Origin of the sequence: Thalassospira alkalitolerans, from assembly GCF_002115745.1 — a bacterium.
Classification (GTDB): Bacteria; Pseudomonadota; Alphaproteobacteria; order Rhodospirillales; family Thalassospiraceae; genus Thalassospira; species Thalassospira alkalitolerans.
Window position 1 is genome coordinate 1 of sequence record NZ_JFKB01000022.1, and the last position, 57671, is coordinate 57671.

A 57671-nucleotide genomic window follows, 5' to 3' on the forward strand; every position below is an offset into this window, starting at 1 on the left:
GTCCGTAGGTCTACCGTTAACCTATTCCCCAACAGAACTTTGTACGCCATAAGGCGTGGGGCGCTGTTTATAAAACCGGTGGCGCTTTGGCAAGACCTTTTTTGCCGGTTATGTGGTCTGACATACATAACCATGTGTAAAATGCATAGGGGATTTGCCTTGTGCTACATTGTCGGTAAACTCATATGGATGATTCGCAAGACGGTCATATAAATGTCGTTTTGGTGTATCATTGTCGTAATGTTCAAAGTGAAGGCAGGTTACAACAGGTGAAACAGGTATCTCCCCATCGCAACACGCATGGGGCCATGCGCCCTGAAAGCGGTGCTGCCATGGCTGGAAATGCCGTGATGGATGCGCGCCCGGTAACGGCCGTGCCCGATACCCTTTCTGGTAACCCGGCTGGTGACAGCCTTGCCGCGCCGCGCCCTGTCATGCCGACCACCAGCCACCCGCCGCTTTATGCCGCAATTGATCTTGGCAGTTCGAACTGTCGTTTGCTGGTGGCGCGTCCGTATCATGACGGGTTCAAGGTGATTGATGCGTTTTCACGCGTTGTGCGTCTTGGCGAAGGGGTGCGCGAAAAAGGCTATCTTTGTCAGGCGGCCATGGATCGTGCGATCGAGGCGTTAAAAGTCTGTTCGAAAAAATTGCGTAAACATCCCGGTGCGAAATTGCGCGCGGTGGCAACCGAAGCCTGCCGCACCGCACAGAATCGTGATGAATTTGTCCAACAGGTTTTTAATGAAACCGGGATTGAACTTAAAATCATCAATCCAGACGAAGAAAGCCGCCTTGCGCTTCAGGCCTGTTCGGCATTGCTGGATGAACGCCCCTATGCGGTGGTGTTTGATATTGGCGGTGGCAGCACGGAAATTTGCTGGATCAAGGTTGATAATCAGGGACAAACCGAATGCATTGAAACGCTTTCGATGCCATGCGGGGTTTTGTGCCTGACGGAACGCTATGCCGGGATCAAGCAGCGCCGCGAACGGTTTGAAGCCATGCGAACCGAAATTCGGGATCGTCTGCGTGATTTTGCCAGCCGCAATTGCTGTGCGGATATTCTTGATGATGGGAAAGTGCAGATGGTCGGGACATCGGGAACGGTGACGACATTCTGCGGGATTGCCCTTGGCCTTGAACGGTATGAACGTCACAAGGTCGATGGATCGGATTTGCGGTTTGATGATGCGGAACGTGTCACGGAGCTGCTTTTGCGGATGGAAGCCGATAAGTGCAAAGGGCATCCTTGCATTGGCAACCAGCGGGCCGAATTGATGGATGCGGGGGCGGCGATCTTTGCCGCGATTCGCGATATCTGGCCGTTGGCGACCTTAAAAGTGGCGGATCGGGGCCTGCGCGAGGGAATACTGGTCGATTTGATGCGTGCCGATGGTCATGCTATTGACCCATGCGATGCGCGCCGTCATACAGTGTCCCATATTCCGGCCAATCCATGATCGGCACTACGTCGACGGATAATACTGGCCTTTAACATATTTCAGTTCGGATAAAGAACATGACCGACAATAACAGCGGAAAAGGCGGTTCGCGTCGCCGCAAGGGTTCGGCCATTGCCGCAATCGATACTGGCGCACGGCGCGGGCTTCGCACGCGTGTCAAAAGTGCCAAGGGGCGCAAGATTTCCTCGACCCGCTGGCTCGATCGGCAGTTGAATGATCCCTATGTGCAGGAAGCCAAGCGTCTTGGTTATCGTTCGCGCGCGGCCTTCAAGCTGATTGAAATCAATAACCAGTTTGATCTGCTGCGTCCGGGCATGCGTATCGTTGACCTTGGTGCCGCCCCGGGCGGCTGGACCCAGGTTGTGGTCGATATGGTCGGCTCCAAACATGGCAAGGGTCAGGTTGTTGGCCTTGATATCCTTGAATGGGAAGGTCTTTCCGGCGCGACCTGTTTGCAGGCCGATTTTCTGGATCCGGCCGCACCTGATATGATCAAGCATGCGCTTCAGGGGCCGGTTGATGCGGTGATTTCCGATATGTCACCCGAAACCACCGGCCATCGCTCGACCGATCATATTCGGATCATCGATTTGGTCGAACATGCGCTTTTGTTTGCCGAGGAGGTTTTGGCACCGGGCGGTATTTTCATTGCCAAAGTCTTCAAGGGCGGGACGGAAAACGATCTTTTGAACCGGGTGAAAAAGAATTTCCGCGTTTCCAAGCATGCCAAGCCACCGGCGTCACGCCCGGAAAGCCCCGAAGCATATTTGATCGCTACCGGTTTCCGGGGGCAGAACAATGCCGCCGATGAAATTGCCAATGCAGAGTTGAATGAAAGCGAAGGCTGGTCGCCGACCGAATAGGTTTCCGGGCTGATTAAAATTCAAAGCGCGCCGCATGTTCGGCGCGCTTTTTTTATTTACAAAAAATCACCAATGACCCCCTAGGGTTGCGGGCGTAGCGAAATTTTCCCAAGCCCGATTGCGCTAAGTCAAGAAGTACAGGTGCTGCACCTTTTATACGGTGGTCTGGCAAAAATTCTCTGCGCGGGTAAAATAGATGCAAAATTGCGCAATTCGGGCATGATTTTTTTGTTGTATCAGGGATGATCATAGGGGGCTTCGGTCCAGAACCGGGGGGTAATTCATGAAGCAGGATCAGCTTTTTCTGACAGGGGTCGAACGTCATTTTAGTGATGACGAGATCATCGTCAGCAAGACCGACCCCAAAGGGCGCATTACATACGCCAACGATGTCTTTCTGCGGGTTGCGGGATATCGTGAAAAAGACATTTTGGGGCAGCCGCACAGCATCATTCGTCATCCGGGTATGCCGCGCTGTGTCTTTGCCTTGCTTTGGGACACAATTGCCAAAGGCCGCGAGATTTTTGCCTATGTGATCAATCGCAGTGCGAATGGCGATCATTATTGGGTTCTGGCCAATGTCACGCCGACCTTCGGGCCGGATGGTAAGATCATCGGGTATCATTCGAACCGCCGTGTGCCGCGCCGTGATGCGCTTGAACAGGTGATCCCGCTTTATGCCGATCTTTGCGCCGAGGAAGACCGAGAACGCAATCGCAAGGAAGGCATGGCACGCAGCACGCAAAAACTTGGTAATCTATTGGCGCAGGCGGGTATCGATTATGATCAATTTGTTTTCACTCTCTAACCTGCGGCTGTTTCTTGTCTCGGCGACTTTCTTGGCGGGGGTCTTTCTGGGCGGCTTGATGCTGTATCCTGAACAGGCCCAGGCTATTTCGTTGATTGCGTCAATGTGCCTTTTGGTGCTGGCGGTTATCGGTATCATTGCCATCACACGCCATAAAAAGGTTATCGATGAATTGCACGACATCGTCCATGACGCTGCTGATGGCAAAATGGGCGTTCGGGTCAATTACCGGCAGGAAAAAGGTTATCTGGGCCCCTTGCAAAATGCGGTTAATCAGCTTCTTGATCTGACCGAAGCCTTTGCCAAGGAAGCCGCCGGAGCCATGGGGCATGCATCGCGCGGGGCCTATTACCGTAAAATCTTGCCCAAGGGATTGCGGGGTGATCTGGTTGGTTATGCCGGTACGGTTAATGCCGCGCTTGATGCCATGGATGAAAAAACCCGCAACTTCAATGACAGTGCCGGACGGATCGGGGACGATATCCAATCGGTTGTCGGATCGGTATCAAACAGCGCCAGACAACTGAGCGACAGTTCAGATTTCCTGTCCCGACAGGTGAGCCGCATCGCCGATCAGGCCAATGATATGCGCGTTGCCGCCGATGACAGCAGCGAGGCGTTGAACGGGATTGCCGTGGCCACCGAACAATTTAGCGCATCAATCCGCCAGATCGGGGCGCAAATCGATGGTTCCGCCCAATTGGCCGAGGTCGCGGTCAGTCGTGCCCGGCTTGCTGATGATCACATTACCAGGCTTGATGAAATGGCCTTGCGGGTTACCAAGGTGATTGAACTGATCACCGATGTTGCCGATCAAACCAATTTGTTGGCATTGAATGCCACTATCGAAGCCGCTCGTGCAGGCGAAGCAGGCAAAGGGTTTGCTGTTGTTGCGACTGAAGTTAAAAACCTGGCATCGCAGACATCACGTGCAGCCGAACAGGTGATTGGCGAAATCGGTGAAATGCAGAACATGACCCGCGAAGCCGTTTCATCGGTCCGCGAGATCAATGAAAAGATCGGTGAAATCGATAGTGGCGCCCGTCTGGTCGCCGAGGCCGCCCGCGAACAAACCAAAGTTGTCGGCGCGATCAGTGACCGGATTGAACAGGCCGTGCAGCGCATGCACACGATTGCCACGATCCTTGCCGAGGTTGCCAATGGCACGACCGAGTCAGGTTCTGTGGTTTTGCAATTGCATGGCGAGGCAACGAATTTGCTGGGACAGGCCGATTCACTTGATGGGGATGTGCGCCGGTTTATCGGACAGGTTCTTGCCATTCCCGATGCTGCACCCGCGTAAACCGGGGCGGGACTGCTTTCGCGGTTGCGGTAAGTGCCTTGCCGTTTTTCAAAAAAATTGATTGATTGCAGGCATGAAAAAGGGCCGCGTTGGATAATATCCTGACAGCAGCCCCATCAACCAGTATCTAACGGAACTGCCGGTGTAATGCACGAATAAAATAACAGGGCAGCTATGGGCGCAGAAAACTTGGCATCAGAGGCATAACGTGTATAAGTTCCGCGCCAACTCAGATTAACGAGGTGGCCCCAGATGACCCGCATTGCAGAAGCCCTGACGTTTGACGACGTATTGATCAAACCCGCCGCCAGCGACGTGCTGCCGGCACAGGTGCAAACCAACACCCGCATCACCAAAAAAATCGACCTGCGCATCCCACTGCTGTCGTCCGCGATGGACACGGTGACCGAAAGTGCGATGGCGATTGTTATGGCACAGCATGGCGGTATGGGGGTCATTCACAAAAACCTCGATATCGCCCAACAGGCCGAAGAAGTGCGCCGTGTTAAGAAATTTGAATCCGGTATGGTCGTTAACCCGATCACCATTCACCCGGATCAGACACTGGCTGACGCGCTTGACCTGATGGATATCAACCATATTTCCGGTATTCCGGTTGTTGAACGCAACTCGAACAAGCTGGTCGGTATTCTGACCAACCGCGATGTGCGTTTTGCGTCCAATCGGGCACAGCCGGTTTCCGAACTGATGACCCATGAAGATCTGATCACGGTGACGGAAAACGTCGAAACCGAAGAAGCCAAAAAGCTTTTGCATCAGCATCGCATTGAAAAACTTCTGGTGGTCGACGAGGCTTATCGCTGTACCGGCCTGATCACGGTCAAAGATATCGAAAAAGCCAAACTGCACCCGAATGCTTGTAAGGATGAAAGCGGTCGCCTGCGGGCTGCGGCTGCCACTGGCGTTGGTGAAAGCGGTTTTGAACGTGCCATGGCGCTGGTGGATGCCGGTGTTGATATTCTGGTCATTGATACCGCACATGGCCATTCGTCGGGTGTGATCAAGGCTGTTGAATATATCAAATCCAAAGTCGGCAATACCCAGATCATTGCCGGGAACGTCGCAACGGCTGACGCGGTCAAGGCATTGGCCGAGGCTGGTGCAGATGCGGTCAAGGTCGGTATCGGCCCGGGGTCGATTTGTACCACGCGTATTGTTGCCGGTGTCGGTGTACCCCAGTTGACCGCGATCCTTGAATGCGCGGAAATGGGGCACAAACTTGATGTGCCGATCATCGCCGATGGCGGGATCAAATTCTCGGGCGATATTGCCAAAGCGATGGCCGCAGGTGCCAGCACCTGCATGGTCGGGTCCATTTTGGCCGGTACGGACGAAGCCCCGGGCGAAGTTATCCTTTATCAGGGCCGTTCGTATAAATCCTATCGCGGGATGGGCTCGGTTGGGGCGATGGCACGGGGTTCGGCGGATCGTTATTTCCAGCAGGATGTTCAGGATAACCTGAAACTGGTCCCCGAAGGCATCGAAGGTCGTGTTCCTTACAAAGGTCCGGCCGGTCAGATCATTCACCAGATGGTTGGCGGTCTTAAGGCATCCATGGGCTATACCGGTTCGGCAACGCTGGCCGATTTCCGTGAACGTGCCGAGTTTGTCCGCATCACCAATGCAGGCCTTCGCGAAAGCCACACCCATGATGTGACGATCACCCGCGAAGCGCCGAACTATCGCCCCGGTAACTAACCGGGCACGCTGATTAATTGGCTGGGCAGCCCTGCGATTGTCGCTGTTGGCGAAAGACCCAACCCGTGATATCAGCGGGCACAATTTCAGATGACGGCGGGATTGCCTGCCGTCATCGCCATTTTTATCGTATGATGTTCACATAATTCCCATATCGGGACTGGAACATCACACTCAGACAGGTTGGACATTCGTTTTGAAACCCGGTGCACGTATCGCGGCTGTTATTGAACTTTATGACAGCTGGACCCAAACCAGAGACGACGCAGACCGCGTCATTTCCGGCTATTTTGGCAATCGCCGTTATATTGGTGGGGGCGATCGTCGCGAGATCAGCGAACGTTTTTACAACCTGATTCGTCATCAGGCGCGTCTGGGCTGGTGGCTTGCGGAATGTGGATACGAGTTTCAGGACGGTCGTGCGCGCATTATCGCCGAACTGGTTTTGCAGGATAAACGCAAGGCCGCTGATATTTCTGACATGTTTAATGGTGACGAGTTCTGTCCGAACCCGCTGCATCCGGCGGAAAATCACCTGATCAATAAATTGACGGGCAAGACGCTTGATCATGATGGTCAGTCTGGTGCGGTTAAAACCGAACTGCCGAAATGGCTATATGCCGAGCTTTTGAAGCTCCATCATGAAAATCTGCCCGCCGAAATGGCAGCTTATAACAAGCCGGCCAAGCTTGATCTGCGCGTCAACCGCCTGAAGGGCACGGTTGAAGACGCGATCAAATCGCTTGAGGCCGATGGCATTCATAACATCGAAAAAATTCCTTATGCGCCAAATGGCCTGCGTTTGCCGCTTGGCGTCAATATGCTGGTCACGGCGGCCTATAAGGATGGCCTGATCGAAATTCAGGACGAAGCATCGCAGATTTGCGTGCGTCTGGTCGATGCCAAACCGGGCATGCATATCCTTGATATGTGTGCGGGCGGTGGCGGCAAAACGCTGGGCTTGGCATCGGATATGCGTGGCAAGGGCCGTATTCTGGCCTGTGATACCCACGGCGGACGTCTTGATAATTCGCGCAAGCGTGCCAAACGTGCTGGTGCGGGCGATTGCATTCAGCAGCGTATCATTGCCGACGAACGTGATAGCTGGCTGCGCAACAAATCGGGCTTCTTTGACCGGGTATTGCTGGATGTTCCGTGTTCGGGCCTTGGCACATTGCGCCGTAACCCCGCACTTCGCTGGCGCATCGGCCAGCGCGACATTCGTTTGTTGATGGCCCAGCAAAGCAAGCTTCTTAAGGCCGGTGCGGCCAAGGTCACCAAGGGCGGGCGTTTGATTTACGCGACCTGTTCGATCATGCCCGAAGAAAACGAACGCCTGATTGAAACCTTTATGCGTGACCGCAAGGATTTCAAACCGGTTCCGGTAAGTGAAATCTGGCCGGAAGGACCCAAATCGGTTCCCGTACCCGGTGGCAAGGACAAGCCATGGCTGCGCCTGTCGCCGAACGAGCACGGCACCGATGGTTTCTTTGTTGCGGTGTTTGAACGGACGACAAAGGGCAATGGGAAGTAATGACAATGGCGGCTATGGTCATCGCAAATAACCCGATGCCCGATACCGCCCTTGGTCCGCTTGCAAATTGTCTGGCTTTGATTAAAAAAACGGCCCTGTTCCAGATTGGAACAGGGCCGAGTTTTTTCACAAGTGCATTATACCGTGAACGCTATGTGAAGATTGGATCTTCCACAGTTTACCCGGCCGGTTTTTTATTCGGCTTTGGGGATGGCTTCGCTGCCAATGCTGTCGCCTGTCGTGCTGTCCTCATCCTGAGGCATCAGGTCAAGCGGGCTATTGCTGCTGCCGCTGCCATTAAGGCCCTTCATGCCCGGAACTTCCGGATCAAGGGCTTCACCGGTCTCGGCACTCGGGGCTTGGGGCACCGGGATCATGGTGCCGGTATTTTTGTCACCATCATCAGTGTCAAACAGCGCCGCCGGTTCATCGGTTTTGGACTGCGTCATTGCGATGGCCGTTGCCGCACCAGCGACCAGAAGCAGGCCCGCGACGGCGAGCGCGATTTTACTGCCTTTGTTCTGTGTCATTTGCATGTGTCCCTTTGCGTGGTCGAATTTGTTTTGCTCATGATTTCTTTATCTGTCGGGCGCGATGTTTCCCGCGCGCCGTTGATCCACAAGCTACAGACGCATTGCGCAAGAAAAAGGGACCAATTGTGCTCTTTTCTGGTGCATTCCGGCAGGAAAAGGCCGCAATTGTCCGAAAATGCCGAAATTCGGCATCAGAATTTGATGAATGCATCCCAAGGTAACCATTTGCGCCGGGTTGCCGAGACGGATGGTTTGGCGTATGTACGGCGCAACCCCATACTCGACGGAGATACGGCCCGATGACTGATCGCGTGCTGATTATTGATTTTGGATCGCAAGTCACCCAGTTGATCGCACGCCGCGTGCGCGAAAGTGGTGTCTATAGCGAAATCCACCCCTTCAACAATGTCTCGGACGCTTTCCTTGACGAATACGCCCCCAAGGCCGTGATCCTGTCGGGTGGCCCGGCATCGGTCCATTGGGACGAAGCCCCCACCGCACCGGCCAAGGTCTTTGAACTTGGCGTGCCGGTTCTGGGCATTTGCTATGGCCAGCAAACCATGGTGACCCAGCTTGGTGGCAAGGTCTCGACATCTGATCACCGCGAATTTGGTCGTGCCTTTGTCGATGTGACCGAAGATTGCGCCCTGTTTACCGGCACTTGGGCCGAGGGCGCGCGCGAACAAGTCTGGATGAGCCACGGCGACCGCGTTGATGCGCTTCCCGATGGTTTCCGTGTGGTTGGCAAATCCGATGGCGCACCATTTGCCGCGATTGCCAATGACGAACGCAAATTCTACGCTGTGCAGTTCCACCCCGAGGTGGTCCACACCCCGCATGGCGCGCAACTGCTGAAAAACTTTACGCACGGCGTTGCCGGTTGCTCTGGCGACTGGACGATGAATGCTTATAAAGACGATGCAATCGCCAAAATCCGCAAACAGGTCGGCGATGGCAAAGTCATCTGTGGTCTGTCGGGTGGGGTTGATAGCTCGGTCACGGCGGTTCTGATCCACGAAGCAATTGGCGATCAGCTAACCTGTGTGTTTGTTGATCACGGTTTCATGCGCTCGGGCGAGGCCGATCAGGTCGTCACCCTGTTCCGCGAGCATTATCACATTCCGCTGGTTCATGTTGACGCATCTGAAACCTTCATTGGTGCGATCGAAGGCGAAATTGATCCGGAAACCAAACGCAAAACCATTGGCCGTCTGTTCATCGAAGTCTTCGAACAGGAAGCCAAGAAAATCGGTGGTGCCGACTTCCTGGCACAGGGAACGCTCTATCCCGACGTGATCGAAAGTGTGTCGTTTACCGGTGGTCCGTCGGTCACCATCAAATCACACCACAATGTCGGTGGTTTGCCGGAACGCATGAATATGCAACTGGTCGAACCGCTGCGTGAATTGTTCAAGGACGAAGTCCGTGACCTTGGCCGTGAACTGGGCCTGCCTGACAGCTTTGTCGGCCGTCACCCGTTCCCGGGGCCGGGCCTTGCCATCCGTATTCCCGGTCAGCCGATCACGCATGAAAAACTCGATATTCTGCGCAAGGCCGATGCGATTTACCTCGAAGAAATCCGCAATGCCGGTCTGTACGACGCCATCTGGCAGGCCTTTGCCGTATTGCTGCCGGTTCGTACTGTTGGCGTGATGGGCGATGGCCGTACATACGACTATGCCTGTGCGCTGCGCGCGGTTACCTCGACCGATGGCATGACCGCTGATTTCTATGCCTTCCCGCCTGAACTTCTGGGCCGCATCGCCAACCGGATTATTAACGAGGTCAACGGCATCAACCGTGTCACCTATGACTTCACCTCCAAACCACCGGGAACGATCGAGTGGGAATAAGCTTTCCGGTTACCGGAAATGACAGCGGCGCGTCCATTGGGCGCGCCGCTGTAGTTTTAGCAATTATCCGTCAGCTTAATTGGTATTGTAGCTTAAATTTTCTACTACCATGATGCAGCCAGGCAATATTTTTTTCTGAAACCCTTGATCGCTACGCTGAGTATTAGGAAAGTACCATCCGGCAGAGTCAAATGGCTTATTTTCTAAGTATTTGGTTAATTTGTCTATTGCACTATTGATTTTTGATTGATGATTTTTGGGAATATAAAACCCAAAAAAAGTTACACCTAGAACGCTATAATCTTCACTGTGACCAGAAGATTTTGCATCGCTTATGGCTAAAGAACGAGTTCCCTTTAGTCGTTCCGACCATTCTTTGTCGGTGTTTAGTGAGATAAATTCATGCTTTGCTTCAATATAAAAGTCTACCTTGTCTGCTCCGATATATAAATCACATCGTCCTGTGTATTTTTCATTTTTATGTCCTTTTCTAGATTTCTCGTGAGAGAATTCTGACATTGCCACGTAATTGTTGCGCCATGCAGCTGCAGATAATGCGGACACATTTTCTCTTTCTCTGTAAAAATGAAAATAGTCCCCACCTGTTTTTTCTGCATAAGTATCCATTATTTCATGCCATTTTATAAAAATTGGCTCAAATTCTTTAATTCCTTTTCTGGATTTGCAGAAATATCCTTTTTCATTATTCATTGATGTTTTTCTTTGCTGAAATTGCGCAATATGTTGTAAGTCGTGCAGGGCCGATGCTGAAAGTTTAAGCTGGTTCACAGCTTTTCAAAGAAGGCTGACAGTTCTGCATCATTACGCAATGTTACCAAGTTACCATTGGCAAAATCGGTTTCGGCTTTATCAAGCTCAATGCGCAGCCGTTCGAGTTTCAGTTTCTGAACATTTTCATTGGCTTGCATCAGGCTTAATGCCTCGCGGATGATTTGACTGGCGTTTTTGTAATGACTGGATCCAACCTTTTCACGGATCATCGCTTCAAGCTGTGGTGTCAGGGGCATATGCATGGCGGCTCTCCTTCTACCGATAAATTATGGGAAGGGGGGGCGAGCTTTGTCAAAGTTTGTCTGCTGGTCTAATCCCGTGTGGGGCCGTCCAACCGTCGCACCAGATTGCGCAGATCGGTGATTTGTTCGGTTTGCTGGCGCAGAATGGTTTCAAGCTGGTGCTGACGCAAATCATCCAGCTTTTCATGCAGGCTCATGATTTCAAGCTCGGCCTTTAGATTGACCTCGTAATCATGGCTGGCCACCAGCCGGTCTTTGGCTGTCTGGCGGTTTTGCGACATCATGATGACCGGGGCCTGAATGGCGGCGAGCATGGAAAGGATCAGGTTCAGAAAGACAAACGGATAAGGGTCAATGACCTTGTTTGCGGCAAGCACCCAGCTATTGAGCGCCACCCAGGCCAGCAAGATAACCATGAAAAGGCTGATGAACGTCCATGAACCGCCAAAGGCTGCGACCTTGTCGGCAAGACGTTGCCCCAGGCTTAGTTCTTCGCGAAACCGTTCATTGACGTTTTCGGTAATCGCCACCCGTTTGGCGATACGGCGCAATATCCGTTGTTCGCGTTCAGGAAGATCATCATAACCGGTTTGCAAAAGCCGTTCTGCCAACCCTTTGACATTCTGGTCCATGGTTTTTTCTCCCAAATATCGGGTTGGTTGGCTTTAATTCCGCCCCGGGCCATCTGATCCGCAATCCCCTGTCGAGTTGCACGCATTCGATAATACCTGTTGCACACTGCGCTGCCAGTTAAAGGTCAGACAGGACGACAGCAACAGGGTCGCAAGCATTGCGGCAATGAGGGGCAGGCGACGCATGATTTATCCCGTTTGTTCAGAACAAATGCGACGTACAGCTAAAGTCTGGCTGTCTTTGAAACATCAAGGCTTTGGCCTGTGCGGTCCGTGCGCGATGACATAACGGCGGTATTATACCCGCGATTGATCACAATGTCGTCGAAATGCTTTTGGGATCGGGCTTTGTGGTCTTGGTGTTGAAGTCCCGGTATTGCCAGGTGCCGGGACGGGCCTTGATGTTTTCAACCAAGGCCGTCGGTCCACGGATGGGGGATCAGATTTTTTTCACAAACTCGGATTTAAGCTTCATCTGGCCGAAACCATCGATCTTGCAATCGATATTGTGATCACCTTCGACAAGACGGATATTCTTGACCTTGGTGCCGACTTTCAAAGGCTGTGATGCGCCTTTGACTTTCAGGTCCTTGATGACCGAAACGGTATCGCCATCCACCAAAACATTGCCATTGGCATCTTTGAAATCAGATTGATCTGCGGTGTCGGCAGTGTCCAACGACCATTCATGCGCGCATTCCGGGCAGGTCAGCAAGGCACCGTCTTCGTAGGTATAAGGAGACTCGCATTTCGGGCAGGGGGGCAAAGTGCTCACAGTGGATCCTTGGGTAAAATTGCGTTGGGGGTGGCCCCATCGGGCCTGATTGCATCTCTCGTAACGTCGAAGATCAGCGTTGTCGAGGGGAACAGGGTGTTTTTCGATGGTTTTCCCTGATTTTTCCCTATCGTGATGTCTGAGATATCAGAATGATGATCCCCAGAAAATCTGCCTTGAAAACAAGGCGGGGAATTGGGCAATTGAATACATGCGATACAAAGAATTCTTTGCACGGCGATCACATGTACAGCAGCCACAAAACCGCGCCAATGTGATCGCCGGCAAAGATTATTCCTGTGCAGCCTTGCGCAAGGCCGGAAGGCCAACACCCGCAGTTTCAAAACCGCCGTCGGCGGCAATGATCTGGCCGGTGACATAGCTTGCGTTGTCCGAGCAAAGAAACGCAATTACTTCGGCAATTTCGCGTTCGCTGCCGTAACGGCCAAGTGGCATGGCATCAAGATAGGCCGAGATGATTTCTGGCGAATGGACTGCCATGGCAAGTTTGGTTTTGACCGGGCCGGGGCAAACACAATTGGCCCGCACACCAAAATCACCCAATTCGATGGCCTGTTGTTTGGTCATATGGATGACGGCTGCCTTGGATGTGCCATAGGCCACCCGAAGGGTCGATGCCCGAAGCCCCGAGATCGAGCCAATATTAACAATCGCACCCTTTGTTTGTTTGAGTGCTGGAATGGCGGCCTGCGAGACAAGGAAAACGCCATCAAGATTGGTTTCCATGATCCGGCGCCATGCAGCGAAGTCCGTTTCGCCGACCGGAAGGAAATCGGCCACACCGGCATTGTTCACAACCGCGTCGATCTGGCCAAACTCGGTCAGGACGTCGTCAATCATGCAATCCACCTGTTCGGGGATCGATACGTCGTATTCAAACGGTTTTGCATTGGCGATGTCGCGTGATGCGGCGCGAAGTTCGTCGCCGTCACGGTCAATCATGGCAACGCGCCAGCCAAGCTCGATAAAAAGATGTGTTGTTCCAAGCCCGATGCCGCGCGCAGCCCCGGTTATCAAAGCAACTTTTTGTTCCATTCCCTGTTTCCCCTGAAGGTACGATCTTTGGATCGTTTCTTTGTTTGTTAAATGTCGATAGGCGAAGACCCGCCCTTGATCCGGTGACATTACCGATCAGGGGCAAAAAATGCCAGAAAATCGACCTGCCTCTTTGTTTTGGGGCATCCGCGGTGCTGTTTTCTGATCTTGATCCCGCAGGTCGTTCATGGTTCCAGACGCCATGTTTCTATGGCGCCAAGGTCCTGAAAACAGTCTGTTTAATTGCCCGGGTGCGTGATTGCCGTTACCGTTTTGCCAATGTGTTTCGGGATACGTGCCCACGCGATCCCGGGATTTTTACAGTTCACGCAGGGCTTGCGCCACTCCGACCGATGTTTCCTCGTGTCATTTCGGGTCCTGTGACCGGTAACAGGGCGGTCAATATCGCCCGCTTCAGAATGCGCAGAAGATCTATGGGGCCGGAACCGATGCAATCGGGCCTGTCATGCCATTGGATGTCTGCGCTGTGTCTGAAACACGTATTCAGGGGAAATCAGTCGTTGGTCAATATTCAAAACAAGGCCCGTGTGGTCATCATTGGTGGTGGCATTATCGGGTGTTCGGTTGCCTATCACCTGACCCGGCTGGGGTGGAAGGATGTTGTTTTGCTGGAGCGCAAGCAACTGACCAGTGGCACGACTTGGCATGCCGCAGGTTTGATTGCCCAGTTGCGCGCAACCGCCAATATGACGCGATTGGCAAAATATTCGCAGGAACTTTACGGCACGCTAGAGGAAGAAACCGGTCTTTCCACCGGGTTTAAGCGGGTTGGCGCAATTACCGTGGCACTAACCGAAGACCGCAAGGAAGAGATTTTCCGTCAGGCGGCAATGGCGCGTGCCTTTGGTGTCGAGATAGAAGAAATCAGCCCCGCAGAAGTCGGTGAACGGTATCCGCATGTCAATCTTGATGGGGTCAAGGCGGGGGTCTACCTGCCAAAGGACGGGCAGGGCGACCCGGGCAATATTGCCCTGTCGTTGGCGCGCGGCGCGCAACAACGCGGTGCCAAAATCCATAGTCAGGTCAAGGTCACGGGGGTTTCCCGGCGCGGATCACGGGTCACCGGGGTTCAATGGCATGCGCAAGACGGTGATACCGGTGAAATCGCCTGTGACATGATTGTCAATTGCGCGGGGATGTGGGCACGTGATGTTGGCAAGATGGCCGGGGTCAATGTGCCGTTACATGCGTGCGAGCATTATTACATCGTCACCGATAATGTTCCCGATCTGGGGCATTTGCCGGTGCTTCGCGTGCCCGATGAATATGCTTATTACAAGGAAGATGCCGGTAAAATCCTGTTGGGTATGTTCGAGCCAAAGGCCAAGCCATGGGGCATGGACGGTATTCCCGACAGTTTCGAATTTGATCAACTTCCCGAAGATTTCGATCATTTCGAACCGATCCTTGAAAAGGCAATCAACCGGATGCCGTTGTTGGCAAAAACCGGTATCCACACATTCTTCAACGGCCCTGAAAGCTTTACCCCCGATGATGCCTATCATCTGGGGTTGGCGCCGGGGATGGATAATGTCTGGGTTGCCGCAGGTTTCAATTCGGTCGGCATTCAATCAGCCGGCGGGGCCGGGATGGCACTGGCGCAATGGATGGAAGACGGCGCACGGCCCTTTGATCTTGGCGATGTTGATATTGCCCGAATGCAACCGTTTCAGGGCAATAAAACCTATCTTTATCACCGCTCGACAGAAACGCTTGGCCTGCTGTACGCCGATCATTATCCGTTCCGTCAGATGGCAACCGCGCGCGGCATCCGCCGATCCCCGTTCCATGCCCATTTGGATGCACAGGGTGCCGTCTTTGGCGAGTTTTCCGGCTGGGAACGCGCCAATTGGTTCGCCGATCCGGGGCAGGACCGGGAATATCGCTATTCATGGAAACGTCCGAACTGGTTTGGCAATGCCGCGGCTGAACACGGCGCAATCCGTACCGGGGTTGGCATGTATGATATGTCATCCTTTGGCAAACTGCGCGTCGAAGGTCCCGATACCCAAGCATTTCTGAACAGCATTTGCGGGGCGGATATGTCGGTTGCGATTGGCAAGATCGTTTACACCCAGTTCTTAAACCCGCGCGGCGGGATCGAAGCCGATCTGACCATCACCCGCCTGACAGAAACGGCCTATCTGGTGGTAACCCCGGCGGCGACCCGGCTGGCGGACGAGGTCTGGATGCGCCGCCATGTCGGCGATCATATGGTCGTCATTACCGATGTCACGGCGGGCGAAGGTGTTCTTGCGGTGATGGGGCCAAAGTCACGCGATTTGTTAAAGGCCGTATCCCCGGATGATTTTTCCAACCAAGCCCATCCGTTTGGCACCGCGCGCGAGATTGAAATCGGCATGGGGCTGGCGCGCGCCCATCGGGTGTCCTATGTCGGGGAACTTGGCTGGGAAATATACGTCAGTACCGATATGGCCGCTCATGTGTTCGAGGCGCTTTGGAATGCTGGTCAGGATTTCGGTCTGAAACTGTGTGGCTTGCATATGATGGACAGTTGCCGGATCGAAAAGGGATTTCGTCACTTTGGTCATGACATCACCTGCGAGGATCACGTGCTTGAAGCCGGGCTTGGTTTTGCCGTGAAAACCGAAAAGGGCGATTTCATCGGTCGCGATGCGGTGTTGCGCAAACGTGAAAGCGGATTGGCGCGCCGGATGCTTCAGTTCCGCTTAACCGACCCGGAACCGCTTTTGTTTCATAACGAACCGATCCTGCGCGATGGCAAAATCGTCGGCCATCTAAGTTCCGGGGCCTATGGCCATCATATCGGCGGCGCCATTGGACTTGGTTATGTTCCCTGCGTTGGCGAGGCGGCCAAGGATTTGCTGGCATCATCTTACGAAATCGATGTGGCCGGTACGCGCGTCGCTGCACAGGCATCTATGCGCCCGTTCTATGATCCGGAAGGAACGCGCCTGCGCAGTTAGAAGTCGTTTAAGGTGATCGCATTTCAAGTGTCCGACCCTGTGAAATGCGCACAAAAAAATGCAGCCGGGGCAGTTGAAAACCCGGCTGCAAAAGGAAGGACGGGGAGGGAGGCTAACCCGTCCTCTGGAGGAGAGGGAGAAAGATGAAAAACCGGTAACTTGTGCCGGGGTGTTTTCGCGCTAGTCAGAAACAATCATCGCGTTCCAGACGTCCTGAAAACGTTGGTTGGCGTCGCGAAACCGCTGCAAGGCATCTTTGGGGACATTGCCGCTGTGATCTTTGATCTTGCTCCAGGCAACGTTCATGTCATCCCACGCCTGAACAATCTCGCTTGTCAGGTATTCATCACCGGTCCCGCTTTTCTTTGTGCGGGCGGCAAGGCCAAATTCCCAATCCTTGAACGTCGGTTCAAGTTCTGCGGGCTTGGAATGCGCGTGCGGTTTGGTTTTGTGTTCCGCGCCATGGGTGGGGCTTTGCGGGGTGCCATATGTCATGGGATGGCTCCTGTTGTTCTTTGTGACAAGCTCAATCTGACGGGTAATCATGTCATCGATTTGCCGCGAAAAGGCGATTTTGGGGCACGTCCCGATCCGGTATCGGGGGACAGCCCAATGGTGCGTTAATCCGGCTCAGCCGGATTTAAGGCTGTTCCACGCCTTTTCAAGCTTGGCGGTGGCTTTGTGAAATTGCTCTTTGGTTTCTTCGGTTGCCTGTTCGCCGCCGGATTTGATTTTTTCCCATGCGGTGTTCATATCGCCATAGGGGCCGGTGACGTCTTTGGGCAGGTTACCGACCTGCATGTTGTTGGTATTGCAATAACCCGTAACATTATTTTCCCAGTCATCACGGGTTTGTTGCAGGTGAAAAAGATCGAGTGCGGTTTGTTCCTGCATTGCTAAATCTCCTTGTTTGGTCGGGTGGTTCTGATCATGCAACGCCTGTTTCGGACGTGTGTTCCAAAATGATTTACATGCATGTCCTCTTGCCAAGGATGGCGAGCCGTGGAAAATAGAGGCCATGTCACAAATCAAAACCAAATCCCGCACCGCGGATATTGTCGCGCCACAGGATGACGCCTGTAACGAATGTGATACAGCCGCGCGTCTGGGCCTAAGCACCGAACAGGGCGAGGCCGTCACCCGTGATGCATCACGGGCCACCGGCCATAACCTTGCACTGCCCGATATCGAGGCCGCAGCGAAAATCTTTGCCCTTTTGGGCGATGCCGGTCGGTTGCAATTGGTGCTGCGCTGTATGGAAAAACCGCAAACCGTTGGGGATCTGGCCGAGGCATCGGGCATGTCGCAGTCATTGACTAGCCACCACCTGCGTCAATTGCGCGATCAACGTATCCTTGCTTCTGAACGCAAGGGACGGCACATCTTTTATAATATCGACGACGAACATATTTCACGTGTTGTGCGCGATGTCTTTGCCCATGTGACTCATGATTAACCGCACTTTTGCGGTCTAAAGGCAGGGGCCTTCTATTCCTCGCGCGGCCTGCACAAAATTTCCATTTCTGTCATGATCTGCCACGATATGAATGTGGTTATCCTGCTGTCGAACAACCGTTTTCGAATGGCATGGATAATGGTGCATTTTGGCTTATATTCAAATTCTGATTTGAATATCACTTGACGACAGAACATATGAATTGTTATTTGAATATAATACATGAATGAAATTTTGAATATTGGCGAGGTTCCAGAATGTCCGTCATCGCGAAATGGGATGAATTCCCGGCCATCGGAAATTGCGAAAGCTGCAAATCATCCCTGATTGCGGCACTTGAACGCGCAGTTCCGGGCCGGTCCTTTGTGACGGACGGGGCGGGTCTGCATGCCCAGCCCGATCTTGGTGATGATCAAAAAAAGGTCGCGCGGGATGTGTTGAAGCGCCATCGCGATGGTGTGGCGCATCATCACTGGGTGGTATCGGGCATGGATTGCGGGTCTTGCGTGGCCAAGATCGAAACCGCCCTTTCCAAACGCGACGGGGTCGAATGTGTTGATGTTTCGATGATGCGCGAAACCGTGACGCTGGGCCTGCGCGATGATAGCCCCGATTTGCGTGGCGACATCACCCGGATGCTGACCAAACTTGGATATCCGGCCCATGAAAAATCCACAGTGAATACCGGCACGACGGCGTCGGGATGCTGTGGTGGTGCCAATACTTGTGGTGAAACGGCATCACCGCTGGATGCGGATGTCGAAACGCAATCCTTGCTGCGGAAAATTGCCCCCTGGCCGGAAGGCGGGGATGAAATTGCCTGGGCGGCGATCTGGCTTGTCATCGGCGGGGGTGTTGGCTGGCTGGTTCCGGGGGCGGATACCTATGCCATGTCGGTTGCGGCCATCCTTGCCGCCTTGCCGATCATGCGTGCCGCATTTCGTCTGGCGATCAGTGGTGCGTTCTTTTCCATTGAACTTTTAATGAGTGTCGCGGTTCTGGGCGCGGTGGCGATTGGCCAAAGTCTTGAGGCCGGGATGGTCGTGCTGCTGTTTGCGATTGGCGAAAGCCTTGAAGGTATTGCCGCCGGGCGGGCGCGCAGCGGGGTTAAATCGCTGATGAAGCTGACCCCTGAAATCGCACGTCGGGTGACCGATACCGGGGTCGAAGACCTTTCACCAGCATCCCTTGTGATCGGCGATATTGTCGAAGTCCGGCCGGGGGAACGTATTCCCGCCGATGGGATCCTGACAACGGGGTCTGCTGAAATCGACAACAGCCATCTGACGGGCGAGTCTGTTCCGGTGGCATCTGAACCCGGGGACGACGTTTTTGCCGGTGCGATTGTTACCGACCGTCCGGTGCATCTGTGTGTTACGCGGGCAGCGGGTCAGACGATGCTGGATCGGGTTATCGAACTGGTCGAACAAAGTGAAAAGCACAAGGCACCTGTCGAGCGGTTTGTTGCCAAATTCGCCCGTATCTATACCCCGATCATCATGGCTTTGGCAGCGTTGACTGTGGTGATCCCGCCGGTCCTGTTTGGGCAGGGCTGGGAAGAATGGATTTATCGCGGTCTGGCATTGTTGTTGATTGGTTGCCCCTGCGCCTTGGTGATTTCAACCCCGGCGGCGGTAACCTCGGCCTTGGCGCGTGCCACGCGGATTGGTTTGCTGGTTAAGGGCGGCGCCGCACTTGAAGCCATCGGGGCGGTCCGCACCATGGCGTTTGATAAAACCGGCACCCTGACCGAAGGCAAGCCAAAGCTGGCATCATTGATTACGGTTGGTGACATGGCCGAGGATCAATTGCTTGGCATTGCCGCAGCTCTTGAAACCGTGACGTCGCATCCGCTGGCGAAGGCAGTGGTGACAGCAGCACAGGACAAAAACCTTGATTTACCGGTGATTACGGATGCGCGGACCATCGCCGGTGCCGGGGTCGAAGCACGGATTGATGGCATCTTGTACCGGGTTGGCGCGGCCAAGCGGCTTGATATCGATCCGACCCCGGAAATTGCGGATTGGTTAACCGCACAGGAAGGCGCAGGCAGTACCGCCGTTGTTGTTTTGAAAGATAACGTCGTGATTGGCGCACTGGCACTCCGCGATGTTGCCCGTGCGGATGCGAAGGCTGCACTTGCCAAGCTTAAGGCATTGGGCATCAATCCGGTGATGTTGACTGGCGATGCGATGCTGGTTGCCAAACGTATGGCCGGTGAACTGGGCATGGAATATCATGCGCAATTACTGCCCGAAGATAAGTTGAACGTACTGGCCGAGCTTCGCAATGATCCTGACCGCAAGGGCCCAATTGCCATGGTCGGTGATGGCATCAACGATGCCCCGGCTCTGAAATCGGCTGATGTCGGGATTGCGATTGGCGGGGGCACGGATATCGCACTTGAAGCCGCCGATGCGGTGGTGGTCAAAGACCGGCTTTCCGATGTGGTTAATCTGGTAAAACTGTCGCGTGCCACCCGGCGCGTCATCCGCGAAAATATCGGTCTGGCGCTGGGGCTAAAGGCAGTGTTCCTGATCACCAGCATCACCGGCCTGACAGGATTATGGCTGGCCGTCCTGGCCGATACCGGCGCAACCGTGCTGGTCACGATCAATAGCCTGCGTTTGTTGATCGCACTGCGTCGACCGTGATGCCTTTTGACAGGAACTATATCTTCGCCATTGTGCTCTCTGTGCGCTCAGAGTTAGTGCGTCGGTATGAGGGGATCGCTCTCTAATGATGTCCAGATAATAGTGGAATTGGTGTTTAAGCTATAGTGATAGCCAAAAAGGTCACCTACCGCGCGTAGCTGTCAGGGGGTGCAAATTTCGAAGCTGTGTTGATCGCAATCCAGAGTGATCTGTGCAGGCAGTGAATGAGGTCTTGTTGACAATCGGACGTCCGTCCTATATTTAAAATCGGACGTCCGTTCATTTTGGCGGTTAGGCACATCTCAATTCAGGAGGCCTGTTATGGATGAGAAGCTTACGCAACGAATTCAGATCTTATGCGCTTGGTGTGGTCCGGCGTTTGTCGTGCTTTATGGCTTGGCTTGGGTCGTTCTTGCTCATAACTATCCGCCGCCCGACCCGTCATTTAGTGCTCAGGAACTCGTCGATAACTTCTACCTGAAATATCAGGATAGGATACTGCTGGGCCAATCGCTTTCGACGGCCTTCGGCATTCTCTATCTTGTTTGGGCATGTCAAGTGTCGGTGCAGATGTGGCGAAGGGAAACCGTGCCTATCCTGTCGCTCATCCAGTTATGTGGTGGCTTGCTGACCGGATGGGTGCTCATGTTCGTCCCCGCGATGTGGGCTTGGTGCGCTGAGGTTGCCGGCGTTGTCGATCCTGAAACTATTAAGATGGTTCATTTTATCGGCTGGTACTTTTTTGACATGACCTATTGGATCACAACAATCGAGGTGATGGCCATCTTTATCATGGTGATGATGGACAAGGAGAAACCAGGACTGGTACCGAAGTGGGTTGCATCGATCGCATTGTTCTCTGGTCTTTCGTTCCTGCCGCTTACTTTTCTGCCTTACTTCAAGTCGGGCCCATTCGCGCTGAATGGTTACTGGTCTTTCCATGTCGCCTTCATCAGCTATGGAATTTTCACGTTCGCTTTCGGTCCGTATATGGTCAAAGACATCAAGCGGGTGCGCATTCCCGTTGTCCCGGGCATCGGCCAGGCGATTAGTCGTCGACAGTCTGGCCGTTAAACCATGAATACTGAAACTCTTACTCGAGGTTTCACCCTCTGTCTCGACCCTGCCGTTACAGGCGGGGTCGAGGACAGAGTGGCAATTAATCCCGCCGATATGGACGCCAATGGATGGAAGCCTGGCGACTATGTAACGATTACCGCGCTTGCACAAACGGCGGGTCGCATCATCGGTGACAGCACCACGGCAAGGGGCAGCGTTGCCCTCGGCTCGACTCTGGCGGCGGCTAGTGGCGCGCAGGCTGGAGAAACAGTTGTCCTTACCGTTGTAACGTCTTTCCCTGCCGAGCGTATCGTCTTCGCCGTTGTGGAACGCGCATTGCCGGGGCAGAGCGGAAACCCGATTCGTCATGGAAATGCTGTCCTCGCTCGCTTCCTCGGAGCCTCTGAAAGTGCAACCTCGGCGATACCTTCACCGGATGCTCGGCTATTGGATCATCGTGCTCTGATCGTAGGTAGTTTGCTTGATCACGCGGACGCTCGGTTGAGGGTCATTGAAACGGTGCCGACCGGTGTGGTGACCGCCACGAGAGAAACCGCGATTTCAGTTGTCGATCCCCAGGACCGCAAGACATCCTATCGGGATGTCGGTGGCCTTTCCGGCGAGGTCGCCAGCATTCGTGAAATGGTAGAACTGCCGCTGCGTCGTCCGGAGGTTTTCATGCGACTTGGCGTCGATGCACCGGGCGGCTTGCTTCTCTATGGCCCGCCCGGTTGTGGCAAGACTCTGATCGCACGTGCGATAGCCCAGCAGACAGATGCATTCTTCCTTTCGATCAACGGCCCCGAGATCATCCAGAAGCATTATGGTGAGTCCGAAGAGCTCCTGCGCAAGGTTTTCGATGAGGCGCAGAGGCATCCGGCGACGATTTTGTTCATCGATGAGATCGACGCGCTTGCCCCAAACAGGGAAACAGTGCTCGGCGAAGTAGAGAAGCGTGTTGTCGGGCAGCTACTGGCGCTGATGGATGGCGTTTCCTCGCGCGGTAGGGTCGTGGTGATGGCTGCCACTAATCTGCCTAACGCTGTGGATCCGGCGTTGCGTCGACCGGGCCGGTTTGACCGCGAGATATCTATTGTCCCGCCGAGCAAGATGGGGCGACTGGAAATTCTTAAGATTCACACTCGGTTCATGCCGCTGGCCGCGGATGTTGATCTGGAGCGAGTCTCCGCTGTGACGCATGGCTTCCTCGGTGCGGATCTGGCAGCGCTCTGCCGCGAAGCGGGCATGGCCTGCGCTCGCGACAATCAAACGGAAGAAAGCAAATCGGCGCTCTTTGTTCGGATGGTGCATTTCCAGAAGGCGTTGGCGGATTTCCGCTTGTCGACCATGCGTGAACTGTCGTCTGTTTTCGCCGAAACATGCTGGGAGGATATCGGCGGACTGGAGAAGGAGAAGCATCTGCTGAGGGAGGCGCTTGACTGGCCGCTCACTTACGCTTCTCGCTTCACGTATGCTACTGCCTATGCGCCCAAAGGTATCTTGCTGACCGGCGGATCAGGAACCGGCAAGACACTTTTGGCGCAGGCGGTTGGGACGACGACGGAGGTTAACTTTATCGTGGCGCGTGGTCCCGAGCTCCTTTCCAAATGGGTAGGTGAATCCGAACGCGGCATCCGCGAGGTGTTTCGGCGCGCGCGGCAGTCCGCGCCCTCTATCATCTTTTTTGACGAGATAGACGCGATCACACCCGCGCGAGGTAGAAGCACCGGCGACGGCCAGATCGGTGATCGTATGGTTGGGCAGTTCTTGCTGGAACTTGATGCGATTAATGGTGATTCTGGCGTTGTCGTGCTGGCGGCGACCAACCGGCCGGATCTTGTTGATCCGGCGTTGCTCAGGCCCGGCCGTTTTGATCTGGTGATCGATTTACCGGACCCTGATCGCGAGACGCGCTTGTCCATCCTTAAGGTGCATTGCCAGAACAGCCCGCTCGGCGAAGACGTCGACCTCGGTACGCTTGCTGAGGCTACGGAGGGGCTGAGCGGCGCTGTTCTGGGGGCACTTTGTCAAAGAGCGAAGACCTTGGCGATCAGTGATTCGGTCAAGGCGCAGCCGGGACAGGATTTTACGCCTTTTCTTATCTCCGCCAATCATTTCGATGCCGCCCTTCGTGCGATCTTGCAAAGCAGACGGGCGAATCAAAATGCAAGACACGACAGTACTGCATGACGCGGGCGGAGGCTTAATCCGGAAAGTGATGGGGCTCCTGAATAAATGCTTGGACGTCACCTAAGGAGAAATTTGGTATGATGATTATATTGACGACTATTGTGCAGATCGTCATGGGTATTGCTGGTGGTCAAGCTGTGACTACTGCGCTACGACTATCCACCATTGCGCCAATTATCAACATTCTTTCTGGTGGTTTGGGAGGACTGGCTTTGGGGCTGCTGGTCGGTGGATTCGTGGGGGATGACAACTCATTCTTTGCAATGCTGGGCGATGCTGGCGGTGGTTTTGTGGGCGGTGCGGTGGTTACGGTTATCGTGGTGCGGATAACCAGAAGGCTGAGTGGACGATAAGCGAATGAAAAGGGCACCATTCCCATTATCAGGAAAGTGATTTGGCGAATAGAGGAGGCTAACTCATGTCACTTGGAGCAGACACCCAGCGCAAACGGGATCGTGAGATTGCGGCGACTACAAAGGGCGAGGCGACAGCAGAGAACATCCTTGACGCCGCATTTAAGTCGATCGCGGTGCATGGCTGTGGAGCTGTAACTCTTCGAGGAATTGCCGATGAGGCTGGCGTTGTGCTGAGTCAGCTTAATTACCATTATGGCAACAAGAATCGTCTTTTTGCTGCCGTACTCAAGCGCATGCAGCACGGTTACATCGAGGCGCTCGATGTTCGCCTACACGGACACGATTCTTTGGAAGGGCAGATTGCAGCAGTCGTCGATTACAACGAATCGGTCCTTATCGACAGTCCAGAGACCTATCGGAACTTTCTTGAATTTTTCAACTTTGCGATGAATTCCAAACCGTTTCAGGTGGAGGTCGATAACTTCACGTCACAAATCGCGGCAATGATTGAAAAACGCATCGTCCAGTATCAGTGCAAAGACGAAGCAATGGCCTGTTTCTCGGCGGCTGCGCTCACGCGCTTCATTCTGTCGGCGTCATTCGGGATAGCCCTCCAAAGATTTCTCAGTCCGGAGAACGAAGATGCGCGGGCGGGCTTTAGCATTATCAAGGCGACGGCGTCTCAGCTTATTAGGCAGAATAGAGATGCTATGCCGTTAGACTAATGTGAACCGCTCTTCAGGTGATGCAAGTCGGGCCGATACCAGCACAACCGTGCTGGTCACGATCAATAGCCTGCGTTTGTTGATCGCACTGCGCCGGTCATAAGGATAAACAAAGGGCGAAAATGTTCCGGTTCCCCCACCATAAGGCAAAGGAACCGGAACGATATTGGTGGTCATTTAATCTGTGACGGGTGTTATCGCCATTTTACGACATCACGACATTTCCCGGTTCAAGGATCAATGTCAGTTCGTTTGCCTTTGCCGGATTCAGGGATGCAAACACAGGTGCAAAGCGATCTGAATAGGCAAAATTATAAGCTTGGGATAACGGGGCGAGTTTTGCCGCCCATTGGTTATAGGTTTTTGATGTTTGAAGACCACCAAACAGCAACGAATTTGGCAGGTTGAACCAGTCATGGCTAGGCATGGAGCCGACCATCTTGGGGCTATCTTTGCCAACAGAGACAGAGCTGCCAATTGCGCCGATATTAATCCCGGCAAGAAGATCGCCTGATATCCAGCCATAAACATTGTTCACCGGCGGAGCCGCCGCCGCCCCATCAAGACTGAAGGGGGCGTTTGCCCCATAGATGCCTGATGGATTGATCAGATCATTCTTGGCAAAGGCCATGGTGACGTGTTTGGCGCCATTCCCAACTGTGCCACTGAGCGTGATATTTGACTGCGCGTCGATCTTGGCAGTCAAATCATAGGTCTGTTTTGAAAGCGGCCCGTTTGACGAAGCATCCGAGCCAACCCCGGCGAATTTACCGGCGATTTTGGCAATGACGCCATTGCCAAGTCCGGGGATCACGGCACCGGTGGTGGTGTTGGTACCGAACTGTTCGTTAAGGTGGGATAGATAACCTTCGAAGGTGTCATAGGGAAGAACCGGAATGCCTTGTGGATTGATCGATGGATATGACGACGGTCCGATGATGCGCGCGAAATCATTGCCCGGTGCCGGGCTGCTTGGGTCGTATTGAACAAACTGTCCCGGAACCAGTGCGGGTATCGGGGTACCATCATTGCCCGCAACACCAGGAAGACCCGAAACCGGGGGTGTCGTCAGTGACAAAAGCGCGTCATAGACGTCTTGTGTTTTTGCATTGTTAAGCAACCCCTGAACCGTTCCCGCCGGGGCACCGTTTTTCGATGTTTTTAGCGACATCGGGATTGACCAATAATCAATGCTGGTCAGGTTCGCGACATCCGCAGGATTGCCGGTAAAGGTCATTTCCATTTTGTCATAGCGCAGGAAAAAGTTTGGGTCGGTTACCGCCTGACCTGGTTCATATTGTTTTCCCTCGACGCTCCATGGGGTTTGGTAGGCCACATAGACACGGCCGCTGAAGGCACTGATGGCAAGGCTGTCTGGAAGGTCTGATAACTTGTACCAGTTTCCGGCAAACGGATAGGACGCGCCGATATTAAGCGGCAAGACGTCAATTGAAAGGGGTTCAATCGTGGAAGGGGATTGGTATGAAATGTCGCAAGGGGCGCCGGTTCCCGGGACAAAGCCGATATTGACCTGATCGTCGGGGAAGCCGCTTTTATTCTCAATCTTCAAAGCAAGAATGGTCATGCTGTAATTCCTAAAGGATTATGAGGAATTGCTCCTGTCCTAACCGAAATCGTTTTTTGATGTTTTGCTGAAATCAATTACAGCGATTCAGAACAGGCATGACCTTTTGCACGCGCATTGATGTGTTGTTATGCGCAACACAAAGCACATGCAGAAAACATCATGCCGTTAGAAAGACGCAGCAGCTAAGAAGATGTGAGAATTTTTTTGGGGGATCCGGTATCGCCTGCGATCGTGATGGCAATTCCAATGAATGATCCAAAAGAGAGAACGCGGTGGTTATCGTTTCCCGCATCGATAACCACCGCTGTTCCACCTTGAGAGGCCTGCGGGGAGAGAGCACCCGCAGGTGAGACAAGCCATTTTGGGGACAAATGCGAATGGGTTGCATTCGCGGGCTGTGTCGAGAACCGTTATAGGCGAGGAAAAAATGCGGCGCAAGTGAAAATCGTTATCATTTGCATAAAATTTTTGGTTGATCGATATGAGGGTTTTTTATCCCGACTAAAACAGTCGGTTAATGCCGCTGTTTTCTGCGGGTTTCGGGGATTTTAATTCCGTATAAATGAACAAGGCCGCATATTCGGTGCGGCCTTGTTATAATATGGCAGGTCTGAATATCAGGTCGGAATACGCCGTAAATGATGATCCCAATGAAGCTTTTTAAGCGAATCGTCGGGCAATTCGACCCGTTTTCGACGAATCGCATCCATGCGCCAGCCGCTGCCAACACCACTGGTGCCGACGAACTCGCCCGCCCGATCCGTCGCGGCAATGCCACAGCCGTCCGGTACCGGGATATGGGTCAGGAACTTGAAGTTTTTGGCATCCCAGAATGTAATGATGCCGCCACGTGGGCAGGAAACGCCAAAAACCTGGTTCGAGGCATCAAACCGTATGGATCCGCAATATTGCCGCATGCGGTATTGCACGTTATCAGGTGCCTCGATCACACGGATGTCCTTGCCTGGTACCCAAAGCCCGACCAGGGGCATCTGATCGTTAAGAGCCCCTTGATACTGGAAACAGGTGGCAATGGTGCCATCTGTTGCAATGTCGAGGTGGCGGATTGAAAGCTGATGCCAGTCGGCCTTTAGGGCCGCTTGATGCAAGAGCTTGCCACTGCGCCGGTCAATGATCGACAGATTGGGTTCCATCGAGTCAAGGTTAAGCGGCGTCCGGCCATCGCGATCCGGATGGGTCTGCAGGCCGCCATTGGCAATGGCAAGGCTTTCGCCATCGGGCATCAGGTGCAATTCATGCGGCCCGGTGCCAAAGCTGTCAAATTCGGCAATCCGGCGATAGCCATCCTTCGCATCCCAGACGGACACCACGCCACGCGCATGTTCGAAATCGTTTTCGGTAACATACAGGTGCCGACCATCATTTGAATAAACCGCATGTCCGTAAAACCGGCGATCTTCGGGACAATGCAGCTTGGCACGGACCGCCCCGGTATGGCGATCAAAGATCAGGCCATAAAGCCCCGGACGGCGTTCAACCGCGGCAACATCAACATGATTGGGCCGCAGGCCAAGGTCGTGCCCGCGACCGGGCAGGGGCTGTTCATACAGAACCTTGCCCATGGCATTAAAGGCGCTGAAATAATAATCGTGATTATCCCCGCCACTGGTCGAAAGATAGACCGCCCGATCTTCGACGGCGGTGGGGGTTGCCGCACGCAGGGCATCAAGGGGCAAAAGCGTTATCGCCCCGCCAAGCCCCATAAGTTTAAGGAATTCACGTCGCTTTTGTTTCATAACCGAACCTTTGCCGGATCAATCGCCGTCAAGCGAGTTAAAGCCACCACCAAGTTGCGTGGTGCCGCCAACATCATTTTCGACCAGCGAATTGATAAAGCTGATCTGACCGGCAAAATCGGCCAGTTTCTGATAGCCATCGGGCTGGTCAAGAAGCTCAACAATCGAGGGCGGCAAATCCCCAAGCGCATCAATCACATTCTGCCAGTTCAGGCGAAAGGACCGATCCATCAGGCTGCTGTCGATCAGGGCAGCAAGGCCTTTGCCTTCTTCGCCGGTATCGCCCCATTTGCCATCATAGATCGCAAACAGTCCGGTCAGGTTATGGGCGATATTGCGAAGCGATCTTTTTGACGTAGGGCTTTCGGCACGGCTGGCCTTGGCATCCTTGGCGTCATCGCCCATCGGCCGGGCCAGTTTTTGTGTCGCAATGATCAAAAGCCCTTCGTGAAGGGCGCGGTACAGGTCTGTCGCGGCAAATTTGGCGTCCGGATAATCCATGCTGTCGGGGCCAGCCTCGACCATGCTTTTGGCAAAATCGGGCCATTCGGCGGTCAGTTCACCTGTGATGCGTTCCAGATTGGCCCCGATTGCCATGCCATAACCGCACAGGAAAGTTGCATCCTCATCATCACCCAAAAGCTTTGCCGAAAGCTTGTCATCAAACAGAACCTGCTCTATGGCGGGAAGCCCCTGAAGGGCGGCACTGGTATTGGCGATCTTTTCGCGGTCGGTATAGATCGCGGGCTTGTTAAACATCAGCTTGCGAAACTGGCGTATCGCGGTGCCGTGTTTATCCGGCCAATATTCGATATGCTGATCGCGGCCATTGGCCACCAACGGCCCCATGCGCCATGGCTGGATTTCCTGCCAGATATCCATGGCTGTGTGGAAATCCTTGCGGGCTTGATCAAGCCCGTCCTGATCAGGTGCAGCACAGAAATCATCCATCTCGGCGGAAAGATCCGTCGTCGCGTCATGCAGCGCATCAAGCTTGGGCGGCACCACCACGGTCAAAAGATGTTCAAGCACCGGGCGATAGTTTTCATCCGGGATATCGGCCCGTGCGCCGGGCGGGGCAAGCCCGATGGCCAGCATGGTTGACGCGGCCAGCAGGGTGGCTTTGCAAGAGCGACACAGGATCGGCATGATTTTCCCCAAGATTAAGGCTTATAAGGACTTTAGAAATGCAAGCAACTTGCTGCGATCCGATAATGGCAAGATTGTGACGGCGTCGCGTGCGGGTGCTGCTTCGCCGTCATGCCATAATACAGCTTCCAGAAGGGTTCGGGCACGTCCGTCATGCAAATATCCGGCACGCGGATCAATTTCCCGGGCGCGGCCCAATCCCCAAAGTGGCGGTGTGCGCCATTCGGTGCCGCTTGCCCGTGCTTCGGGCCGATGATCGGCCAATCCATCGCCCATGTCATGTAGCAAAAGGTCCGTGTAAGGCCAGATGACCTGCCCGGATTGTTCGGGCAAGTCCGCCCGTACAGGCAATTGATAGCTTGGCGTGTGGCACGATGCGCAACCAATTGAATTGAAAATATCGCGCCCGGCAATCACATCGGGATCGGATGCGTGGCGTCGCATCGGCGGGGCGACATTGCGCGCATAAAACAGGACAAGATCGGTGATCTGGCCATGGGCCTCCAGATTATCAAACTCCGGATCATTCCCATCGGGGGCGCCCCGGCAAAGGCTTTGCGCTTTGGTGCAGTCGCTATATCCTAGCGGATATAGCGGGGTTGAAAGCCCGATATCAAACTGAAATGCATTCTGGTTTTGTTGGTTAAGGGTCGGCATTCCGGCCTTCCAGCCAAAGCGGCCAATCGCCAGATCGCCCTTGGCAATGTCCCAGACTCGGTTTGCCCGCCCTGATATGCCATCGCCATCCCGGTCATCGGGATCGCTGGCGGCGATCAAGACATCATCTGGAATGGCTTCAAGCAGGCCAAGTCCGATCATCGGCGGGGCAATGCGTGGCGAGATCATCACATCATCATCCAGCGGACCATAAGCCAGATCGGTCATGCCATAGGTTGGATTACGAAGGTCGACGGTTTGGCCATCTGAAAGCGTTATGGTGTGGGTTTTATAATGCACCGTCACCTTGCCCTCGGCCGGGATGGCGGGGATTGAAAAGTCCTGAAACTGTCCGCCGTAAACCGGATCGGGCAGGGTCGATGCGTGGCCCGATGCCAGCAGTTCACGATCCGCATCGGTTTTTGGCGGAACAGAAAGACGCAAAAGCATCGATGTCGCACCCGCCGAGGGATCGTTTTCATCAACCGGGTGACCCCGGCCATTGCGAATATGGCACCCATTGCACGCGCGCGAATTAAACAACGGCCCCAGACCATCGGCCGCCTTGGTGCGTGTCGGTGCCGTAACCCAAAGCCTTTGAAAAAGGGCTTCGCCAAGTTTGAAATCAAGTCGCTTTTCAAAGGCCATATTGGCCGAATAATGGGTAAAGGCCTTTCGCCCGGTTTTCTTTTGCCATGTTGTATCCCCGCCGGGCAGGGCATCATCGGCAAAGGCAGGCAGGGCGGCACTCAAAAGGAGTGCGACCAGAAGGGGCACAGTCAGAACGGCGTGTGGGAAATTGCGGGCGGCGGGAAAATGCATGGAATTCTTCTAATCGTAAAAGCAAAACGGCGGGAGAAAATTTTCCCCCGCCGTCGGAATCATTTGGGGCATAACCCCGAATGCGGATGTTGTGTGATCAGTTGATCGACGCCGGATTGTCAAGGCTGTCCGAACCTTCGAACTCGATACCTGAAACGCCAATGGCGGCAACAATCTGTTCGATTGATTTGGTCTGGTCAACAAGCGCATCGACAAAGGCCTGAACAACGGCATTGCCGTCTTCATTGTCCATTGCGATCAGCTGGTCAAAATGTTCGCCACCCTGTGCACGGGTAACCATGGTTTTACCAGCCAGAACCGATGACGCCAGTTTGGCGCGCAGTTCGGTATCAAGACCGGCATCCTTGGCCGCAACCAGATCGGAAAGCGATGCACCTTTAACGATGGAACCGTCAACACGGGCATAACGGCCAAGGTAAACGTTTTGGATACCCAGCGCATCATAGTAGTGCGAGTTGTGCGTGTTGTCCGAGAAGCAGTCATGCTCTTCTTCCGGATCATGCAGCAACAGGCCAAGTTTGGTGCGTTCGCCAGCCAGTTCACCGTAAGACAGCGAACCCATGCCGGTGACAATCGCGGTCAAACCCGGAATGCCGTCGCCTTCAAGAACGGTGGCGCGTGCGTCACCATCAGCAGTCCACTGTGCGGTCATCCATTCAAGATCGGAAACCAAAAGATCGGTTGCGGCCTGAAGATAGGCGCCGCGACGATCACAATTACCATTGGTGCAGGCATCGCCCTTGGCATAGTCGGTCCATGCACGGTCGCCATTGCCCGCTTCGGTGCCATGAAGGTCCTGACCCCAAAGAAGGAATTCTATGGCGTGATATCCGGTGGCAACGTTGCTTTCAACGTCGTCAATTTCGTGCAGGCTTTCGATCAAGCCGGTATTGATGGTCGAGGCATCAATGGTTACACCGGAAATGCTCAGGCTCGGATTGGCGATAACATTGGCGGTGTAAGCCGGGTTTTCTTCGTTTTCTTCGCCGTAAAGATCGGTTTCGACATAATCGATCAGACCTTCATCAAGCGGCCATGCGTTAACCTTGCCTTCCCAGTCGTCAACGATGGCGTTGCCGAAACGGAAAACTTCGGTCTGCTGGTATGGTGCGCGCGACGCAAGCCAAGCCGATTTCGCCGCATCAAACGATGCCTGCGACGGATTGGCGATCAATGCGTCAACAGCCCCCTGAAGGGCCTTTGCGGTTGTGACGGAATCTTCGTAACCGGCATGCGCGATGTCGGCATAGGTTGTCAGAACGTCTTTTGCGCCCGGTGCGGCAAATGCCTGCACGCTCAAAGTGGTCGCAAGTGCAGCCGTTCCCAGAATTTTCACGAGTTTCATAGGAGTTCCCATCTGTCCCTGTTGGTGAGCCAAGGGCACCGCCCTCTATACGCTTCCAATTAACTGATACTGCTTGTGATAATGATTTGCAAACATTGATTCCCGCCGGTTTGGGATTTTTTACACTATCGGGATGTGGTAACCAGAGATTGACCTGTATCGGGCCAAATTTTTTGGCAAGATACAGGGGGTGATATTGCATCTGATCTTGCGGCCTGTGGATGCCAACTTGTGACGAATGTCAAATTAATCGCAAATAATGGAAAAACGCTGATGAGCGATCAGACCGAACCGACCCAAACCACAAAGACCGAAACCCAAAAGATCAACGCCACCAAGACTGTCCGGCTTTGGGATTTTCCCGTCCGGCTGTTTCATTGGTCATTGGTCATCGCCATCGTGACGTCCTGGTGGACGAACCAGGAATTGATGATCGATATTCACGCACTTGCCGGGTATTGCGTGCTGGCACTGGTTCTGTTTCGTATTGCCTGGGGTTTTGTCGGCAGTTCAAACGCCCGGTTTTCAAATTTCCTGACCGGCCCGCGCAAGGTGTTTGGCTATCTGATGAAACTGCCAACCGGGGGCGTTACCGAACTGACCTATCCGGGGCATAATCCGGCGGGGGGCTGGATGGTTGCGGTGTTGATCGTGCTGGTCGCTGTGCAGGCGATAAGCGGCCTTTTTGCCAGCGAGGATACCTTTTTGTTCTTTGATGGACCGTTGGTGGCCTATGCCAGTTCCGATATCGCCCGCACCATGAATTTCATTCATCATACAAATATCAATCTGATCTATATCGCTGTGGGTTTGCATGTGTTTGCCGCGCTTTTTTATCTGGTCGTCAAGCGTGAAAACCTGATCCGGGCGATGGTGACAGGGATGCATCATGTCCCCGAAAGCATTGCGGCGGGTTTCATGCAAATCCGGTTTGCATCCCCTGTTTTGGGGATTGCGATTCTTGTCGTTTGTGGTCTGGCAGTATGGGCATTGGTTGCGGTTGCCAGAGGCGGGTGAAATATTTTATCATATCATCATACTAATCTAAGAAATGTGTTGCATTGCGGTAACTTACTGAGTTGAACGGCATAATTTAACGGCTGTTAAAAACAGAAAATGCGATATGGACTGATATTTTCATATTGTAAAATATGATACAAAACAAAATACTTGATAAATAAATATCGCATTTCTAGGCTGACCTCACAAAAGAACAAACCACAGGTGAGGAAACAGTTATGCGTGCACGCGCAACCATCCATAAAGACTTCACAATTGCGACTGTCGATAGACGGGTTTATGGCTCGTTTCTTGAGCATATGGGGCGTGCTGTATACACCGGCATTTATGAGCCCGGCCATGAAACGGCCGATAAAAATGGCTTTCGGCAGGATACGCTTGAACTGGTACGCGGGCTTGACGTTCCGATTGTGCGTTATCCTGGCGGCAATTTCGTTTCGGCCTATAACTGGGAAGATGGCCTTGGCCCGCGCGAACAGCGCCCGACACGTCTTGATCTGGCGTGGCGGACTCGTGAAACCAACCATATGGGGGTGAACGAGTTTGCGGATTGGGCAAAGCTTGCCAATACCGAGATGATGCTGGCGATGAATTTGGGGTCACGCGGTCTTGAAGATGCGCGTAACTTTCTTGAATATTGCAACCATCCGGCGGGGACATACTGGTCGGACCTGCGTAAATCGCACGGTTATGCCGATCCGCATAATGTCCGCATCTGGTGTCTTGGGAATGAAATGGATGGCCCCTGGCAGGTCGGTCATAAGACCGCCAGCGATTATGGTCATCTTGCCAATGAGGTCTCCAAGGCTTTCAAGTATTTCGATCAGTCGCTTGAAACTGTTGTCTGTGGCTCTTCAAATGACAAGATGAAAACCTACCCTGATTGGGAAGCCACGGTTCTTGAAGAAAGCTATGACAGTGTCGATTATATCTCGTTGCACAAATATTTCGGCAATGAGGAAAAGGACACGCTGAACTATTTCGGCCGTGCGCAGGAACTTGACCGCTACATCGTTACCATCGGTGGTGTGATTGACTACATCAAAGCCAAGAAGCGATCCAAAAAAGATGTCAAAATCTGCTTTGATGAATGGAACGTCTGGTACCATGACCGGAAGGAAGACGACCAACGTATCAAGGAATGGGATTGGCCCGTCGCGCCGGCTCTGCTTGAAGAGGTTTATAACTTCGAGGATGCGCTTCTGGTTGCAAGTCTGCTTAATGTTTTCATTCGCAGATCTGACAGGGTTAAGATCGCCTGCATGGCGCAGCTGGTTAATGTTATTGCACCGATCCTGACGCGTGAAGGCGGCCCGGCTTGGGCGCAAACGATCTATTATCCGCTTCAGTTTGCATCGAAATACGGGCGTGGCACGGCACTTAATGTCAGTGTGGATGTCCCTGGTTATGATTGTGATGTTTCACAGGACGTCCCTTATCTCGATGCATCTGCTGTGCTGTCCGAAGCGGGGACATCGGTCAGTATTTTCCTGATCAACCGTCACCTTGACGAGGACATGAGCCTTGATCTGGCCCTTGAAGGTTTTGGTGCTGCGCGTCTGCTCGAACATACCGAACTTTCCGGTCACAAGCTTGAAGACCGCAACTCTATCGATGCGCCAAATACAGTGATCCCGAAAAAGGGCCGTGGCATTGCGTTGGAGGACGGCAAGCTTGTTGGCGCGCTTAAGCCATTGTCCTATCACTTGGTCCGCGTTTCTCTTGATGCATCCGCCTGATGGTTGCAGGCCGGTTGGTAAAACCGGTCGGTTTGTCATCATGTCGGGTTCCGTATTGAGAGGATCAGGGAAATGTCCGGTGTTACGCTTCGCAATATCAAGAAGGCCTTCGGAACGGTCGAAGTCATTCATGACGTCAATATTTCGATCAGTCAGGGGGAGTTCGTTGTTTTTGTCGGCCCGTCGGGCTGTGGCAAATCCACCTTGCTTCGGATGATTGCCGGGTTAGAGGAAACCACCAGCGGTGTCATCGAGATTGATGGAACTGATGTTACCTGCATGGAAGCGGCCAAACGCGGAGTTTCCATGGTGTTTCAATCTTATGCGCTGTATCCGCATCTGTCGGTTTTCGACAATATGGCATTCAGCCTGCAGATCGCGTCTCGACCCAAGGACGAGATAAAGCAAAAGGTCGAGGAAGTCGCCCGCATCCTGCAGCTTGACCAGCATCTGGATCGCAAACCTTCACAGCTTTCGGGCGGACAGCGGCAGCGTGTTGCCATCGGGCGGGCCATTGTGCGCCAGCCGAAAGCCTTTCTGTTTGATGAACCATTATCGAATTTGGATGCCGAATTACGTGTTCAGATGCGCATGGAGATCGCCCGGCTGCACAACCAGATCGGGGCGACGATGATTTACGTTACCCATGATCAGGTCGAAGCCATGACCCTGGCCGATAAGATCGTCGTGCTGAAATCCGGTACGGTGCAGCAGATCGGATCACCTCTGGAGCTTTATGATAATCCAGATAACCAGTTTGTTGCCGGTTTCATCGGGTCGCCAAGGATGAATTTCCTGGAAGGCAAGGTCGTGCAGGGGGGAAACGATGCCCCGGATGAAGTGCGGATCGAACTGGTCGAAGCACCCAACAGTAGCGTGCCGGTAACTCTGAGCGGCCCGAAGCCTGTGCCAGAGGCGACGGTCATATTGGGTATTCGTCCCGAAAATATTGAGACAGGCAACCCGGTATCCGCCGAAGACGATGCTGTTGAACTGTCATTAAAAACCGAATTTACCGAAGAACTCGGTGGGGTCAGTTACGTCCATACCCTGACCGAGGGCGGGGTGCGGGTCACCATCGAACGTCGTTCAGATCGCAATCATATCGCGCAGGATCACATATCGGCCCGTTTGCCGACACGTCATTTGTTTCTGTTCGATGCCAATGGGATGCGCCTGCGGTAACGCCGCAGGTCATCCGGATCGTAACCGCCCGGCACGGGATGCAATCATAATAATAACCCGTCAGGGCATTTTACGCTGTGGCCTAAAAGTGCCCGGCGCACAAGGAGGAAACGTCGTGAAACCTTTCATAAAGGCCTGTCTGTCGGCCACAATCCTGATGGGCAGTACCGTTGCTGCCAACGCACAAACTGATATCACCTGGTGGGATTTCCTTGAAGGCGGTGATGGTGCGCGTATGAAAGCCCTGATCAAGGAATTCAACGAAACCCATCCCGATATTAATATCAAATCGACGACCTTGGAATGGGGCGTGCCGTTCTATACGAAGATCCAGACCGCAACGGCGGTGGGACAGCAACCCGATATCATGACCTATCATCTGTCGCGTTTCCCCTTGGCCGTTCCCCAGGGGCTTCTGCGTCCAATCAGCAACGATGAGCTGACCGAGGCAGGGTTGTCAGCAGATGATTATTATCCGTCCAGTTTCAATGCCGCCAAGGTTGGCGATCAGTTGTATGGCTTGCCGTTCGATATTCATTCTATCGTGCTGTATTACAACAAGGATGCATTGGATAAGGCGGGGCTTTTGGGGGAAGATGGCAAGCCCAAAGGATTGGATGGACTTGAAAATTTCAATGCCGCGCTGGCGAAGCTTAAGGACACTGGCGTAGAAATTCCGTTGTCGCTGCATACCGATGAAGGTGGATCGATGTGGCGTGTGTTTTATACGCTCTTGGCGCAACAGGGGGCCTCTTTTGTGGAGGATGGCAAAATCCTTCCTGGGGATGCGGGGCTTAAGGCGCTTAAGGCAATGACCAATTGGGTGGCCTCGGGATATTCCCCGGAACTGATTTCTTATGAGGCCTCGATCGCACTGTTTACATCCGGACGTGCGGCAATGCACATCAATGGCGTCTGGGAAGTCCCGACAATGAAGGATCTGGCCAAGAATGGCGATCTTGGCTTTGAATGGGGCGCGGTACAGATCCCTGTTTTGATGGATAAAAAGGCAACCTGGGCTGATTCTCATGCCTTTGCCATCCCCCATAGCGAAGACAATCCGATTTCCGCCGAAAAGGTTAAGGTGGTGATGCAGATTATCGCATGGATGAATGAACACAGCCTGTCTTGGGCGGATGCGGGGCATATTCCGGCCTATAAGGCGGTAGCCGAAAGCGACGAATTCAAGAAAATGGAACCGAACGCGATCTATTCCGCACTTGCTGAAACGGCTGTTTTCGATCCGGCAATCTCGATTGCCGGTGTGGCCGGGCCGATTTACGAAGCGACGCAGAATTTCATCGTTCCTGCGCTAAACGGACAGCTTGATCCCGAAGAGGCGCTGGAAATGGTGCGTGATGAACTGCAGGGTCTGGAACTTAACTGATCAGAGATGATGGCGGTGGCTGGCATGCTTCTTCTTTATGTCAGGCATCGCCACCGGATGGTCCCTGTATGATTTTCATGGCTATGGGGTGGTGTTGATGCGATTGAAATCCGGAAACAGGACAAGAACGGCATTGCTGCTGATTGCGCCTTTCGTGATCTGCTATCTCGTGGTGTTTGCCTATCCTGTCTACAAAATGTTTGCGATGAGCTTTACCGATGCACCATTGATCGGCGAGGGCGAATGGGTGGGGCTGGATAACTATATCCGGATGTTCCAAAACAAGCTTTTTTATACCTCGGTCTATAACACGTTGTATTTTGTTGTTCTGACCGTCGTTCCCAATACGCTGATTGGCCTTGGCATTGCGATGATGATTGTGCGTCTTAATGGCTGGGTGCAGGCGAGTATCCTGATCCTGTTCTTCATGCCCTATATCCTGCCGGTTACGGTTGTGACCCAGATATGGCAGTGGGTGCTTGATCAGCAGTTCGGGATTGCACAGCCGCTGATCGAGGCCGTTGTCGGGAAACGTGTCAGCGTGTTCCGTGATCCGTTCTGGGCAATGCCGATGGTGGCGGTTGTCACAATCTGGTGGACCAACGGTTTCAATGTTCTTTTGTTTGTTTCCGCTCTTCGCAATATCCCCCGGGATTATTACGAAGCCGCATCTCTGGACGGGGCAACCAGGCTTCAGCAGTTCCGCCGGATTACCTGGCCGTTACTTTGGCCGGTGACGGCACTTGTCCTGACATTGCAGTTGATTATGCAGCTTAAGATTTTTGATCAGATTTATCTGATGACCCAAGGCGGACCGTTCAATTCGACCTATGTGCTGTTGCAACTTGTCTATCGCGAAGCTTTTGGCCGGAACCAGGGTGGTTATGCCTCGGCGGTTGCGGTGGCGCTGTTTGTCATCATCGTTGCGGTGTCGATCCTGCAATATCAGTTGCTCAAAGCGCGGGGGAAATAACGATGGGACGCGTATCATCAGGCAATATTTTGCTGCTGGTCTTTACCCTGATTGCGGCCTGTGCCTGGGCATTTCCGCTGTATTGGGCAATTGTCACGTCGCTTAAGCCCGAGGCAGAGGTTGTCGGCAGTTTATCGCTTTGGCCACAGACTGTTGATCTGTCATCCTATATCTTCGCGCTTTTTGAAACCAATCTTGTGCGTTGGTACGTCAATTCCATCGGGACGTCGGTTCTGATTACCGCGATTGTCATTGTGATCAGTATGATGTGCGGCTATGCCTTGTCCCAGATTGTTTTTCCGGGTCGGCGGATGCTGTTTCTGGTGGTGCTTGCAAGTTTCATGGTGCCGTCTCAGGCGCTGGTGGTGTCGCAATTCGTGTTGATGCATAAATTTGGCATGATCAATACATGGGGCGGGATCATCCTGCCGCAGGTGATCATTCCGGTGGTGGTGATTGTCTATAAACAGTTTTTTGATTCCGTGCCCCGCGAGTTACGCGAGGCTGCCAAACTTGACGGTTGCGGCGAATTTCAGATTTTGTTCAAGCTGTATCTACCGTTGAATTGGGGGATCACAACCGCCCTTTCGATTATTACGTTTATCATGGCGTGGAACAATTTCCTGTGGCCCTTCCTTGTCACCACTTCCGAAGAAATGATGACGGTTACGGTCGGGATCACGCAGGTTGGTGACTCATTTGGTGTGCAGTATGCGCGTGATATGGCGGTGGCTGTAATGGCTGCGATGCCGGTAGCTGTGGCGTATCTGATCTTTCAGCGTCGCGTTACCCAGGCAATTATGCTGTCTTCGGGGATCAAGGGGTAGTCGATGCCGCCATGGACAGTCGTGTGGTATATGGGGAAACCTGAAGGGAATAATAAAAAGCCATGCAGACAAAACTACTGACGGTCGATCCCGTTAAAGATTCAGATATCGTTCATGGGCTTGCGTCCAAAACCAGGATCGACATCCTGTATCTGTTGCGCAAGAACGGCCCACAGAATGTTAATGAAATCGCAGAAAAAATGGGATTGCCGCAATCGACGGTGGCAATCAATATCAAGACTCTTGAAAAAGTAGGGTTGGTTGAAACCCAGACGATGAAGGCCAAAAAGGGCAATCAGAAAATCTGTTCTGCGGCTTATGGCGAAATATACATACGCTTTGATGACGATAAAACCAGTTCAGATGATGATCGGGTCGTCGTTAGCATGCCGATCGGCCTGTTTACCGAATTTGATGTCGGTGCTCCGTGCGGCATGTGTTCGGTTGAACGGATTATCGGGGTGCTTGATGTGCCCAATGTGTTTCTGGATCCGCAACGTATGCAGGCCACCCTTTTATGGTTTACGCGCGGTTATGTTGAATACAAATTTCCGAACAATGCCAAAGTAACCGGACGTCAGCCGAAACGGTTGGAGATTACGGCCGAGGTCAGTTCAGAAACCCCGGAAACCAACGCGGAATGGCCGTCGGATATTTCAATCTGGATCAACGGTTTCAATGTTGGTATCTGGACGTCGCCAGGCGATTTTGGGGACCGGCGCGGATTATATTCGCCGGGTTGGTGGAAGCTCGCAGGGTCCCAATACGGTCAGCTCAAGACATGGGTGATCGATGAAAAGGGGACCTGGATCGACGGGCTGCGGATTTCCGATCAAACGATCCATACGCTTGGAATCATGGATCATCACTCAATCCGTTTCCGGATCGGGATTGATGACAATGCCAAAAATCCGGGCGGGTTAAATATTTTCGGGCGCGAGTTTGGCGATCACGATCAGGATATCACCATGACTCTTTGTTTTTAGCGGCAAGGCTTATGGCGAAGAAGATTTGGCAAATTAGGCTCTGAAACAAAGAAAGTCCCCGAAGGGCGTTTCCGTCTTGCTGTTTTGGGTTTCGGGCAACAGCAATGATGGATGACGGATCGTTTCATCCGGGGACGCTCAGACTTGCTTATGTCGGCTTGGCGTAATTATTTCGCGCGATACGTATCGTGGCATCCTTTGCAGGATTTGCCGAGTTCGCCCATGGCAGCCCCCATGGCTCCTTTGTCACCAGCCGCCGCTGCAAGTTTCATCGCTGCTTGTTGCATGGCCGGGAAGCGGCCGGAAAAGTCCGCCCAGTCTGTCCAGATTTCATCCTTGGCCGTGGTTTTCACCGACGCATCCGTGGTGTTGGTTTCAAACTTCCCCGGTGCGATGGAGGCTGCAAAGGCAATGCCGTTGGCAAGGTTGCGCAGAACCGGATCGGGAAGATCGCACTCGCCTTTCATATAACAGCCAAGCGTTCCCATGGCGCCACCGACGCCATCCATCATCATCTGGCGGGATTTAACGGCGTCGTTGGACATGGCTTCGTCGGCCTGCGCACTGCCAAAGGCAGCAAGGCCAAGCGACAGGGATACGGTCATCAAACCTGCGGTCACAATATGCTTCATGGCTCTCTCGTTTGTTGTCTCTCTGATGGAGCGGGACGGAGCAGGGGCGTTTGGCGCACCTGCAATCGGGCTTTTGACCCTGTTTCTTATTATATTGGTCATAAGCATTGTTGCCTATGACTTGCTGCTGCGCTTAGTCTCCCAATTGCGCCCCGAAATTCGGAATCACAACCGCGTGATGATGGAATAAATTTTTGTAACTGACGTGCACAAGGAAACGCCCCCAGATGTCCGCTGTGTCCACTGCCCCACAAGAAAAAAAAGCCAGCCCGCCCGATGTTGCGGCGACTGCCGATGAAGCGATTTCGGCGGGGCGGTCGCGCGCGCGCGCGCTGATCCGTGACTGGAACCTTGATAAGGCTTTTATCAATGGGCAATGGTGCCGCGCTGATTCACGCGAAACCATTGATGTGCATGATCCCGCCACGGGCAAGGTGATTGGCGATGTGCCCTTTTTGCGCACATCCGAGGCACGGCGCGCGATTGATGCCGCCGATGATGCCTTTCCGACATGGTCGGGAATGCTGGCCAAGGACCGGGCGGGGTATTTAAAACGCTGGCGCGACCTTTTGGAACGCTATCAGGATGATTTGGCCGCCCTGATTACATTGGAACAGGGTAAACCATTTGATCAGGCACAGCGCGAAGTGGTCGGCGCGATTGCCTATGCTGAATGGTACGCCGAAGAAGCCAAGCGCGCCTATGGCCAGACCATGCCCGCAACCCAGCGTGACCGCCGTGTCGTGGTGCAAAAGCATCCGGTGGGCGTGGTGGCGGCGATTACACCGTGGAACTTTCCACTGACCATGGTGGTGCGCAAATGTGCACCCGCATTGGCGGCGGGCTGTACGGTTGTTATCAAACCGGCCGAAGATACGCCGATTTCAGCACTAGCTGCGGCCAAACTTGCCGAAATGGCCGGTTTCCCGGCCGGGGTGTTTAACGTTGTCACCGGTTTGCCAACACCAATTGGCGAGGCTTTAACCGGCGATCCGCGTGTGCGCATGTTGTCCTTTACCGGTTCGACCGAGGTTGGCAAGCGCCTGATCGTGCAATGTGCGCCAACGGTGAAAAAGCTGTCGCTGGAATTGGGCGGCAATGCGCCGTTCATTGTGATGGATGATGCCGATATTGATGCCGCTGTTGCCGGTGCGATGATTTCGAAATTCCGCAATAGCGGGCAAACCTGTGTCTGTGCCAATCGGATATTCGTGCAGGACGGCGTTTATGATCGGTTCGTTGAAAAATTTATCGCCGCCAGCAACGCTCAAACCATCGGCAATGGCTTTGTGCCCGGCACCGACCTTGGCCCGCTGATCAACCGGCAAGCGGTGGCAAAGGTCGAACGTCTGATTGAAAATGCGCAAAAGGGTGGCGCGGTTTTGCATTACGGCGCCGAACGTCCGGGCGATGGTCATTTTGTCCGTCCATTGGTGATGACTGATGTGGCACTTGATGCCGATTGCTTTGACGAGGAGCTTTTTGCCCCCGTTGCCCCGATTTATCGGTTCAAGACCGAGGACGAGGTTGTGGCGCTGTCAAACCGGGTTCGTGCCGGTTTGTCGTCCTATCTTTATAGTCGCGATGTCGGGCGCATTCACCGGATTGCGGATCGGCTTGAAACCGGCGTGGTCGGCATTAATGATGGCACCACCAGTCACGAAGGCGCTCCGTTTGGCGGGGTCAAGGAAAGCGGGCAGGGTCGCGAAGGCGGTCATTGGGGCTTGGATGAATATCTTGAACCCAAATACCTGAATTTCGCGCTGGGCTAGGTGCTAAAATCCTAATTTATACCGGATCGGAAAACGGCAATTGCATCGATGGCAATTGCCGTTTTTGTCTTTTGGGATAAGCCATGCATAAATGATGGGGCAAAAACCGCAAGATTCGAGTCTTCATTTCGAATCTGTTTTATCGGTAAATTGTTGCCGTGCTGTGATGAGCATCACATGAAAATTGATAGTGTCGATGGCGATCAATCCCTTTTCTGATAAGGGATAGGGGCGGAATATACCCTGTGTGATTTTAAGGGCTTTGAGCGCAGCCAAACGCGGTGCAAGAAATGTCCTGTAAGTTGAGCATCTTAATTGTCATGAGACATTCATGCGTCCTGCGCGTGGAAACAATGTGACGTATATGTTTCGCACTATGCGTCACATGCATGGGTGAGCTGAGGAAACTCGTCTCGTCGGATCGAATAAACAGGCGTACACCAGCTTCAGAACAACTCAACGCGAAACCGGGGCGTTAAATTCCCGGTCCGTTTTAAAAGGAATACAGCCATGCGTCGTTATGGTGATTATGATCTCGTCACGCTGCAGCGCGAAGCCGAAAAACTCCGTGCACAGGCGATCCGCAAAGCTTTCGTAGCTCTGGCCCGCAAAATTGCTTCCCTGTTTGGCGGTAACCGCCTTCCGGGCGGCCGTCCTGCTGGCGCCTAAGCTTAACGCTTGACGTAAATTCAGGGTTGAATGACCCGCCGGATACCCCCGCATTCCTCCCATGCGGGGGTGTTTTGATTCTTGGCCTTTATCACAGGGCTTCACGCCGCCATCTGTGCCCGCTATTAAAGGGGGATAACCAGATGACCCGACTTGCGGAGCGTGCCGGATGAAACTTTCTCATTATGCCTTTGGCGAAGAAAACCATGACAACGGAACCATTGTGGTTCTGCACGGGCTTTTCGGGCAGGCCCGCAATTGGACGGCGATTGCCCGTCGACTGGCGGAAAAATACCATGTGGTGACGGCTGACCTGCGCAATCACGGGCGATCCGGCTGGGACGGAGAGATGACATATCAGGCGATGGCTGCTGATATTGCCGATCTGATCCGTGATGTTTCCGACAAACCGGTGCATTTGATCGGGCATTCGATGGGGGGCAAGGCATCGATGGTGCTGGCCCTGTCGCAGGATGCGGATTTGATTGCCGATCTGGTTATCGTTGACATTGCCCCGGTGGCCTATGATCATGATTATACTGGCTATATCAATGCGATGCGCGCGGTTGATTTTGATGCGGTTTCGCGCCGGGCCGAAGTCGAAGACGCCCTTTCAAGCGGTGTCTCGGAAAAAGGCGTGCGACAGTTCCTGGCGCAAAACGTCATAACAGACAAAGACACCGGCAAGATGTCTTGGCAGGTCAATATCGATGCCATGGCCAATCATCTGGCCGATATCACCGGCTGGCCCGGCGGGGCGATGGCAAGCTTTGATCGTGATGTGTTGTTCATTTCCGGGGCCACTTCACATTATGTCGATGCCAAGGATCGCGATCATATCAAATCGCTGTTTCCCAAGGCGGCCTTCACCAGCATCAAAGGGGCCGGTCATTGGGTCCATGCTGAAAAGCCCGAGGCCGTTTTGCTGACCCTGTCAGCCTTTTTAAACCGCTAGGGTCTTGGCATGGTTGATATTCCCAAGGGTTGGAAATTACCTGAAAATGACGCGATCCGGGTCGAAGATATCGAATGCCTGTCAGACAATTGGTATCATCTGTATCGCGTGACATTTGATTTAAAACGCCAGAACGGTGAATGGCAACGCCAGCAACGCGAAGCCTATGAACGCGGTAATGGTGCTGGGATTTTACTGTATAATCGCGATGCCGGGACTGTGATCCTGACCCGGCAATTTCGTCTGCCGACTTTTGTAAATGGCAATGAAACCGGCATGCTGATCGAAGTTCCGGCAGGGTTGCTTGATGATCGCGATCCGGCGTCGGCCGTGATTGCCGAGGTCGAGGAAGAAACCGGCTATAAAATCGGCAAGCCACAAAAGCTGTTTGATTTATTCATGAGTCCGGGATCGGTGACCGAACGGCTTCATCTTTTTATGGCCGAAGTCAAAAGCGAACACCGCGAAGGTATTGGTGGCGGCCTGCACGAAGAAGGCGAGGATATCCACGTTCTGGAAATCCCGATCAAAGACGCGATTGCCATGGTTGCCGATGGTCGTATCCGCGATGCCAAGACCGTAATCTTGTTACAGCACGCGATGTTGGCCAAGCTTTTCGGCTAAAGCATATTTATGTTCACCATCGCAAGGTGTTGGTCGTCGATGATTTTGTCACCAATGCCGATATTGATGCGGCACTGGTGCATTGTCAGGGGCTAACGCAAACCGCAGTGACCGGGGTGATCGGCGCCGGGACCCGTTCACGCCCCTTGGTTTATGCCTATCTTATCGCACAGCTTGGCAATCCGACGATTGGTGTTGACCATGAGGCGCCCGGCTGCATAATGGCAATCTGGTGTTGATGTATCCATAATCGCCAGATCACCAAACACAAAAAAGCCGCCCGGCCATAAAGGCATTCGGGCGGCTTTTTCTTTATGTGATGGATGGCCTATTCGGCGGCTTCGATCCGGGCCATGTCCGGGGCGCTTTTGCGGCCCTTGCCCTCTTGGTCGTGGCGGCGGATGAAATCCTTAAGCCGCGGGCTGATTTGTTCGCGCCAGCGACGGCCGTTAAATACGCCATAATGACCAACACCCTGTTGAAGGTGATGCATGCGCATATTATCGGGCAGATTGGTGCAAAGTTTGTGCGCCGCGCGGGTTTGGCCCATGCCGGTGATATCGTCGCGTTCACCTTCAACCGTCAGAAGGGCGGTTTTGGTAATCGCGGCCGGATCGACCTGAATGCCTTGCCAGCGCATCGTGCCGTCGGGAAGGTTATGGTCGTGGAACACGACTTTTAGGGTTTGCAGGTAAAATTCGGCCGTCAGATCCATAACGGCGAGGTATTCCTGATAGAATGCGCGCTTGGCATCGGCACTTTCGCCGTCGCCTTCGACCAGATGTGTGAACATGTCATGATGGGCGGACATATGTTTGTCCCAATTCATGCTCATGAAACCGGCCAATTGCATGAAGCCCGGATAGACGCGGCGCATTGCGCCGGGATGGGGCAACGGCACATGCGAAATTACATGGCGTTCAAACCAGTCCAAGCTGTGCTGTTGGGCGAAATTATTGACCTCGGTCGGGTTTTCACGGGTATCAACCGGCCCGCCCATCAACGTCATTGATGCGGGTTGGCAGGGCTCATTACCCGATGCCATCAGCGACACAGCGGCAAGCACCGGAACAGATGGCTGGCAGACGGCCATCATATGGGTGTTCGGGCCAAGCTTGCGCAGGAAGCGCATGATATAGTCGACATAGGTATCAAGATCAAAATGGCCCAGATGGACCGGGACGGTGCGCGCATCGTTCCAATCGGTGATGTAAACATCATGATCGGGCAGAAGGGTTTCGACCGTGCCCCGCAAAAGGGTCGCGAAATGGCCTGACATCGGGGCCACAATCAACAAACGCGGATCATCGGGCTGGGTTTTCAGATGCCCGGTTTCGCGTTTGAAATGCAAAAGATTGCCGAACGGTTCGCTGTGAACGATTTCTACGGTCACCGGCACGGTTTCATCATTGATGATCGTGGTATCAAGTTCAAAGTCCGGCTTGCCATAGCGATGAGTGATATGGGTGAACACATCAAATGCCGCTGCGGCCGTGCGACCTTGCTGGGTATAGGACATCGGGTTGGCTGGATTGCGCAGCCACTTCTTGCTGGCATCTGCCGCCATGCGAAGCGGGCTGATGGTGGCGTGCTGCAATTCGTAAAGATGGTACAGCATTTTTCTCTCACTCCCCGGCGATGCATGGGTCGGTTGGGGGCATCGGCCGTGTTGGTCCCCGACTGCTCTGTTCCGGAAGGATTTCCGGCCGGCAGGTCTTTTGTTTTCCGTAACACCCCGATGACGACACTGCGCATTATGCAATGGGGTCAATTTCCGGGGATGCCGGTTATTGGCGGGTTAAGACCCGGCAACATCACGATAAACAGAAATCCTGCAATTCATCAGAGCCTACGATACTTAAGGTTTAAAATAATAGCCTAAAAGTATGATGAATTTCCAAACGATCAGCTTTGATCTTGATTCAAGCCAAGTTTTGGCCTGTTGTCGAGTAAAATTTTGCATCGCAACGTAAGTTGTTGCGCTGCAACAATTGTTGTTTGTTTGGAAATGACGCAGAACTATAATGATCATATACAATCGTATATGTTTGATGGGACTCGGTCAAATCAAGGGAAGCAGGCAAAGAAAAACGCTGCTGTCGGGGAACAGCAGCGTTAAGTAGCGCGGATAACACAGAAATATGCAATTACAATTCACGAGACCCGAACGAAGAAAAAGGGGCGACCGACAAACGGGACAGGGTATGGGTGCGGGGTTGCCTGCCGGTCGCTAACCTGGATGGGAAGTCCATCCGGGCCTCGTAAAAAGCTTGAGCTTTGGTCAGATCAGACCGCGAAGGGTTTGCGCCATGCCCAGTCCGATAACGAACAGGAAAAATCCGGTGCTTCCAACCACGGCAACCGTGCTGCAAAGCTCGTTCAGGCGGGTCGGGTTTTCAAGCAACTTCATCATGGTGTTGTCCTCCTCAATCTGTCTGAACAAACCATACTGATCTTGTTTTGTTCTCGCAAGAACAAAATTAGAACAAAATCCATAAATTAAAATAAGTATTTGATTTTAAACGAATTTAATTTGTTCTTTTTGTTCTGTGCCATTTGTCGAAAATGAGAACATCCGGTGCATTTTTAGGGCGGAGATTGAATGAACCCCGCAGAAACCGGTGCTTTTGCGCGAGTCTTTATGAAAGAACACCGTGCGTCATATGGAAAGACCGGAACATAACCGCGAAACATACGGCAGGAAGGCAAGGCCGCAGACGGAATGGAGGGAACCAACAAATGTGTCTGGCATTCCATCATATGTCGGTATCTGTCACCTGACTTGCGCGTGCAGATGCGTATCGAAAGGACAAAACGTCATGAAAAATTGAAACCACGATGATCTATGTGGTGCTTTGATCAGGTCGAAGCCATAACAATGGCGGATAAGATCGCGGTGTTGCGTGCCGGTTCCGGTCAAACTGGCAACAACCGTTTGAGCGATACGATCATTCTTAAAATCAATTTGTTACGCGCTTTATCGGGAGCTGAAAATGATCTTTGTTGCCGCAGGTCTCGATGGGGTTTCGCAACAAACTGTTACGGTTAAACCAGATTTCAGTAAAGAGGCTACCGGCCTGTCGATGGCAGTGGTCTTGACGTCGGAGATCGTGTAACACTGGGCATCAGACTGGAACATTGCAGCCTTGCCGATTCAGGACACGGCATTGTTGTGCGGAACGGTCGACGTGGTTGAACATCCGGGCGAGGTGTCTCGTCTATATGCAGGCCGATGGGAGTGAACTGTTCGTTGTCCGTGTCACCGGAGATACGGCAATTGTAACAGGGTCGACCATCGGCATTCATGCCCGGAGGGAAGATTGCGGTTTGTTTGATTAGGACAGAGACGCCAGATGATGCTTTGATGTGGATAATCAACCGCGCAGAGTATCGCTGGTAACAAGATTGGCGGTGGCGGGGGAAACCCGACGCCTGCCGTCACGGTAAAATACCGTGGCCCGGTCGTTTGCCAGAGCTCTTTTGGGGCTTTGGGTCCCACCTGGACGACGGGGAGGAACGAGTGAGAGCAAAGCAGTTCGCTTGGAAGGCTTAGGGCAAGATGACACAAACGACGACGCAGCGCCAAAGGCTGAAGCATCGTATCGCTGATATCGTAATTTTCGGTGGGACCGGAGATTTGGCGTTACGCAAACTTTTCCCGGCACTTTACGAAATGGAACGTACCGGGCGTTTCGATGACGCCACCCGTATTTTCGGTGCATCGCGCAGCGAACATTCCGATGACGAATTCCGCACCAAGTTGCAGGAAGCCGGAAAGAAATACATCCCGAATGGTGAATTTGAGGCCAAGGTCTGGAAAAAATTCGCCGCCCGTATTGCCTATGTTCAGGTTTCCGCCGATGACGAAGCCGGGTTCAAGGTTTTGAATGACAAGCTTTCCGATCAACCCGATCGGGATCGCGTTTATTATTTCTCGACCAGTCCGTCGCTGTTTGCCGATATGGCGTTTAATCTGAAGAAAGCCGGTCTGGTAACGCCGAACTCACGGGTTGTTCTTGAAAAGCCGCTGGGCCACGATCTTGAAAGTTGCCGTGAAATTAACGGTCAGATCGGTGACGTCTTCAAAGAACATCAGATTTTCCGTATCGACCATTATCTTGGCAAGGAAACGGTGCAGAACCTTTTGATCCTGCGCTTTGCCAATGCCATGTTCGAACCGCTGTGGAACAGCGCGCATATCGATCACGTGCAGATAACTGTCGGCGAAGAAGTCGGCGCCGAAGGACGGTGGTCCTATTATGACGACGCGGGCGCAATGCGCGACATGGTGCAAAACCATATGTTGCAGCTTTTGTGCTTGGTCGCCATGGAACCCCCCTATGTTCTGGATCAGGACGCGGTGCGCGATGAAAAGGTCAAGGTGCTAAAGGCGCTGAAACCGATCAACGATTCTAATATTGATAGCGCAACCGTGCGTGGCCAATACCGCAAAGGCGCGGTCGGTGGCAAGGAAGTCCCGGGATATCTTGAAGAAGAAGGTGCCAATATCGATAGCACCACCGAGACTTTTGTTGCCATCCGGGCCGAGTTGAACAACTGGCGCTGGGCCGGGGTGCCGTTCTATTTGCGCACCGGCAAACGGTTGCCGAAACGTCATTCGGAAATCGTGATCCAGTTCCGCGATGTGCCGCATCAGATTTTCCCGCTGGCCAAATCCATGACCAATTATCAGGCCAACCGCCTTGTTTTGCGCTTGCAGCCTGACGATGGCATTCATCTGGTTTTGAACACCAAAAATCCGGGGCCGGGGCTGGTAAGGCTTCGTCCGACAGCTTTGAACCTGTCCTTTGCCGAGGCTTTTGGCGGGCGCAGCCCGGATGCCTATGAACGTCTTTTGCTTGACGCAATTGATGGCAATAACACGTTGTTCGTCCGTCGCGATGAACAGGATATTGCCTGGCAGTGGGTCGACGCCATTCAGGAAGCATGGCACAGCAACCATATCACGCCCAAGGGCTATACCTCGGGTACATGGGGGCCTTCGGCGGCTATTGCGCTGATCGAGCGTGACGGTCGAACCTGGAACGAAGAAGCCGGGTTCTGATGGCATCATGGCCGTCATGTTATGTGCATGGCGGCTTTGGATGGCGATGAACCGGTTCCCAATTTTCTGGACGAAGACATGACAAACGAACGCATTTTCCAAAGCGGCGATGACATGCTTGCGGCCATGGTCAAAGAAACCGTGGATCGCCTTGAATTCGCCATTGCAACCCGTGGGCACGCCAGCATCGCGGTGGCCGGGGGGCGTTTCCCCAAGCCACTGTTTGAAAAACTGTCGACGGTTAAACTTGATTGGTCAAAGGTCACCGTTACCCTTGGCGATGATCGCTGGGTCGGGCTTGATGATGACCAATCCAATGAAAAGCTGGTCCGCGATCATTTCCTGATCAACGAAGCCCAGCATGCGCGTTTGGTGTCGCTTAAAACCAATGACACCAATCCCGAAGACGCAATTGCAACGGTCACAAGCCGCCTTCGCACAGATGTGCATTGGCCGCTTGATATCGTTTATCTGGGCATGGGCGATGATGGTCATACCGCATCGCTGTTCCCGTCATCTGCGCCTGATGCCCTTGCAAAGGGTTTATATCCCGAACATGGCGAACTGGTTGCCGCTGCGCGCCCGACCGCATCCCCGGTCCCGCGCATCAGCCTGACTTTGCCCGCCATCCTTAATGCCCGGTATATTGGCATCCATATTACCGGACAATCCAAATGGTCGACCTTTGAAACCGCGAAAAACGGCACCAAGATCGAAGAAATGCCGGTTCGCGCAATTTTGCAGCAGACTGACATCCCCGTCGATCTGTGGTGGAGCGCCGAGAACCCGAAAGGCTGAACCCCATGAAACGTGAATTAGAACAGATTACCAAACGCATTGTCGAACGGTCCAAACCGACGCGCGAAGCCTATTTGGCGCGCATCGAAGCCGCCGCATCCAGTCGTCCGCACCGTTCCAGCCTGTCATGTGGCAATCTGGCCCATGCGTCTGCGGGGTGCAGCTCCGCGGATAAGGAGCGCATTAATGGTGACGAAGGTGCCAATCTGGGCATTGTGACGTCTTATAATGATATGCTGTCAGCGCATCAGCCGCTTGGCGTTTATCCCGACCGCATCAAAAAGGCCGTGTTCGAAGCCGGTGCAACCGCACAGGTCGCAGGCGGTGTTCCCGCCATGTGCGATGGCGTGACCCAAGGCCGTCCGGGCATGGAACTTTCGCTGTTTTCGCGTGATGTGATTGCCATGTCGACCGCTGTTTCGCTGTCGCACGATGTGTTTGACGCGGCCCTTTATCTTGGCGTGTGCGATAAAATTGTCCCGGGTTTGGTGATGGGCGCACTGGCCTATGGTCATATTCCGGCGGTATTTGTCCCGGCCGGGCCAATGCCATCGGGCTTGCCCAATGATGAAAAGGCCCGCATCCGTCAGCTTTACGCCCAAGGCAAAGTCGGCCGCAAGGAATTGCTCGAAGCCGAAACCGCCTCCTATCACAGTCCGGGGACCTGTACCTTCTATGGTACGGCAAACTCCAACCAGATGCTGATGGAAATCATGGGCTTGCATCTTCCCGGTGCGGCGTTTGTTAACCCGAACACCGATCTGCGTGATGCCCTGACCGAAGAAGCCGCCCGTCGGGCGCTTCAGATTACCAAACTTGGTAATGATTACCGCCCGGTTGGTAAAATTCTTGACGAAAAGGCGTTTGTGAACGGCATCATCGGGTTGCTGGCAACCGGTGGATCAACCAACCACACCCTGCATTTGCCCGCGATGGCGCGCGCCGCCGGGATCGAACTTCGCTGGGATGATTTTGATGAATTATCCCGTCTTGTTCCATTGCTGTGCCGCGTTTATCCGAATGGTCAGGCCGATGTGAACCATTTCCACGCCGCTGGCGGCATGGGGTTTGTGATCAGTGATCTTTTGAAAAATGGTCTGCTGCATCATGATGTTCAGTCGATCAGTACCGGTGGCATGGCGGCCTATGGCACCGAGCCGTATCTGGATGCGGGTAAACTGGCATGGCGTGATGCGCCGAAAGACAGCCACGACGAAGGCATTCTGCGCCCGACCGAAAAGGCATTCAGTGCCGATGGTGGGCTTCGCATGCTGGCAGGCAATCTTGGCCGCTCGGTGATCAAGGTTTCGGCGGTGAAACCCGAAAATCGTGTGATCGAAGCCCCCGCGGCGGTGTTTACATCCCAGGAAGAAATGATGCAGGCGTTCAAGGATGGCAAGCTGCATCGTGACGTGATTTGTGTGGTGCGCTTCCAGGGGCCAAAGGCCAATGGCATGCCGGAATTGCACAAACTGACCCCGCCGCTTGGCGTGTTGCAGGACCTTGGCTACAAGGTCGCCCTTGTCACCGATGGTCGTATGTCAGGTGCATCGGGCAAGGTTCCCGCCGCCATTCATGTCACCCCCGAAGCCATGATGAACGGCCCGATTGGCAAGGTAAAAGACGGCGATATTCTGCGTCTGGATGCCGAAAGCGGTGAATTGATCCTGAATGTGACCGAGGCCGAATTGGCCAAGCGCGACTTTGCGACATTCGATAACAAGGCCGAACATCAGACCGGTTTTGGCCGTGAATTGTTTGGCGTGTTCCGTGAACATGTTGGTCTGGCTGAATTGGGTGCCAGTGCCGTGCTTCCGGGGACGGTTGAGGTTGAGGTAGCGTAATGCGGCTGGTTGGCGACATTGGCGGCACCAACGCCCGCTTTGCCTGGATTGATGATAAGGGCGACCCGCAATCGCCGATGACATTGCCGGTACGCGAATACGCGACCATCGGCGATGCCATGCGCGATTTCATGACCCGGACGGATTGCCGCGATTTGCGTGAATTTGCGGTTGCTGTGGCCTGTCCGGCGATGGCCGATACCATCAAATTCACCAATAACCCGTGGGTGTTTTCCAAAGACGCGCTTAATGCCGAATTTGGTCTGGATCGTCTTGTGGTGGTTAATGATTTTACCGGTCTTGCGATGTCGGTGCCCTATTTGGGCGACGAAGACTTGATCACGCTGTTTGACGGGCCGGGGCGTCCGGGTTTGCCATTGGCGGTGATCGGGGCCGGGACCGGGCTTGGCGTTTCGGGGCTTTTGCCCCATGACGGTCATTGGATTCCGGTTCAGGGCGAAGGCGGTCATGTGACTTTGCCCGCGGTTGATGATCTTGATTATGAAATCGTCAAATTCCTGACGGCTGAACTTGGTCGTGTGTCGGCCGAACGCATTCTGTCGGGGATGGGAATTGAAAACCTGTATCGTGCACTTGCCGCGATTGACGGGGTTGATGTTACGCCGCTGACCGCGGCCGAGGTTGTCGACCGTGCCATGACACAAAATGATCCGCTTTGCCTTAAAGTGCTGGATCGGTTCTGTTTGTTTATGGGCGGGGTTGCCGGTGATCTTGTGCTGACGCTTGGTGCATTTGACGGTGTGTTTATCGGTGGCGGCATTGGGCCGCGCATTGCCGATTATATGAAACAAAGCGGCCTGAAAGATCGGATGATCGCCAAGGGCCGTTTCCATGATTTGATGAATGATGTGCCGGTACGCCTGATGACGGCGAAATACCCGGCCCTGATCGGTTGCGCCAAGATTTTATCGGCCTGACCGGGAAACTGGAGGATACATAATGAGCCTTTCGTCACACGAAATTCTATCCAAAGCCCCGGTGGTGCCGGTTCTGGTCATCGAAGACGTCAATGATGCCGTGCCGCTTGCCAAGGCCTTGGTGGCCGGTGGTTTGCGCGTGCTTGAAATCACCCTGCGCAGTGCCGCCGCCGAGGAAAGCATTAAACGTATCATCGCCGAAGTTCCCGATGCAATCACCGGTGCGGGCACCGTGATCAATGCCAAACAGATGGAACGTATGGCCGAAATCGGTTGTGCTTTTGCGGTTTCGCCGGGCCATACCGATGGTTTGCTTAAGGCCGCCAAAGATACCGGCGTGCCGTTGCTGCCCGGTGCGGGAACGCCGTCTGAAATCATGCATCTGATTGATCATGGCTATGACATTTTGAAATTCTTCCCGGCCGAACAACAGGGCGGCGTTTCGATGCTTAAAGCCCTCTCTGGCCCGCTGCCACAGGTGAAATTCTGCCCGACGGGTGGTGTGTCGCTGGCAAATCTGGGGGATTATCTCGCCCTGCCAAATATCATCACCGTTGGTGGGTCGTGGGTCTCGCCAAAAAGCGCGGTCAAGGCCGGTGACTGGGCAACGATCACGCGCTTGGCACAGGAAGCAACCGACAAGGTTGCCGAACTTCGCGGTTAAGTCCGAGAGGTTCTGCCCCTAAGTTCCAATCAAACAAAAAGGGCCCGATTGGGGCCCTTTTTGACGTCTGCTGTATGGCAGGCTTATTTTTGCGCAGTTTTCTGGCGAATGTCTGCAACCTCGGCCGCGGTGACCGGTGTTGCCTTGTTGGACCAGCCCTGTCGGACAAAGGTTGCCAATTCGGCAACTTCTTCATCGCTAAGACGATGACCAAAGTCTGGCATTGCCAAACGTGCAGGCCTTTTTTCGGTCGATGGCAAAACCGCCCCATTAAGGATGACATCAATCAGGCCAGCGGAAGTATCGGCGGTGACCAGGCTGTTGCCATCAATTTCCGGGAAGACGCCATCGGCCCCTTTGCCGTTCACAAAGTGGCAGGCATTGCAGTTATCAAGATACAAACGCGGCCCAAGTGGCATTGACGGATCAGCCGATGCCAAAAGTGTTGTCGTTGCGTTTGCGGCATTTGTCCCATCGCCGACATCTTTTTGGGCAACCGCATCGGTTTTTGGTTTCCCATTGATATGGCGCAGATAGGAAACGATGGCATGAAGGTCTTCATCTGTCGCATGTTGCAGGGATTCACCGACAACCTGTGTCATCTCGCCTGCAACGGCTGAATGGCTGTTGCGGCCAGTCGAAAGATAATCTGCAAGGTCTTTGGCCGTCCATTTTGCGGGGGCGGAATTTGCACCATGCAGGCTTGGCGCCGACCAGCCACCAATCACACCACCTGAAAGGTAAGTGCTGTCTTTTGCAGTGTTACCTTCCTGGGCAAAAATCGCATTTCGCGGGCTGTGACATGCCGCGCAGTGGCCCAGTGAGTCGACCAGATACGCACCGCGATCAAGAACGGCGTCATCATAAAGGCTCTTGTGCCCGGCATCGCCCAGCGCAAGCCAATCCCAAAGGCGAATGCCCCATCGTTGGTTGAACGGGAATGAAAGGTCGGTTTCCGGGGCCTTTTCCGCAACCGGGGTCACGTCATGCATGAAAAAATCATACAATGCACGAACATCTTCCTCGGATATTTTACGATAATTTTCATACGGCATCGCCGGGTAAAGATGCGTTCCGTCCGGTTCAACCCCGTCATAAAGGGCGGCCCGGAAATCATCGAGGCTGTAATTCCCGATCCCGTTTTCCGGGTCCGGGGTGATGTTGGTTGACCAGATGGTGCCAAACGGGCTTTCAATCGGACGACCACCGGCAAACGGCTTTCCATCCTTGGCGGTATGGCAGGCTTTGCAATCCGCCAGACGCATAACGTATTTACCATGGCCTTCGGGGGCCTGATAATCGGTTGATAGCAATGCCACGGGGGCTGTTTTTGATACTGGCACAAAGATGATCAATCCCAGGGCAACAACCCCAAGAACGGCCAGCGCAGCAACGATTTTGATAAATGTTTTCACAATGATATCCCCGCCTTAAACCAAAGGACGCGGATTGGGCAGGTAATCCTTGCGGATTGCCTCTGCGGCCCAATAAGCAAGTGCGCCAACGGCCCCGGTCGGGTTGTACTGAATGTTCTGCGGAAAGGCGCTTGCCCCCATCACAAACACATTGTGTACGTCCCATGTCTGAAGGAACTTGTTGATTGCCGAGCTTTTTGGATCGCTGCCCATGATTGCCCCGCCCACATTGTGGGTCGTCTGATAGGGGCGTACGTCATACATCGCCCCTTGGGATTTAAACGACGACTGCATGATGTCGGGGTTCATGCTTTGGGCAAGCGGTTCGATCTTTGACTTCATGAACTGGGTCATCCGAATATCATTTGGTTTCCAGTTAAAAGTCATGCGCATCATTGGGCGACCATGCTGATCCTTATAGGTCGGATCAAGGTCAAGATGGTTGGTGTGATAGGACATATTCGACCCGTGTGAACCGATCGACATGGAGTGGCCATACCATTCCTTGATCCCGCTTTTCCACTCAGCCCCCCATTTCGGCGTTCCCGCCGGAAGGCGCATCGACCGGATCGGCTGACCGTTAAAGGTGCCGGCACTGATATAGCTGCCACCAACGAAACCTTCGGCGGCAAAATCAATCTGGTTGATCGCAAAGTCATCAATCACATGGCCGTTGGATCCAGATCCGACGAACGGGTTAAAGTCGACATCCTTAAAGAATAACGACGTCCCGCCATTGGTTTGATAGGCATAGTTTTTACCGGTCACACCTTCACGGGTCGCCGGGTTATAGGGTTCTCCGATGCCAGATAGCAGCATCAGATGAACGTTATGCAACTGATAGGCCGCCATAATCACCAGATCGGCAGGTTGAAAGACTTCTTCGCCATTGGGATCGATATAGGTGACCCCCCGGGCGGTCTTGCCGTCGGCGGCAAGTTCGATCTTCATGACTTCCGAGTTGGTGCGGTATTCGAAATTCGGTTTGCGTTTCAGGGCATCCAGAATGCAGGTCTGCGGCGATGATTTGGAATAGTTCAGGCAGCCGAAACGTTCGCAGAAACCACATAAGTTACACGGGCCAAGCTGCATGCCATATGGGTTGGTATAGGATGTGGACGCAATGCCCGATGGGCGTTTATAGGGGTGATACCCCATTTTCCGGGCGGCATCGGCAAACATGTTGGAATCAACTGTTTGCGGCATGGGTGGCATTGGGTATTCCGACGAACGTTCGCCTTCGAATGGATTGCCGCCGTCGCGGATTTCGCCATTCAGATTGCCCGCCTGACCTGAAATACCGGCTACTTTTTCAAACTTGTTAAAATAGGGTTCAAGTTCTTTATAGCTGATGCCCCAGTCTTGAATGGCCATTTCGTCATCGATTAATCGCTTGCCGAAATTGTTTTCAACATAAGACCGCAGTTCAAATTCTTCGGGCATCGGGCGAAATGTATGACCGTTCCAGTGCATTCCAGCCCCGCCAACACCGTTGCCGGGCAGGAACGAGCCAAGATGGCGATAGGGCAGGGCGGTTTCGGATTCTGAGCGTCGCACGGTTACGGTTGAATTGCGCGGCTTTTGCATAAAGCCATATCGAACGCCGTATTTAAGTTCGTCGGCAACCTGCGGGTATTGAAAATCGGGGACCGTATTGCGGTCACTGCCCCGTTCAAGGGCCAGAACCTCCAGTCCCGTATTGCACAATTCCATGCCAAGGATCGACCCGGTCCAGCCCAGGCCAATAATGACGACGTCTTTTTTCTTTTCCTGTCTCGCCATGATTAACCCCTTTTGCCCGAAATGCTGACCGGTCCAAGCGGATAGGGCTTTTCAATGCCTGCCCATTCGCGG

54 protein-coding genes (1 of these 54 running past the window's edge) are annotated in these 57671 nt (G+C 53.5%); 33 read left to right on the forward strand and 21 right to left on the reverse strand.

The window, feature by feature from the left end:
- The first annotated feature begins 269 nt into the window (after positions 1 to 269).
- From TALK_RS19745 to TALK_RS19770, 6 genes are all read left to right on the forward strand, one after another.
- Entirely contained in the window at positions 270 to 1463 is a 1194-nt protein-coding gene (locus tag TALK_RS19745) for a Ppx/GppA phosphatase family protein (protein ID WP_245830055.1), read from the forward strand.
- A 59-nt stretch (positions 1464 to 1522) separates the two neighbouring features.
- The gene (locus TALK_RS19750; RefSeq protein ID WP_085620885.1) at positions 1523 to 2329 is read left to right on the forward strand and encodes an RlmE family RNA methyltransferase; all 807 of its coding nucleotides are present in this window, start codon (positions 1523 to 1525) and stop codon (positions 2327 to 2329) included.
- Between the two features lie 283 nt (positions 2330 to 2612).
- Positions 2613 to 3137, forward strand: coding sequence for a PAS domain-containing protein (locus TALK_RS19755; RefSeq protein ID WP_085620886.1), 525 nt, complete (start codon positions 2613 to 2615; stop codon positions 3135 to 3137).
- Positions 3112 to 4440, forward strand: a complete 1329-nt coding sequence (locus tag TALK_RS19760; protein ID WP_085620887.1) for a methyl-accepting chemotaxis protein — start codon at positions 3112 to 3114, stop codon at positions 4438 to 4440. The genes TALK_RS19755 and TALK_RS19760 overlap by 26 nt, the downstream gene beginning before the upstream one ends.
- 252 nt (positions 4441 to 4692) lie before the next feature.
- Positions 4693 to 6159: an IMP dehydrogenase gene (gene guaB, locus TALK_RS19765; protein WP_085620888.1), complete on the forward strand. Its 1467-nt coding sequence runs from the start codon at positions 4693 to 4695 to the stop codon at positions 6157 to 6159.
- Between the two features lie 196 nt (positions 6160 to 6355).
- A complete protein-coding gene (locus TALK_RS19770; RefSeq protein WP_085620889.1) occupies positions 6356 to 7693 on the forward strand; it encodes an RsmB/NOP family class I SAM-dependent RNA methyltransferase in 1338 nt (445 codons plus the stop codon).
- A 194-nt stretch (positions 7694 to 7887) separates the two neighbouring features.
- Here TALK_RS19770 and TALK_RS19775 read toward each other — a convergent pair whose 3' ends face one another.
- Positions 7888 to 8223, reverse strand: coding sequence for a hypothetical protein (locus tag TALK_RS19775; RefSeq protein WP_085620890.1), 336 nt, complete (start codon positions 8221 to 8223; stop codon positions 7888 to 7890).
- A 302-nt stretch (positions 8224 to 8525) separates the two neighbouring features.
- Between TALK_RS19775 and guaA the strand changes: the two genes are divergently transcribed.
- Complete coding sequence (gene guaA / locus TALK_RS19780; RefSeq protein ID WP_085620891.1) at positions 8526 to 10079, forward strand: glutamine-hydrolyzing GMP synthase; 1554 nt, start codon at positions 8526 to 8528, stop codon at positions 10077 to 10079.
- A 75-nt stretch (positions 10080 to 10154) separates the two neighbouring features.
- On the opposite strand, the gene TALK_RS19785 is transcribed toward guaA, so the two are convergent.
- The 6 genes from TALK_RS19785 to TALK_RS19805 form a co-directional block, all read right to left on the reverse strand.
- A complete protein-coding gene (locus TALK_RS19785; RefSeq protein ID WP_139833892.1) occupies positions 10155 to 10868 on the reverse strand; it encodes a hypothetical protein in 714 nt (237 codons plus the stop codon).
- Entirely contained in the window at positions 10865 to 11113 is a 249-nt protein-coding gene (locus TALK_RS19790) for a ribbon-helix-helix domain-containing protein (protein ID WP_085620893.1), read from the reverse strand. The genes TALK_RS19785 and TALK_RS19790 overlap by 4 nt, the downstream gene beginning before the upstream one ends.
- A 68-nt stretch (positions 11114 to 11181) precedes the next feature.
- Positions 11182 to 11745, reverse strand: coding sequence for a DUF1003 domain-containing protein (locus tag TALK_RS19795; RefSeq protein WP_085620894.1), 564 nt, complete (start codon positions 11743 to 11745; stop codon positions 11182 to 11184).
- A gap of 33 nt (positions 11746 to 11778) precedes the next feature.
- A complete protein-coding gene (locus tag TALK_RS22170) occupies positions 11779 to 11931 on the reverse strand; it encodes a hypothetical protein (RefSeq protein ID WP_169715080.1) in 153 nt (50 codons plus the stop codon).
- 253 nt (positions 11932 to 12184) lie between these two features.
- Entirely contained in the window at positions 12185 to 12520 is a 336-nt protein-coding gene (locus TALK_RS19800; RefSeq protein ID WP_085620895.1) for a zinc ribbon domain-containing protein YjdM, read from the reverse strand.
- A 291-nt stretch (positions 12521 to 12811) separates the two neighbouring features.
- Complete coding sequence (locus TALK_RS19805) at positions 12812 to 13576, reverse strand: SDR family NAD(P)-dependent oxidoreductase (RefSeq protein ID WP_085620896.1); 765 nt, start codon at positions 13574 to 13576, stop codon at positions 12812 to 12814.
- A gap of 521 nt (positions 13577 to 14097) precedes the next feature.
- Here TALK_RS19805 and TALK_RS19810 point away from each other — a divergent pair.
- Positions 14098 to 16545, forward strand: coding sequence for a GcvT family protein (locus TALK_RS19810; RefSeq protein ID WP_085620932.1), 2448 nt, complete (start codon positions 14098 to 14100; stop codon positions 16543 to 16545).
- A gap of 180 nt (positions 16546 to 16725) precedes the next feature.
- On the opposite strand, the gene TALK_RS19815 is transcribed toward TALK_RS19810, so the two are convergent.
- Positions 16726 to 17040 carry a hypothetical protein gene (locus TALK_RS19815; RefSeq protein ID WP_085620897.1) on the reverse strand — a complete coding sequence of 105 codons (315 nt, stop codon included), beginning with the start codon at positions 17038 to 17040 and terminating at the stop codon, positions 16726 to 16728.
- A 135-nt stretch (positions 17041 to 17175) separates the two neighbouring features.
- A complete protein-coding gene (locus TALK_RS19820) occupies positions 17176 to 17439 on the reverse strand; it encodes a hypothetical protein (protein ID WP_085620898.1) in 264 nt (87 codons plus the stop codon).
- A gap of 124 nt (positions 17440 to 17563) precedes the next feature.
- Here TALK_RS19820 and TALK_RS19825 point away from each other — a divergent pair, with 124 nt between their 5' ends.
- The 6 genes from TALK_RS19825 to TALK_RS19850 all read left to right on the forward strand — a co-directional run bounded on the left by TALK_RS19825 (position 17564) and on the right by TALK_RS19850 (position 24985).
- Positions 17564 to 18001, forward strand: a complete 438-nt coding sequence (locus TALK_RS19825) for an ArsR/SmtB family transcription factor (RefSeq protein WP_085620899.1) — start codon at positions 17564 to 17566, stop codon at positions 17999 to 18001.
- A gap of 257 nt (positions 18002 to 18258) precedes the next feature.
- The gene (locus tag TALK_RS19830; protein WP_085620900.1) at positions 18259 to 20655 is read left to right on the forward strand and encodes a heavy metal translocating P-type ATPase; all 2397 of its coding nucleotides are present in this window, start codon (positions 18259 to 18261) and stop codon (positions 20653 to 20655) included.
- A 321-nt stretch (positions 20656 to 20976) separates the two neighbouring features.
- The gene (locus TALK_RS19835; protein WP_085620901.1) at positions 20977 to 21729 is read left to right on the forward strand and encodes a hypothetical protein; all 753 of its coding nucleotides are present in this window, start codon (positions 20977 to 20979) and stop codon (positions 21727 to 21729) included.
- 3 nt (positions 21730 to 21732) lie between these two features.
- A complete protein-coding gene (locus TALK_RS19840; RefSeq protein WP_211274855.1) occupies positions 21733 to 23904 on the forward strand; it encodes an AAA family ATPase in 2172 nt (723 codons plus the stop codon).
- Positions 23905 to 23981: 77 nt separating this feature from the next.
- The gene (locus TALK_RS19845) at positions 23982 to 24257 is read left to right on the forward strand and encodes a hypothetical protein (protein WP_085620902.1); all 276 of its coding nucleotides are present in this window, start codon (positions 23982 to 23984) and stop codon (positions 24255 to 24257) included.
- Between the two features lie 65 nt (positions 24258 to 24322).
- Positions 24323 to 24985: a TetR/AcrR family transcriptional regulator gene (locus TALK_RS19850; RefSeq protein ID WP_085620903.1), complete on the forward strand. Its 663-nt coding sequence runs from the start codon at positions 24323 to 24325 to the stop codon at positions 24983 to 24985.
- Here TALK_RS19850 and TALK_RS19855 read toward each other — a convergent pair.
- From TALK_RS19855 to TALK_RS19880, 6 genes are all read right to left on the reverse strand, one after another.
- Positions 24977 to 25162, reverse strand: coding sequence for a hypothetical protein (locus tag TALK_RS19855; RefSeq protein WP_085620904.1), 186 nt, complete (start codon positions 25160 to 25162; stop codon positions 24977 to 24979). The two genes, TALK_RS19850 and TALK_RS19855, sit on opposite strands and share 9 nt — an antisense overlap.
- Before the next feature lie 28 nt (positions 25163 to 25190).
- On the reverse strand, positions 25191 to 26570 hold the full coding sequence (locus tag TALK_RS19860; RefSeq protein ID WP_085620905.1) for a beta-1,3-glucanase family protein: 1380 nt from the start codon (positions 26568 to 26570) through the stop codon (positions 25191 to 25193).
- 620 nt (positions 26571 to 27190) lie between these two features.
- Entirely contained in the window at positions 27191 to 28330 is a 1140-nt protein-coding gene (locus tag TALK_RS19865; protein ID WP_085620906.1) for a DUF1513 domain-containing protein, read from the reverse strand.
- Between the two features lie 18 nt (positions 28331 to 28348).
- Complete coding sequence (locus TALK_RS19870) at positions 28349 to 29479, reverse strand: imelysin family protein (RefSeq protein WP_085620907.1); 1131 nt, start codon at positions 29477 to 29479, stop codon at positions 28349 to 28351.
- Between the two features lie 21 nt (positions 29480 to 29500).
- Complete coding sequence (locus TALK_RS19875) at positions 29501 to 30958, reverse strand: di-heme oxidoreductase family protein (protein ID WP_085620908.1); 1458 nt, start codon at positions 30956 to 30958, stop codon at positions 29501 to 29503.
- Positions 30959 to 31055: 97 nt separating this feature from the next.
- Complete coding sequence (locus TALK_RS19880) at positions 31056 to 32324, reverse strand: imelysin family protein (protein WP_085620909.1); 1269 nt, start codon at positions 32322 to 32324, stop codon at positions 31056 to 31058.
- 273 nt (positions 32325 to 32597) lie between these two features.
- Here TALK_RS19880 and TALK_RS19885 point away from each other — a divergent pair, with 273 nt between their 5' ends.
- From TALK_RS19885 to TALK_RS19915, 7 genes are all read left to right on the forward strand, one after another.
- Positions 32598 to 33341 (forward strand): cytochrome b/b6 domain-containing protein, encoded by a 744-nt coding sequence (locus TALK_RS19885; RefSeq protein WP_085620910.1) that lies wholly within the window; start codon positions 32598 to 32600, stop codon positions 33339 to 33341.
- A gap of 221 nt (positions 33342 to 33562) precedes the next feature.
- Positions 33563 to 35083: an arabinosylfuranosidase ArfA gene (gene arfA, locus TALK_RS19890; RefSeq protein WP_085620911.1), complete on the forward strand. Its 1521-nt coding sequence runs from the start codon at positions 33563 to 33565 to the stop codon at positions 35081 to 35083.
- 72 nt (positions 35084 to 35155) lie between these two features.
- Positions 35156 to 36268, forward strand: a complete 1113-nt coding sequence (locus tag TALK_RS19895) for an ABC transporter ATP-binding protein (RefSeq protein WP_085620912.1) — start codon at positions 35156 to 35158, stop codon at positions 36266 to 36268.
- 115 nt (positions 36269 to 36383) lie between these two features.
- Positions 36384 to 37655, forward strand: a complete 1272-nt coding sequence (locus TALK_RS19900) for an ABC transporter substrate-binding protein (protein ID WP_085620913.1) — start codon at positions 36384 to 36386, stop codon at positions 37653 to 37655.
- 37 nt (positions 37656 to 37692) lie between these two features.
- A complete protein-coding gene (locus TALK_RS19905; RefSeq protein WP_245830056.1) occupies positions 37693 to 38628 on the forward strand; it encodes a carbohydrate ABC transporter permease in 936 nt (311 codons plus the stop codon).
- A 2-nt stretch (positions 38629 to 38630) separates the two neighbouring features.
- Positions 38631 to 39455 carry a carbohydrate ABC transporter permease gene (locus tag TALK_RS19910; RefSeq protein WP_085620914.1) on the forward strand — a complete coding sequence of 275 codons (825 nt, stop codon included), beginning with the start codon at positions 38631 to 38633 and terminating at the stop codon, positions 39453 to 39455.
- A 62-nt stretch (positions 39456 to 39517) separates the two neighbouring features.
- Positions 39518 to 40441: an ArsR/SmtB family transcription factor gene (locus TALK_RS19915; protein WP_085620915.1), complete on the forward strand. Its 924-nt coding sequence runs from the start codon at positions 39518 to 39520 to the stop codon at positions 40439 to 40441.
- A gap of 167 nt (positions 40442 to 40608) precedes the next feature.
- Here TALK_RS19915 and TALK_RS19920 read toward each other — a convergent pair whose 3' ends face one another.
- A complete protein-coding gene (locus tag TALK_RS19920; RefSeq protein ID WP_085620916.1) occupies positions 40609 to 41073 on the reverse strand; it encodes a c-type cytochrome in 465 nt (154 codons plus the stop codon).
- Here TALK_RS19920 and TALK_RS19925 point away from each other — a divergent pair.
- From TALK_RS19925 to TALK_RS19945, 6 genes are all read left to right on the forward strand, one after another.
- Positions 41072 to 41263 carry a hypothetical protein gene (locus TALK_RS19925; protein ID WP_085620917.1) on the forward strand — a complete coding sequence of 64 codons (192 nt, stop codon included), beginning with the start codon at positions 41072 to 41074 and terminating at the stop codon, positions 41261 to 41263. The two genes, TALK_RS19920 and TALK_RS19925, sit on opposite strands and share 2 nt — an antisense overlap.
- Before the next feature lie 37 nt (positions 41264 to 41300).
- Positions 41301 to 42845: an NAD-dependent succinate-semialdehyde dehydrogenase gene (locus TALK_RS19930; RefSeq protein ID WP_085620918.1), complete on the forward strand. Its 1545-nt coding sequence runs from the start codon at positions 41301 to 41303 to the stop codon at positions 42843 to 42845.
- Positions 42846 to 43355: 510 nt separating this feature from the next.
- On the forward strand, positions 43356 to 43514 hold the full coding sequence (locus tag TALK_RS22175; RefSeq protein ID WP_169715081.1) for an RSP_7527 family protein: 159 nt from the start codon (positions 43356 to 43358) through the stop codon (positions 43512 to 43514).
- Positions 43515 to 43683: 169 nt separating this feature from the next.
- Entirely contained in the window at positions 43684 to 44469 is a 786-nt protein-coding gene (locus tag TALK_RS19935) for an alpha/beta fold hydrolase (RefSeq protein ID WP_085620919.1), read from the forward strand.
- Between the two features lie 9 nt (positions 44470 to 44478).
- Complete coding sequence (locus tag TALK_RS19940; protein WP_085620920.1) at positions 44479 to 45093, forward strand: NUDIX domain-containing protein; 615 nt, start codon at positions 44479 to 44481, stop codon at positions 45091 to 45093.
- 26 nt (positions 45094 to 45119) lie between these two features.
- Positions 45120 to 45332 carry a hypothetical protein gene (locus tag TALK_RS19945; protein ID WP_085620921.1) on the forward strand — a complete coding sequence of 71 codons (213 nt, stop codon included), beginning with the start codon at positions 45120 to 45122 and terminating at the stop codon, positions 45330 to 45332.
- Between the two features lie 89 nt (positions 45333 to 45421).
- Here the strand turns inward: TALK_RS19945 and TALK_RS19950 are convergent, their stop codons facing one another.
- Together TALK_RS19950 and TALK_RS22375 are read right to left on the reverse strand one after the other, a co-directional pair.
- Entirely contained in the window at positions 45422 to 46711 is a 1290-nt protein-coding gene (locus tag TALK_RS19950; RefSeq protein WP_085620922.1) for a polyhydroxyalkanoate depolymerase, read from the reverse strand.
- Between the two features lie 663 nt (positions 46712 to 47374).
- Entirely contained in the window at positions 47375 to 47506 is a 132-nt protein-coding gene (locus TALK_RS22375; RefSeq protein WP_281251326.1) for a hypothetical protein, read from the reverse strand.
- Positions 47507 to 48086: 580 nt separating this feature from the next.
- Here TALK_RS22375 and TALK_RS22380 point away from each other — a divergent pair.
- The 6 genes from TALK_RS22380 to TALK_RS19975 all read left to right on the forward strand — a co-directional run bounded on the left by TALK_RS22380 (position 48087) and on the right by TALK_RS19975 (position 54402).
- A complete protein-coding gene (locus tag TALK_RS22380) occupies positions 48087 to 48209 on the forward strand; it encodes a hypothetical protein (protein WP_281251327.1) in 123 nt (40 codons plus the stop codon).
- Between the two features lie 443 nt (positions 48210 to 48652).
- A complete protein-coding gene (gene zwf / locus TALK_RS19955) occupies positions 48653 to 50158 on the forward strand; it encodes a glucose-6-phosphate dehydrogenase (protein ID WP_085620923.1) in 1506 nt (501 codons plus the stop codon).
- 27 nt (positions 50159 to 50185) lie between these two features.
- Complete coding sequence (gene pgl, locus TALK_RS19960; RefSeq protein WP_245830057.1) at positions 50186 to 50956, forward strand: 6-phosphogluconolactonase; 771 nt, start codon at positions 50186 to 50188, stop codon at positions 50954 to 50956.
- A 5-nt stretch (positions 50957 to 50961) separates the two neighbouring features.
- Positions 50962 to 52800, forward strand: coding sequence for a phosphogluconate dehydratase (gene edd / locus TALK_RS19965; protein ID WP_085620925.1), 1839 nt, complete (start codon positions 50962 to 50964; stop codon positions 52798 to 52800).
- On the forward strand, positions 52800 to 53738 hold the full coding sequence (gene glk, locus TALK_RS19970; RefSeq protein ID WP_085620926.1) for a glucokinase: 939 nt from the start codon (positions 52800 to 52802) through the stop codon (positions 53736 to 53738). Before edd ends, glk begins: the two co-directional genes overlap by 1 nt.
- A 22-nt stretch (positions 53739 to 53760) precedes the next feature.
- Entirely contained in the window at positions 53761 to 54402 is a 642-nt protein-coding gene (locus TALK_RS19975) for a bifunctional 4-hydroxy-2-oxoglutarate aldolase/2-dehydro-3-deoxy-phosphogluconate aldolase (protein ID WP_085620927.1), read from the forward strand.
- An 83-nt stretch (positions 54403 to 54485) separates the two neighbouring features.
- On the opposite strand, the gene TALK_RS19980 is transcribed toward TALK_RS19975, so the two are convergent.
- The 3 genes in view from TALK_RS19980 to TALK_RS19990 are tightly spaced (at most 15 nt apart) and all read right to left on the reverse strand, a layout consistent with a single transcriptional unit that may run on beyond the window.
- Positions 54486 to 55817: a c-type cytochrome gene (locus TALK_RS19980; RefSeq protein ID WP_085620928.1), complete on the reverse strand. Its 1332-nt coding sequence runs from the start codon at positions 55815 to 55817 to the stop codon at positions 54486 to 54488.
- A gap of 15 nt (positions 55818 to 55832) precedes the next feature.
- Complete coding sequence (locus tag TALK_RS19985; RefSeq protein WP_085620929.1) at positions 55833 to 57599, reverse strand: GMC family oxidoreductase; 1767 nt, start codon at positions 57597 to 57599, stop codon at positions 55833 to 55835.
- Between the two features lie 2 nt (positions 57600 to 57601).
- Positions 57602 to 57671, reverse strand: the 3' end of a protein-coding gene (locus tag TALK_RS19990) for a gluconate 2-dehydrogenase subunit 3 family protein (protein ID WP_085620930.1). It continues 632 nt past the right edge of the window; 70 of the gene's 702 nt are visible here — the last part of the coding sequence; its start codon lies off the right edge, out of view; it ends in the stop codon at positions 57602 to 57604.

Bases quoted from the DNA above. Each gene is read 5' to 3' on its own strand.
- edd (WP_085620925.1), top strand. From the start codon at position 50,962: ATGAAACGTGAATTAGAACAGATTACCAAACGCATTGTCGAACGGTCC.
- TALK_RS22170 (WP_169715080.1), bottom strand. From the start codon at position 11,931: ATGCGTCGCCTGCCCCTCATTGCCGCAATGCTTGCGACCCTGTTGCTG.
- TALK_RS19820 (WP_085620898.1), bottom strand. From the start codon at position 17,439: ATGCAGGAACAAACCGCACTCGATCTTTTTCACCTGCAACAAACCCGT.
- TALK_RS19870 (WP_085620907.1), bottom strand. From the start codon at position 29,479: ATGCCGATCCTGTGTCGCTCTTGCAAAGCCACCCTGCTGGCCGCGTCA.
- guaA (WP_085620891.1), top strand. From the start codon at position 8,526: ATGACTGATCGCGTGCTGATTATTGATTTTGGATCGCAAGTCACCCAG.
- TALK_RS19815 (WP_085620897.1), bottom strand. From the start codon at position 17,040: ATGACATATGGCACCCCGCAAAGCCCCACCCATGGCGCGGAACACAAA.
- guaB (WP_085620888.1), top strand. From the start codon at position 4,693: ATGACCCGCATTGCAGAAGCCCTGACGTTTGACGACGTATTGATCAAA.
- TALK_RS22175 (WP_169715081.1), top strand. From the start codon at position 43,356: ATGCGTCGTTATGGTGATTATGATCTCGTCACGCTGCAGCGCGAAGCC.
- arfA (WP_085620911.1), top strand. From the start codon at position 33,563: ATGCGTGCACGCGCAACCATCCATAAAGACTTCACAATTGCGACTGTC.
- TALK_RS19795 (WP_085620894.1), bottom strand. From the start codon at position 11,745: ATGGACCAGAATGTCAAAGGGTTGGCAGAACGGCTTTTGCAAACCGGT.
- TALK_RS19925 (WP_085620917.1), top strand. From the start codon at position 41,072: ATGGCTCTCTCGTTTGTTGTCTCTCTGATGGAGCGGGACGGAGCAGGG.
- TALK_RS19845 (WP_085620902.1), top strand. From the start codon at position 23,982: ATGATGATTATATTGACGACTATTGTGCAGATCGTCATGGGTATTGCT.
- TALK_RS19975 (WP_085620927.1), top strand. From the start codon at position 53,761: ATGAGCCTTTCGTCACACGAAATTCTATCCAAAGCCCCGGTGGTGCCG.
- TALK_RS19825 (WP_085620899.1), top strand. From the start codon at position 17,564: ATGTCACAAATCAAAACCAAATCCCGCACCGCGGATATTGTCGCGCCA.
- TALK_RS19755 (WP_085620886.1), top strand. From the start codon at position 2,613: ATGAAGCAGGATCAGCTTTTTCTGACAGGGGTCGAACGTCATTTTAGT.
- TALK_RS19855 (WP_085620904.1), bottom strand. From the start codon at position 25,162: ATGACCACCAATATCGTTCCGGTTCCTTTGCCTTATGGTGGGGGAACC.
- TALK_RS19880 (WP_085620909.1), bottom strand. From the start codon at position 32,324: ATGAAACTCGTGAAAATTCTGGGAACGGCTGCACTTGCGACCACTTTG.
- TALK_RS19840 (WP_211274855.1), top strand. From the start codon at position 21,733: ATGAATACTGAAACTCTTACTCGAGGTTTCACCCTCTGTCTCGACCCT.
- TALK_RS22375 (WP_281251326.1), bottom strand. From the start codon at position 47,506: ATGATGAAGTTGCTTGAAAACCCGACCCGCCTGAACGAGCTTTGCAGC.
- glk (WP_085620926.1), top strand. From the start codon at position 52,800: ATGCGGCTGGTTGGCGACATTGGCGGCACCAACGCCCGCTTTGCCTGG.
- TALK_RS19950 (WP_085620922.1), bottom strand. From the start codon at position 46,711: ATGCTGTACCATCTTTACGAATTGCAGCACGCCACCATCAGCCCGCTT.
- TALK_RS19790 (WP_085620893.1), bottom strand. From the start codon at position 11,113: ATGCATATGCCCCTGACACCACAGCTTGAAGCGATGATCCGTGAAAAG.
- TALK_RS19875 (WP_085620908.1), bottom strand. From the start codon at position 30,958: ATGCATTTTCCCGCCGCCCGCAATTTCCCACACGCCGTTCTGACTGTG.
- TALK_RS19750 (WP_085620885.1), top strand. From the start codon at position 1,523: ATGACCGACAATAACAGCGGAAAAGGCGGTTCGCGTCGCCGCAAGGGT.
- TALK_RS19910 (WP_085620914.1), top strand. From the start codon at position 38,631: ATGGGACGCGTATCATCAGGCAATATTTTGCTGCTGGTCTTTACCCTG.
- TALK_RS19865 (WP_085620906.1), bottom strand. From the start codon at position 28,330: ATGAAACAAAAGCGACGTGAATTCCTTAAACTTATGGGGCTTGGCGGG.
- TALK_RS19920 (WP_085620916.1), bottom strand. From the start codon at position 41,073: ATGAAGCATATTGTGACCGCAGGTTTGATGACCGTATCCCTGTCGCTT.
- zwf (WP_085620923.1), top strand. From the start codon at position 48,653: ATGACACAAACGACGACGCAGCGCCAAAGGCTGAAGCATCGTATCGCT.
- TALK_RS19860 (WP_085620905.1), bottom strand. From the start codon at position 26,570: ATGACCATTCTTGCTTTGAAGATTGAGAATAAAAGCGGCTTCCCCGAC.
- TALK_RS19850 (WP_085620903.1), top strand. From the start codon at position 24,323: ATGTCACTTGGAGCAGACACCCAGCGCAAACGGGATCGTGAGATTGCG.
- TALK_RS19985 (WP_085620929.1), bottom strand. From the start codon at position 57,599: ATGGCGAGACAGGAAAAGAAAAAAGACGTCGTCATTATTGGCCTGGGC.
- TALK_RS19830 (WP_085620900.1), top strand. From the start codon at position 18,259: ATGTCCGTCATCGCGAAATGGGATGAATTCCCGGCCATCGGAAATTGC.
- TALK_RS19915 (WP_085620915.1), top strand. From the start codon at position 39,518: ATGCAGACAAAACTACTGACGGTCGATCCCGTTAAAGATTCAGATATC.
- TALK_RS19930 (WP_085620918.1), top strand. From the start codon at position 41,301: ATGTCCGCTGTGTCCACTGCCCCACAAGAAAAAAAAGCCAGCCCGCCC.
- TALK_RS19805 (WP_085620896.1), bottom strand. From the start codon at position 13,576: ATGGAACAAAAAGTTGCTTTGATAACCGGGGCTGCGCGCGGCATCGGG.
- TALK_RS19775 (WP_085620890.1), bottom strand. From the start codon at position 8,223: ATGACACAGAACAAAGGCAGTAAAATCGCGCTCGCCGTCGCGGGCCTG.
- TALK_RS19940 (WP_085620920.1), top strand. From the start codon at position 44,479: ATGGTTGATATTCCCAAGGGTTGGAAATTACCTGAAAATGACGCGATC.
- TALK_RS19935 (WP_085620919.1), top strand. From the start codon at position 43,684: ATGAAACTTTCTCATTATGCCTTTGGCGAAGAAAACCATGACAACGGA.
- TALK_RS22380 (WP_281251327.1), top strand. From the start codon at position 48,087: ATGATCTTTGTTGCCGCAGGTCTCGATGGGGTTTCGCAACAAACTGTT.
- TALK_RS19895 (WP_085620912.1), top strand. From the start codon at position 35,156: ATGTCCGGTGTTACGCTTCGCAATATCAAGAAGGCCTTCGGAACGGTC.
- TALK_RS19885 (WP_085620910.1), top strand. From the start codon at position 32,598: ATGAGCGATCAGACCGAACCGACCCAAACCACAAAGACCGAAACCCAA.
- TALK_RS19905 (WP_245830056.1), top strand. From the start codon at position 37,693: ATGTCAGGCATCGCCACCGGATGGTCCCTGTATGATTTTCATGGCTAT.
- pgl (WP_245830057.1), top strand. From the start codon at position 50,186: ATGGCGGCTTTGGATGGCGATGAACCGGTTCCCAATTTTCTGGACGAA.
- TALK_RS19760 (WP_085620887.1), top strand. From the start codon at position 3,112: ATGATCAATTTGTTTTCACTCTCTAACCTGCGGCTGTTTCTTGTCTCG.
- TALK_RS19835 (WP_085620901.1), top strand. From the start codon at position 20,977: ATGGATGAGAAGCTTACGCAACGAATTCAGATCTTATGCGCTTGGTGT.